This window comes from Massilia sp. Bi118 (assembly GCF_918697865.1).
Classification (GTDB): domain Bacteria; phylum Pseudomonadota; class Gammaproteobacteria; order Burkholderiales; family Burkholderiaceae_D; genus Telluria.
The window spans coordinates 1-55,625 of the sequence record NZ_CAKKMV010000025.1; the positions used below are offsets into that span (position 1 = coordinate 1).

Consider the following 55,625-nt stretch of genomic DNA (forward strand, 5'->3'; position numbering starts at 1 on the left):
GGCGCCACCGGCGCTGGCTGCGCGCCGGTGGCCGGAGCGAGCGGCACGTCGGGAACCGGCACCGCGGCGGCGCGCGCAAGCGCCTTGACGGACGCCGCCGAGGGCGCCGGCGGGGCGGCGGGCACGGGCAAGGCCTCGTCCTCGCGCTCGCGCTGCAGGCGTTCCAGCTCGCGCGCGATCCAGCGCCGCCGGTCGTCGGCTTCGGGCAGGAAGCGCCAGCCGCCATGTCCGCGGTACTGGCGCGCCAGCGATACCGACAGCTCTTCCAGACGATCCAGCTCGATCCCGACCGCATAGTCGCCAAAGCCCGCCAGCACGTTCTGGCGCAGCAGATAGACGGCGCCCGCCGCCACCGCGAGGATCGCGAGCAGGACGGAGACGAACAGACGGTGACCGATCGAGATTTTCAAGATGTCGTAATTGGTTGGCGGCGAGCCATTCTAGGGCAAGTTTCGTCCGCCGTCGTCCCCGCGAAGGCGGGGACCCAAGTTTCGATTGACGGCCCATCGAGCCCTCATTAGCATCAGCCGGGTTCATCCATCGGAGACCAGCCCATGCCTCAAGCTTCGCCACGCGCCATCCTCATCGCCGCCGCTCTTGCCATCGGCGCGCCGGCCTTTGCCGCCACCAGAACCGCACCGGTCGCCACCATCGACACCGGCAAGCTGGCGGGTGCAAGCGAGGATGGGGTGGCAAGCTGGAAGGGCATTCCCTTTGCCGAGCCGCCGGTAGGGCCTTTGCGCTGGCGCGCGCCGCAGCCGGCCGCGTCGTGGAGCGGCATCCGCCAGGCCACCGAATACGGCCACGACTGCATGCAGCTCCCCTTCGCCAGCGATGCCGCGCCACTCGGCACGCCGCCGGCGGAAGACTGCCTGTATGCGAACGTCTGGAAGCCCGCCGGCGCGAAAGCGGGCGGCAAGCTGCCGGTCATCGTCTGGATCTACGGCGGCGGCTTCGTCAACGGCGGCAGCTCGCCACCGACCTATACTGGCGCGTATCTGGCGAAGCAGGGCGTGGTGGTGGTCAGCTTCAATTACCGCCTCGGGCGCTTCGGCTTCTTCGCCCATCCCGGCCTGAGCCGCGAAGGCGGCGACAGCCCCGTCGGCAACTACGGCTTCATGGACCAGGTCGCGGCCCTGCAGTGGGTCAAGCGCAACGTGGCGGCCTTTGGCGGCGATCCGTCCCAGGTCACGATCTTCGGCGAGTCCGCGGGCGGCATGTCGGTCGTCACCCTGCTGAGCTCACCGATGGCGCAGGGCCTGTTCGCGAAAGCGGTAATCCTTTCCGGCGGCGATGGCGGCGCGGCGAAGGCGCCCGTGGCTTATGCCGAGCAGGTCGGCGTCAACTTCGGCGTGAAGAAAGGCATTCCGGCGGACGATCCGCAGGCGCTGGCCAAGCTGCGCGCGCTGTCCGCGGAAGAGATCGTCGACGGCATGAACCTCGCCAACCGCGCGCCCGCCAATCCGGCGACCTACCTCGGCCCCTTCACCGACGGCAAGCTGGCGCTCGATCCGAACGCCGCCTTTGCGGAGGGCCGTTTCGCCAAGGTGCCGGTGATGATCGGCGCCACCAGCGCGGACATCGGCGGCAAGACCGGCTTCATGGTCGCCGGCGCGCGCAGCATGGCGGGCACGCTGGCCGGGCAGGGCGTGCCGGTCTACGCCTACCGCTTCTCCTACGTGGCCGAATCGCTGAAGGAGCAGGGCGCCCAGCACGCCAGCGACATCCCCTTCTTCATGGACACCGCCGCCATCAAGTACGCCGGCAAGACCACCGCGCGCGACCGCGCCATGGGCAAGGCGATGAGCAGCTACCTCGTCAACTTTGCCAGGCGCGGCGACCCGAACGGCGGCGGCCTGCCGGCCTGGCCGCGCTACGCGCGCGCCAGCGACGAAATCATGGATTTCGCCGCTACTGGCAAGCCAGTTGCGGGGAAAGATCCTTGGGGAACGGAGATTGACGCGGCACAGACTGCACGCCATTGAAGCCCGGCCTGCCTGCGCACGCGTGAGAAAGTACGCATTTTCTTGCGCCGCTTTTTGATATTGTTGCAAATGTTAAATTTGACGTTGACGAGGACTTTCATGAAGCGGATCGGTGCCTGGCTATTGATGATGTGTTTGCTTGCTGCGTGCAGCGATCCCGACCAGGGGCCGCCGCTGGGCCCGTTCGCCGCCATCAAGAAGACGGAAACCGATCCACCCTTCACCATCGTCCCGCCCTCGTCGCGGAGTCCGGCGCCCTTTACTTACACCAGCAGCAATCCGGCGGTCGCGACCATTGCCGGCAACGTGGTTACCATCAGGGGGCTCGGCGAGACCACCATCGCCGCCGCCCAGGCCGGCACTGGCGGCTGGGGGCCGACCTCGGCCTCGACCACGCTCACCGTCGGCACCGTGGCGTCGGCTTGCGTGGCGCCCGCAACGGTGGTCAACAACCAGTGCACGCCGCCGGCCAGTGATGCGAACCTGGTCACGTCCAACTTCCTGGCCTGGTCGGGCGTGAGCTTTGCGGACAACTGGAACAAGGCCAGCGCCTACTGCGCCCCGATCGTCATCCAGGGACGCAGCGGCTGGCGCCAGCCCAGCGTCGACGAGCTGAAAGCCCTGCAAGCGAGCGGCGCCCTCGTCAACCAGAACTGGACATTGGGAAATACCTGGTCCTCGACCAAGGGCGCCACGGCGAACAGCGCCAGCCATATGGTCGTGAACCTGTCCACCGGGGCTGTTACCGAAAGCGAGGACACGGCGACTGGCTACATCACCTGCGTGCGCTGAGCGGACCAAGCAAAAAATATATTGCAATGTGACAATTGACGCAATTTCGATGCTTATGCATTTGGTATGGTGACGGCCTGTCCAGCAACCGCGCAAGCAGTCCGTCATGATCCTCAAGCAGCACCGCATCGCAGCCGCCGTCCACCTTGCCCTGTTGACCCTGCCGGCCGGCGCGCTGGCGCAGACCGCCCCGGCCGCCTCGGCCGAAGCCGTGTCCGCGAAGCCGGGCGATAAGCAGGCCGACAAGCAGGCCGACAAGCAGGCGAAAAAAGACGCCGCCATCTCGACCGTCGAAGTGAAGGGCGCGGCCAGCAACTACGATCCGCGCCGCGATGATACCGCCAGCAAGACGGTCCTCAACGCGGAAGAGATCCGCAAGTACGGCGACGACAACATCTACGACGTCCTCAAGCGCGCGCCGGGCGTGACCGTGACCGGCAAGACCTTGCGCATGCGGGGCCTGGGCGCCGGCTACACGCAGATCCTGGTCAACGGCGACCGCCCGCCACCAGGCTTCAACATGGACACGCTGACGCCCGACCAGATCGAGCGCATCGAGATCATCCGCGCCGCCAGCGCCGAGTACTCGATGCAGGCGATCGCCGGCACCATCAATATCGTGCTGAAGAAGGTGACCGCCAAGGCCCAGCGCGACCTGCGCCTGTCCGCCTTCCGCTCGCAACAGAGCCGCAACCTGAATGCCGGCGGCACCTGGGCCGACAAGAAGGGCAAGCTGTCCTACTTCCTGAATGCGTTCCTGTACGGCGGCGACAACGCCTTCACCAGCCGCAATGCAGAAAGTTTTGCGCTGCCTTCGGGCGAGGTGGTGCAGGCGCGCCGGTCGGCGTATGACGGCAGCGGCAGCTATCGCGGCGCGGTGTTCTTCCCGCGCCTGTCCTGGAAGTTCGACGATGGCGACGAGCTGAATGTCTCCGGCGGCATCCAATCCAACCGCAATACCTGGGGCGGGGCCTCGCACACGGAAAACCTGGTTGGCAGCTTCGCCAGACCCGACTACATCGAGAACCTGCAGAGCAGCCCGGGCGGCATGACCACCATGCAGGGCGAAGTCGGCTGGATCGCCAAGCTGGCCGGCGGCAAGCTGGACCTGAAGGTGTCCGCGGACCGCAACCGCAACACCAACGACAGCTATTCTGAAATGTTCACGCTGGGGCGCGCCCAGCGCCTGCTGCGCGACTGGGACAGCATCGACCGCGGCCACCGCTACGGCCTGAAGGCCAAATACACGCGTTCCCTGTTCGACGGCCATTCGCTGGCGGCCGGCCTGGATACGAGCGTGCAGGAAAACGAGCAGACGCGCGACCGCCATGACCAGCTGAACCAGGATACGCCGACCCACATCATCGAGACCTTCACGCCCAGGCTCACGCGCCTGGCCGGCTTCGCACAGGACGAGTGGAGCATCGACAAGCAGCTCTCGGTGTATCTGGGGGCGCGCTGGGAAGGCGTGCAGACCGACAGCGAGGCAGTGGGAACGGCGGCCGCGCCTATCGTGACCAGCTCGCGCAGCCATGTGCTCAGCCCTGTGGCCCAGACCCTGTACAAATTCCCGGGCGGCAGCGGACGCCAGCTGCGCCTGGCCTACACCCGCACCTACAAGGCGCCGACCATCGACCAGTTGACGGCGCGCCGCTACGAGACCGCCGTCAACACCCGCTTCGATCCGGATTCGAGCGGGAACCCGGATCTGCGCCCGGAGCTGGCCAACGGCCTCGACATCACCTACGAGCACTTCCTGAAGGATGGCGCGATGCTGTCGGCGAGCGTATCGCGGCGCGCGATCAGCGACTATATCCGTACCCGCCTCGACATCGATGCCAACGGCCGCTGGGTCTACCGTCCGATCAACGACGGCGACGCCCTGGTGCGCTCGCTGCAGCTCGAAGCAAAGACGCCAGGCAAGCTGCTGTCGGATGCCCTCAGCGCTTTCGACCTGCGCGCAAGCTTCAGCCGCAACTGGTCGCGCGTGTCGGCCGTGCCCGGCCCCGACAACCGCCTTGATGGCCAGACCTCGATGTCGGCCACCGCCGGCATCGACTACCGCAAGGGTGACCTGACGCTTGGCAGCAGTCTGTCCTGGCAGAAGGGCGGCTGGGTGCGCATCTCGGAAGCCCAAAGCCAGTTCCAGCAGACCCGCCGCGACCTGGACGCCTATCTGCTCTACAAATTCAATCCGCGCTACCAGCTGCGGGTATCGGCCAACAACATCCTCGGCATGGACAACCCTTCGGACCGCATCTACCAGGATGCATCGGGGACGACGCGCGAGACCGGGTTCTCGCCGGGATCGGTGCGGGTCGGGGCAAACCTGGAGATGAAGTTCTGAGCGTGCAAAAAAAATCCGCCGGCCCTGAGGCCGGCGGGTGAATGCACAGCTGAAGGGGGCTATGCACAAGAGATTGAAGCCAGTCTAACGATCCATCGTGTCAGCTTGATGACAAGGCCGGGCTACTTAATACACGTCGCGCCGGTAACGCCCCTCGGCCGTCAAGCGCTCCACCACCCCGCCGCCAAGTATCTCCTGCAGCGCCTCGTGCACCCCGCCCGCCATCCCCTGCAGGCTGCCGCACACATAAATCGCGGCCCCGTGGTCCACCCACTGCCGCACCAGCACGGCCTGCGCACGCAGCATATCCTGCACATACAGCCTCCTGTCCTGATCGCGCGAAAACGCCAGGTCCAGCTTTTCCAGCCAGCCGGCCGACTGCCAGCCTTCCAGCTCCCCGCGCAGCAGGAAGTCGTGGGCGGCATTGCGCTCGCCGAACAGCAGCCAGTTCTCGCGCACGCCCAGCTGGACGCGCGCGCGCAGCAGGCCGCGCAGGCCGGCCAGGCCGCTGCCGTTGCCGATCAAAAGCATGGGCCGGCGCGCGTTGTCGCCGAGGCGGAAGCGCTGGTGTTCGCGGATGCGCAGGCGGATCGCATCGTCGCTCGATGCGCCTTCGCACAGCCAGCCGGAGGCCGCGCCGGGGCTGCCGTCCTCGTGCCGCTGCAGGCGCACCAGCAGTTCCAGCCGGCCGTCGGACGGGAGCGAGGCGATCGAATATTCGCGCGGATGCTCCGGGTCCGCAGGCGCGCTGACTTGCGCCAGGTCGCCGGCTTCCCATTCGGGCAGCACGGTATCGACCGGCGCCAGCGCCAGGCGGTATAAAGGGCTGCCGGCGCTGCCGGGATTGAGCAGCTCGCGCTCGGCGATGCGCCAGTTCCCATAGGCCGGCGCTTCCCAGTCCGGCGCGTCGTCGGTGCCGGCCAGGCGGGCAAGATGGTGCTGCCAATGTTCGAGGGCGACGGCATCGCCGCGGTCGACGTCGATGCGCTCGAACAGCGGCGTGGCGCCGGCTTTCGCCAGCCAGGCGTCCAGCGCGCGGCCGAAGCCGCAGAAGTTGGCGTAGCTGCGGTCGCCCAGCGCCAGCACCGCGTAGTGCAGGTGAGCGAGATCGGCGCCGTCCGCCATCAGGCGCTCGGCGAAGCGGGCGGCCGTGTCGGGCGCGTCGCCTTCGCCATAGGTGCTGGCGATGAACAGGATGCGGGTGGCGCCGCGCAGGCTGGCGTCGTCGAGGCTGGAGATGCAGGCCGCGCGCGCCGCCAGGCCGCCGGTGGCGAGCAGGTCGGCGCTGCGTTTGGCCAGGTATTCGGCGCTGCCGGTCTGGCTTGCGTAGACGACCAGCCAGTCGGCCGGCGCGCCTGAAGCCTTCGACTTCAAACGCGCCGCGCGCAGGTAGTTCGCGCACATCGCCAGCCAGGCGCCGGACAGCAGGAGGGCGCTGCCCCAGCGCAGCGGTTCGATCGTCATCATCATTGCAGCAGTTCGCGCCAGGCGGGGGTGTCGACTTCGTGCAGGCCGTCGTCGGAGCGTATTAAATACCGTGCCGCGATGCCGCGCTGGGTGGCGAAGGGCAGGCCGGCTTCCACGCCCATCACGGTCAGCGCGGTGGAAAGGGCGTCGGCCGCCATGCAGGTCGGGGTCAGCACCGTCACCGAGGCGACGTTGTTGGCGATCGGGTAGCCCGTACGCGGGTCCAGCGTGTGCGAGGCGCGCTGGCGCGCATGGTGGAAGTAACGGCGGTAGTCGCCGGAGGTGGCCACCGCCAGGCCGTGCAGGGCGACCGTCGATTGCGGGACTGGCTCAGTTGCAATTCCAGCGACCGCATCGGGCACGCCTTCCAGCTCCACCCACCAGGGCTGGCCATCGAGCTTGACGCCGGCGCCGCGCAGTTCGCCGCCGACTTCGACCAGGTAGTGCTTTATGCCCAGCGCTTCCAGGCGCCGCGCCAGGCAGTCGACCGCATAGCCTTTCGCGACCGAAGAGAGGTCGAGGATGGCGCCGCCGGGCTGGTAGAGACAGCGCTGTTCGCGGTCGAGCCGCGGGCGGCGGCCCTGGCGCTCGGCCAGCACGGCGGCCACCACTTCCCGGGCCGGCGCATAAAAGCCGGCCTGGTCGTAGCGGCCGGTCGGTCCGAAGCCCCACAGGTTCACCAGGCTGCCGGCCGCCGGGTCGTAGGCGCCGCCGCTGTCTTCGCGCACCGCCAGTGCGTAGTCCATCACTTCGAAGAACTGCGGCGGCAGCTTGTGCCAGCTGCCGGCCGGCGCCCGGTTGTAGCGCGACAGCAGGGAAGCGCCGTCCCAGTGGCTCATCTGCGCGACGATCTCGTCCAGCTCCTGCTGCAGCGCGGACTGCAGGTCGCCCTGCCACTCGGGCGGCAGCATCATGCGGGCCGACCAGTCCGTGCCCATCGAGGTCCCGCCCAGCGTGTGCAAACGGCAGCCGGCGGCGGGCGTAGCGGGGTCGATCTCGAGTGGAACCAGTACGGCGCGCATCGTGAAAGCTTTACTCCGGCAGGATCTCGAGCGTGGCCGAGTAGCTGTAGCGCTTGGCATCGGCCGGACCGTCGGCGCCCGGGCCCTTCGGCGCGTTGGCCGGCCAGGCGGCGCTCAGCCAGTACATGTTCGGCGCCGGCAGGGTGAACGTGACTTCGCCCCTGGCGTCGGTGCTGAGGCGCACTTCGTTGATCGTGCCGCGGTACTTGACGCCGCCCGGGACCAGGCTGAACGGGAAGTTGGCCAGCGGCTTGCCGTCCAGCTGGAAGCGGAAGGTGGCCTTTTCGCCGGCGCGCAGTTCGGTCGGGTGGGTGACCGGCACCAGTTCGAGGCCGGTGTTCAGCGGCTTGAGGGCGCCGGTGCTCGGCTTGTTCAGGGTGACGAAGGTGTCCTGGCGCTGGACCACGGTGGTGCGCTTGACGTCGGTGGCGCCGGCCGGGACTTCCTTGTCGGCGTTCCGCGCGGTGGCGCGGAAGCGCTTCATCTCGCCGTTCAGCTTGTAGCTGCCCATGACGTTGGTCGCGGCCAGGGTGACGCGGTAGGTGCCGTCCTTCGGCAGCTTGAGGTCGACGCTGGAGCGGAACTTGCCGACCGTGGCTGCGGGCGCCAGGCTGGTCTGGCCGTCCGGATCGGTGACGGTCAGGCCGTCCATGCGCAGCGGCATGTGATCGACGTTGAACAGGCCTTCGGAGACGGCGCCGTCGATCGTGACCCAGGCTTCGCGCTCGGTCTCGATGAAGGTGCTGGTCGGGAGCATCCACGGACGGTGGGCCTGGGCGGCGCAGGCAATGCCGGCCAGGGCAAGGGCGATGGCGAACTGCTTCATGAATTTGGCTTGCATGCTGTACCCCTTATTGGACCGACACAGAAACCGCGCCCAGCTCTTCCTTGCCGGCGCTTGACGCGGCCAGCTTGCCCTTGGCCGGCCAGGTGAAGGGCACGCGCACCAGTTCGCGGCCGCCGGCTTCGCGGGCGGCTTCGATGACCAGTTTGTAGTCGCCGGCCGGCAGCTTGTCCAGGCCGGCCTTGGCGGAGGCGAAGCTCAGGGTCTGCACGCCCGCCGGGCGGGTCGCGCCGGAGACGCCGTCCATCGGCAGCTCGACGTCGCGGCCGGCCTTGCGCCACCAGGTGCGCAGGTCCTTGACCCACTTGGTGCCGGCGTTGTCCTTCTTCTTGACGTCGTACAGCACCGCAAGAGTAGAAGCGACAGTCTGGTCGCCGCGCTCGATCCAGATCGCGACATAGGGCTTGTGGTACTCGGCCACGTTCAGCTGCGGCAGTTCGAACTTGACGGTCAGGTCGGCGGCCAGGGCGCCGTTGGCGACCAGCGGGAGAGCCAACGCGAGCGAGTGGGACAGTTTCATGAGCAAGCTTTCAAGGTGGATTAATGAACGAACAGCAGGGCCAGCACGATGGGCAGCACGATCCCGAAGCCGATCACCGGCCAGGTCGAGGGCCGGTTGGCGGCGTGGTATTTCAGGATCAGGAAACCGGTGATGCAGAACACCAGGCAGGCGCCGGCGAAAATGTCGATGAACCAGCTCCACACGGCGCCGGCGTTGCGGCCCTTGTGCATGTCGTTGAGCCAGGAGATCCAGCCGCGGTCGGTCTTTTCGTACTCGGCCTGGCCGTCGACGCCGATGCGCAGCCAGGCGTCGCCGCCGGGACGGGGCAGGGGCACGTAAGCGTCTTCCTCGCTCCACTCGGCGCTCACGCCGCGCACGTCGACCGGAAAGGTCTTGTTGGCCCAGCTCGCCAGCTCGTTCGGCAAGGCCACCCTGGCGTCGACGTGGCTTTCGGCGAAGGCGGCCAGCTTGTCGCGCAGCGGCGCGGGCAGCTGGGCCTTCTGGCGCGTCACGGCCGGCTTGGCCTCGATCTGGGCGGCGTGGTTCAGCGTGAAGCCGGTGATGCTAAATAGAAGCATCGCCATCAGGCAGATGGCGGAACTGATCCAGTGCCATTGATGCAATTGGCGCAGCCAGACGGCGCGGCGCGCTCCCGGCAGGGCGGCTTGTGGGGTCGAAGATGTTGAACTGGTCGGCTGCATAAGGTAAATGATAACGATTATCATTTAACTGGTCAATAAGCGGTCAACTCAGCAGTTTAGATGCCACACAGTAACAAATAAAAACAACTCTGCTTCCTGCCGTGCTCGACGCCTTGCGTTACAATATCGTGCGCCAAAAGGCTGCCCAGTGGCCTGCTGTAGAGTCCTTCCCCCACAACTTGAGTAGTAGTGCGATCCGCTAACCGGTCAGGCCGTGTCGCGGAAGGTTAGATTAACCCGCCCTAAAATCGCGAAGCGCGAAGAAAGGTGAGCAAGAATGATGCAACAATACGAAGCCAACTCGTACCTGTTCGGCGGTAATGCGCCGTACGTGGAAGAGTTGTATGAAGCCTACCTGAACAACCCGGGCTCGGTGCCGGACAACTGGCGCGCCTATTTCGACGCAATGCAGCACATGCCTGCCGTCGATGGCACCGCCAAGCCGGACGTGGACCACTCCTCGGTCATCGCCTCCTTTGCCGAGCGCGCCAAGCAGGGTCCGATCCGCACCGTCACCGCCTCGCCGGATGCTGAACTGGGTCGCAAGCGCGTCTCCGTGACCCAGCTGATCGCCGCCTACCGCTACCTCGGCTCGCGCTGGGCCAACCTGGACCCGCTGCAGCGCCAGGAGCGCCCGCCGATCCCGGAACTGGATCCGGCCTTCTACGGTTTCACCGAAGCCGACCTCGACACCAAATTCAACATCAGCAACACCTACTTCGGCCAGGAGACCGCATCGCTGCGCGACCTGCTGAACATGTTGCGCGATACCTACTGCCGTTCCGTCGGCGCTGAGTTCATGTACGTCAGCGACCCGACCGAAAAGCGCTGGCTGCAGGAAAAGCTGGAATCGATCCGTTCGACCCCGGCCTTCACCGCAGAAAAGAAAAAGCACATCCTCGAGCGCCTGACCGCGGCCGAAGGCCTGGAGCGCTACCTCCACACCAAGTACGTCGGCGCCAAGCGCTTCTCGCTGGAAGGCGGCGAGTCCTTCATCGCCTCGATGGACGAAGTGATCCAGCGCGCGGGTGAGCAGGGCGTCCAGGAAATCGTGATCGGCATGGCCCACCGCGGCCGCCTGAACGTCCTGGTCAACACCCTGGGCAAGGCCCCGTCCGAGCTGTTCGAAGAATTCGAAGGCAAGCACGCCGACGACCTGCCGGCAGGCGACGTGAAATACCACCAGGGCTTCTCGAGCGATATCTCGACCCCGGGCGGCCCGGTCCACCTGTCGCTGGCGTTCAACCCGTCGCACCTGGAAATCGTGAACCCGGTGGTCGAGGGTTCCGTCAAGGCGCGCATGGAACGCCGCGGCGACCGCCAGGGCAAGGAAGTCCTGCCGATCCTGGTGCACGGCGACGCCGCATTCGCCGGCCAGGGCGTGGTCATGGAAACCCTGAACCTGGCCCAGACCCGCGGCTACGGCACCGGCGGTACGGTCCACATCGTCATCAACAACCAGATCGGTTTCACCACCTCGGACCCGCGCGACGCCCGTTCGACCATCTATTGCACCGACGTGGTGAAGATGATCGAAGCACCGGTGCTGCACGTGAACGCCGACGATCCGGAAGCCGTCGTGCTGGCCACCCAGATCGCGATGGATTACCGCACCGAGTTCCATAAGGACGTGGTGGTCGACATCGTCTGCTACCGCAAGCTGGGCCACAACGAGCAGGACACCCCGGCCCTGACCCAGCCGCTGATGTACAAGAAGATCGCCAAGCACCCGGGCACCCGCAAGATGTACGCGGACAAGCTGGCTGCGCAGGGCACCATCGCCGCTGACGGCGGCGACCAGATGGTGGCCGAGTACCGCAACGCCATGGACGCCGGCAAGCACACCATCGATCCGGTCCTGACCGACTTCAAGAACAAGTACGCCGTCGACTGGGCGCCGTTCCTGAACAAGAAGTGGACCGACGCTGCCGACACCGCGGTGCCGCTGACCGAGCTGAAACGCCTGGCGCAGCGCATCACCACCGTGCCGGAAAACTTCAAGCTGCACTCGCTGGTCGAGAAGGTGCTGGGCGACCGTTCCAAGATGGGCCAGGGCGAGATGAACCTCGACTGGGGCATGGGCGAACACCTGGCCTACGCCTCGCTGCTGTCGTCCGGCTACGCGGTCCGCCTGTCGGGCCAGGACGCCGGCCGCGGCACCTTCGTGCACCGCCACGCCGTGCTGCACGACCAGAACCGCGAGCGCTGGGACCAGGGCATCTACCTGCCGCTGGCGAACGTGTCGGACAACCAGGCCAACTTCACCGTCATCGACTCCGTGCTGTCGGAAGAAGCGGTGCTGGGCTTCGAATACGGCTATTCGACCGCCGAGCCGAACACGCTGACCATCTGGGAAGGCCAGTTCGGCGACTTCGTCAACGGCGCCCAGGTCGTCATCGACCAGTTCATCGCTTCGGGCGAAGTCAAGTGGGGCCGCGCCTCGGGCCTGGTGCTGATGCTGCCGCACGGTTACGAAGGCCAGGGCCCGGAGCACTCGTCGGCGCGTATCGAGCGCTTCCTGCAGCTGTGCGCAGACCACAACATGCAAGTCGTGCAGCCGACCACCGCCGCCCAGATCTTCCACCTGCTGCGCCGCCAGATGGTGCGCCAGTTCCGCAAGCCGCTGGTGATCTTCACGCCGAAGTCGCTGCTGCGTAACAAGGACGCCGGCTCGCCGCTGACCGACCTGGCCAAGGGCGGCTTCCAGACCGTCATCCCGGAACTGGACGACAAGATCGACGCCAACAAGGTCAAGCGCGTGCTGGTCTGCTCGGGCAAGGTCTACTATGACCTGGTCAACACCCGCAAGACCCGCAATGCGAACGACACCGCGATCGTGCGTATCGAGCAGCTGTACCCGTTCCCGCACAAGGCATTCGTCGCCGAACTGAAGAAGTTCCCGAACGCCACCGAAGTCGTGTGGGTGCAGGACGAGCCGCAGAACCAGGGTCCGTGGTTCCAGATCCAGCACAACCTGTTCGAAAGCATGGAATCGGGCCAGCGCCTGTCGTACGCCGGCCGTCCTGCTTCCGCTTCGCCGGCCGTCGGTTACGCCGACAAGCACGTGGCGCAGCAGAAGGAACTGCTGGAAACCGCATTCTCGAAGTTGAAGGGGTTCATCCTCACCAAGTGAGGCTGAGGGGCGCCGAACGCTCGCGCGTCCGGCTCCTGACCAAATAATTAGCTAATAGCCAAGAGCACCCCGCGCCGTGAACGATGGCGCGGGGTTTTCGAAGAAAAAATATACGGAGTTTTAAATGGCACAAATCGAAGTCAAGGTTCCCCAACTGTCGGAATCGGTTGCTGAAGCGACCCTGCTGTCGTGGCACAAGAAAGTCGGCGAATCCGTTTCGCGCGACGAGAACATGATCGACATCGAGACCGACAAGGTGGTCCTGGAACTGCCGGCCCCGAGCGCCGGCGTGATCGTGCAGCTGATCAAGGGTGACGGCGCGACCGTCGTCGCCGGCGAAGTCATCGCCATCATCGATACCGAAGCATCGGCCCAAACCAGCCCGATCGGCATCACCTCGGCCCCGGTCGCCAACGCACCGGCAGCCGCACCGGCGCCGCAAGCATCGGCCGCATCGACCGGCAGCAAGGGCGACGTCGCCATGCCAGCCGCCGCCAAGATCCTGGCCGACAACAACCTGAGCACCGCCGATGCCACCGGCACCGGCCGTGACGGCCGCGTGACCAAGGGCGACGCCCTGGCCGCCGTCGCCAACAAAGGCGTGGCGCCGGCAGCCCCGGCACCGCTGCAGCAGCAAGCTGCCAAGCCGGCCCTGCAGCAAGTCGCTGCCCCGGCCCCGGCCAACCTGGGCGACCGTCCGGAAGAGCGCGTGCCGATGAGCCGCCTGCGCGCCCGTATCGCCGAGCGCCTGCTGCAGTCGCAGTCGACCAACGCGATCCTGACCACCTTCAACGAAGTCAACATGAAGCCGGTCATGGACCTGCGCGCCAAGTACAAGGACAACTTCGAGAAGCAGCACGGCGTCAAGCTGGGCTTCATGTCCTTCTTCGTCAAGGCCGCCGTGCACGCGCTGAAGAAGTACCCGATCCTGAACGCTTCGGTCGACGGCAACGACATCATCTATCACGGCTACTTCGACATCGGTATCGCTGTCGGCTCGCCGCGTGGCCTGGTGGTGCCGATCCTGCGCAACGCCGACCAGATGTCGATCGCCGACATCGAGAAGAAGATCGGTGAATTCGGCCAGAAAGCCAAGGAAGGCAAGCTGACCCTGGAAGACCTGACCGGCGGCACCTTCTCGATCTCGAACGGCGGTACCTTCGGCTCGATGCTGTCGACCCCGATCATCAACCCGCCGCAGTCGGCCATCCTGGGCGTGCACGCGACCAAGGACCGCGCCGTCGTCGAAAACGGCCAGATCGTGATCCGTCCGATGAACTACCTGGCGATGTCCTACGACCACCGCATCATCGACGGCCGCGAAGCCGTGCTGGGCCTGGTGGCCATGAAGGACGCGCTGGAAGATCCGGCACGCCTGCTGCTGGACCTGTAAATCTCACCTCGGGAAGGGGGCCTGTCATGATTGCGGATGAACTGAAACGTTTGCACGAACTGCACCAGGCCGGCGCCCTGACCGACGCCGAATTCGAACAGGCCAAGGCGAAGATCCTGTCCTCGTCAACCGTGAACCTGAACAAGGGCGCGTCGGCGGCGGGCGATGGGAGCTTCGCCTCCGAGCTGAACATGCTGCGCCGCTCGCGCACCGACCGCTGGGTCGGCGGCGTGTGCGGCGGCCTGGGCAAGGTCTCGGGCGTGGATTCGTGGGTGTGGCGGCTGGTCTTTGCGCTGTTCACCTTCACGTTCGGATTCGGGGCGGTGATTTATTTGCTGCTGTGGATCTTCGTACCGGAAGAATAATTTAACCGTCGTACCCGCAAATAGTTAACGTCGTCCCCGCGCAGGCGGGGACCCAAGTTCTGCGAGCGCAGTCGAAATGCGTGCAAACTTGGATCCCCGCCTTCGCGGGGACGACGGAAAAGGGTACGAAAAAGGAAAGAATAATGAGCGAACAACAATTTGACGTCGTCGTGATCGGCGGCGGTCCCGGCGGCTATGTGGCCGCCATCCGCGCTGCCCAGCTGGGCTTCAAGGTGGCCTGCATCGACGAGGCGACCAATGCCAAGGGCGGTTCGGCCCTCGGCGGTACCTGCACCAACGTCGGCTGCATCCCGTCGAAAGCGCTGCTGCAATCGTCGGAACACTTCGAGCACGCCGGCCACGGCTTCAAGGAACACGGCATCAACGTGCAAGGCCTGGAGCTGGACCTGGGCGCCATGCTGAAGCGTAAGGATGGCGTGGTCAAGGCCAACAACGACGGCATCGTCTACCTGTTCAAGAAGAACAAGGTCACCTTCTTCCACGGCCGCGGCACCCTCGCCGGCAAGGCTGGCGAAGGCTTCACCGTGAACGTCTCGGGCAAGACCGCCGACACCATCACCGCCAAGAACGTGATCGTCGCCACCGGCTCGAACCCGCGCGAACTGCCGGGCACCCCGTTCGACGAGAAAATCGTCCTGTCGAACACCGGTGCACTGGCCATCGACGCCGTCCCGGCCAAGCTGGGCGTGATCGGCGCCGGCGTCATCGGCCTGGAAATGGGCTCGGTGTGGCGCCGCCTGGGCGCGCAAGTCACCGTGCTGGAAGGCCTGCCGGCCTTCCTGGGCGCGGTCGACCAGCAGATCGCCAAGGAAGCGCAGAAGGCCTTCACCAAGCAGGGCCTGGCCATCCACCTGGGCGTGAAGATCGGTAACATCGTCAAGGGCGACAACAGCGTCACCGTGGAATACGCCGACTCGACCGGCGCCGCGCAGACCGCCACCTTCGACCGCCTGATCGTCTCGATCGGCCGCGTGCCGAACACCATCGGCCTGGGCTTCGAGTCCGTCGGCCTGCAGCTCGACGAGCGCGGCTTCATCGCCGTGGACGATGAGTGCCGCACCGCCGTCCCGGGCATCTGGGCAGTGGGCGACGTCGTGCGCGGCCCGATGCTGGCGCACAAGGCGGAAGAAGAGGGTGTCGCGGTTGCCGAGCGCATCGCCGGCCAGCACGGCCACGTCAACTTCAACACGATTCCGTGGGTGATCTACACCTCGCCGGAAATCGCGTGGGTCGGCCGCACCGAAGAGCAGCTGAAGAAGGACGGCGTCGCCTACAAGGCCGGCACCTTCCCGTTCATGGCCAACGGCCGCGCGCGCGCGCTGGGCGACACCACCGGCATGGTCAAGGTGATCGCCGATGCCGCCACCGACGAGATCCTGGGCGTCCACATCGTGGGCCCGGTCGCTTCCGAACTGATCTCGGAAGCCGTGGTGGCGATGGAGTTCAAGGCCTCGGCCGAAGACATCGCCCGCATCTGCCACGCGCACCCGACCCTGTCCGAAGCGACCAAGGAAGCCGCGCTCGCCGTCGACAAGCGTTCGCTGAACTTCTAATCCGGTCCATGTGACCGATATGTGGGGTGGGCGGCCAAATGTCGTCCACCCCATGTTTTTACCGTTGTCCCGATATGAACGTCCAAGAGTATTACCAGCACGCCCTCACCGAGCGCGGCTTCAAGTCCGATGCGGCCCAGCAGCGCGCGGTGGACCGTCTCCAGCAGGCGTACGACGACTGGGTCCATTACAAGGCCCAGCGGTCGTCCGCTTTCAAGCGCCTCATCAACCGTCCCGACGTGCCGCAAGGCGTTTACATGTGGGGCGGAGTGGGGCGCGGCAAGTCCTTTCTAATGGACAGCTTCTATTCGGTGGTGCCGGTGGTGCGCAAGACGCGCCTGCACTTCCACGAATTCATGCGCGCCGTGCACCGCCAGCTCGACGAGCTGAAAGGCGTCGAAGACCCGCTGATCGAAGTCGCCAAACGCATCGCCAAGAAGTACCGCCTGATCTGCTTCGACGAATTCCACGTCAGCGACGTCGCCGACGCGATGATCATGTACAACCTGCTCTCGGCCCTGTTCGATCTCGGCGTCTCCTTCGTGATGACCTCGAACTACGACCCGGACAAGCTCTACCCGGACGGCCTGCACCGCGACCGCATGCTGCCGACCATCGCGCTGCTGAAGGAAAAGCTGGACGTGATGAACGTCGACGCCGGCATCGACTACCGCCACCGCGCGCTGGAGCAGGTGCAGGCCTATTACACGCCGCTGAACGCGGCCAGCGACCACATGCTGCGCGACACCTGGGCCAAGGTCGCCGACACCGCCGACGAGAATCCGATCGTGCACATCGAGCAGCGCGAGATCCGCGCCCTGCGCCACGCCGGCGGCGCGATCTGGTTCGATTTCGCGACCCTGTGCGGCGGCCCGCGCTCGCAGAACGACTACCTGGAACTGGCGAGCCGCTTCCACACCGTGATCCTGTCCGGCGTGCCGCGCATGTCGGCCTCGATGTCTTCGGAGGCGCGCCGCTTCACATGGCTGATCGACGTGTTCTACGACCACAAGGTCAAGCTGATCATGTCGGCCGAGGTCGCGCCGGAGGAGCTGTACACGCAGGGCGCGATGTCGAACGAGTTCCATCGCACGGTGTCGCGTATCATTGAGATGCAATCGCGCGAGTACATGCTGGCCGAGCGCCGCGGCGCCGCCGACGCGCTCGCGTGACCTTCCCATCGAAAAGGAAAACAAGAAGACGATGAAAGCCGATTTGTTCCTGCGCCGTATGCAGTCCACCTTCCTGCCCGCTGCAGTGCTGTCTCTGCTGCTGGCCGCCTGCGGCACCAACCGTCCGGCCCCGCGCGAAGCGCCGCCGCCGCCGGTGAGCTCCGTGGCGCAAGCCGACCAGCAGCTGGCCGCGGTGGCGCGCGAACGCGCCGGTATCGAAGCCCGCTTTGCCGAGCGCGAACGGGTTTGCTACGACAAGTTCTTCGTCAACCGCTGCCTCGACGAAGCCAAGGAACGCCGCCGCAGCGCCCTGGCGGCCCAGCGCGCGATCGAGGTGCAGGCCGAGCGCTTCAAGCGCCAGGCCGTGGTCGACGAGCGCGACCGCAAGCTGGCCGAGGCCGAGAAGAAATACCGCGAGGAAGAGGCGGCCCTGGCAGCCCAGCCGCCGCAGCCGAGCCGGCCGGTAGAAGAAGCGCCGGCGCCGCGCGCACCGACCGTGCCGGGCCGCGTGGCCGAGCGCAATGCGAAACTGAAGGCGGCCCAGGCCAGGGAAGCGGCCGATGCGCCGAAGCGCGCCCAGAACGTGCGCGATTTCGAGCGCCGCAAGGCCGAAGTGGAAGAGCGCCAGCGCGACGTGGCGCGCAAGAAGGCGGAGCGCGCCGCGAAGTTGGCGAAGAAGGCCGAGGAAGAGGCGGCGAGGGCAGCGAAAGCGGCGAATCCGGCCCCGCCGGCACAATAATCGTATGCGTGGGGTGATTGATGCCGGGGGCATCAATCACGTGCCCACGACGCGCATCAAACCGCGCGCTTCAACTTCTGCACGGTGTAATTCCCCGCATCCTGCGGCGGCCGCACCAGCTTCAAGATCGCCATGGTGCAGTTCCCACCCTTGCCCTGCGAACGCTCGCCAGCCTTGTTGATCAGCATCTCCGATGCCTGGCGCGGCGTCGCCCGTGACGTGGCGGCGCCCAGTTCGGCATCGGTAAAGAAGTGCCACAGCCCGTCGGAGGCGAGAAGGAACACGTCGCCGGCGCCCAGGCCCGTGTGGTGGCCGATCGTGACGTAAGGGTCCTTGCGGCCATTGCCCAGCACATTCACCAGCAGCTTGGACTTGCGGTGGTTCTTCGCGGCTTCCGGCGGCAGGCGGTCGGTCGAGACCAGGTGCTCGACGTATTCAAGGTCGCCGGTGCGCGCCAGGCAGGCGCCGTTCTGGAAGTGGTAGAGGCGCGAGTCGCCCACGTGCGCCCACACGGCCTCGCCATGCGGCGAGAGCAGCAGGCCGACGAAGCTGGCGTGGGCATCGAGCTTGGTCGTCACCGCGTTCATCTTGATGACCATGTGCGTCTCCTGCACGATGTCGCGCAGCAGTTGCTCCAGGCGCTCGACGTCCGGATGGTCGCCGGGCTTGAACAGGTCGAACACCTGCTTGGCCGTGTGCAGGACCTGCTCCGAGGCCGCCGCGCCGGCGATGCCGTCGGACAGGACCGCCAGCACATAGCCGGGAGCGCGCGCCCCCGTCATCAATGCGACCCGGTCGTTCTGCTGCGGGCGGTTGCCGATGTGCTGCGCGGTTCCCGCTTCTAACTTGTATGAACTCATAAACGTGGCTTTCCGATACCGGCTTGCCGAACTTTGTTGGCGGCAACGTCGGCGTAGATTAAACTATGCACTGGTTTGTACTACAGTTGCAAGCCGTAACGAAGAATCGCGTCCTCCCACCCCCAGCAACAGCTCTTAAGTTCGGAAATGCCAACATGATCGACGTCCAGGAGATCCACCGCCGTATTGTTGAACTCGACGTGGAACACCGCGACCTCGACGCTGTCATCGACATGCTGACGCGGGACGGCCATTCCGACCAGTTACAGCTGCGCCGTCTGAAGAAGCGCAAGCTGCAGCTGAAGGACCACATCACTTTGCTGAAAATGCAGTTGGTGCCGGACGTGCCAGCGTAAGCTGTCAGTCTTTCACCGCCAGATTCCTATTTTGACCGATCACCTGCCCCTGTCCGGCCTTGCCGGCGAGCCCGTTCCTGCGAACACTGCCGACAAGGCCGATGCCGCCGCGCCCGACGCGGCCGAATCCGCTGCGCCGGGTAAATACGATGCCGAAGTCGACCGCATCTTCGGCGCCGGCGGCCCGCTCGCGCCCGCCGTCGGCAGCTTCAAGCCGCGCCAGTCGCAAACCGAGATGGCCAAGGCGATCGCCGACGCCATAAGCAACCAGGGCACGCTCATCGCCGAGGCCGGCACCGGCACGGGCAAGACCTTCGCGTATCTCGTTCCGGCGCTGCTGTGGGGCGGCAAGACCATCATCTCCACCGGCACCAAGAACCTGCAGGACCAGCTGTTCTCGCGCGACATTCCGAACGTGCGCCAGGCGCTGCGCGCGCCGGTCTCGGTGGCGCTGCTGAAAGGCCGCGCCAACTACGTCTGCCATTACAACCTGGAACGTACGCTGCAGAACGGGCGCCTGACCTCGCGCGACGACGTCGGCCACCTGCGCGAAATCTCCCGCTTCATCAAGATGAGCAACTCGGGCGACAAGGCCGAGCTGGCGAAAGTTCCCGAAACCGCATCCGTGTGGAACCTGGTGACCTCGACCCGCGAAAACTGCGTGGGCCAGGAATGCCAGTACTACCAGGACTGCTTCGTGATGAAGGCGCGCCGCGAGGCCCAGCAGGCCGACGTGGTCGTGGTCAACCACCACCTGTTCTTTGCCGACGTCGCCCTGAAGGAGGGCGGCATGGCCGAGCTGCTGCCGTCTGCCAACACCATCGTCTTCGACGAGGCGCACCAGCTGCCGGAAGTGGCGACCCTGTTCTTCGGCACCACGGTCTCGACCTCGCAGGTGCTGGAGCTGTGCCGCGACGTGCTGGCCGAAGGCCTGGCGCATGCGCGCGGCGGCCCGGACTGGGCCAAGGTGGTGATGGTGGTCGAGAAGGCCGCGCGCGACCTGCGCCTGACCTTCCCGGAAGGCGGCACCCGCCTGTCGCTGCCGCAGATTCCGCCGAGCTCGGACTTCTTCCCGGCGCTGGAAAAGCTGAAGGAAGAACTCGAGGGCATGGTCGACGTGCTGGAAGAGAACGCCGAGCGCGCCGAGACCCTGGAGCAGTGCCGCGTGCGCGCGGTGGAACTGCTGGAAAACTTCAAGGACTGGAAGCAGGCGCCGGTCAAGAAGGACCCGAAGGAGAAGGATTACAGCCAGTTCGCCGGCGCCGATGCGGTGCTGTGGGTCGAGGCCTTTTCGTCCTCGCTGCAGCTGCACAAGACCCCGCTGTCGATCGCGCCGATCTTTGCGGGCCAGCGCGCCGGCACGCCGCGCAGCTGGATCTTCACCTCGGCGACGCTGGCGGTGAAGAGCGACTTCAAGCACTTCACGTCGCAGATGGGCATGACCGGCGAGCCGGCGCGCACCTGGCCCAGCCCCTTCGATTACCAGGAGCAGGGCATCCTTTACGTGCCGACCGGCCTGCCGGAACCGAACACGATGGGCTATACGGACGCCGTGGTCGACGCGGCGCTGCCGGTCATCGAAGCGGCGGGCGGGCGCACCTTCTTCCTGTGCACCACGATCCGCGCGGTGAACCGCGTGGCCGAGCGCCTGCGCGAAGAGTTCGCGGCGCGCGGCCTGGAATTCCCACTGTTCGTGCAGGGCGAGCGCGGCCGCACCGAGCTGCTGGACTCCTTCCGCACCGCCGGCAACGCCGTGCTGGTGGGCAGCCAGAGCTTCTGGGAAGGCGTGGACGTGCGCGGCGAGGCGCTGTCCCTGGTCATCATCGACAAGCTGCCTTTCGCCCCGCCGGACGATCCGGTGCTGGCGGCGCGCATCGAAGTGATGGAAAAGAAGGGCATGAACGGCTTCGTGCACCACACGCTGCCGGAAGCGATCATCAACCTGAAGCAGGGCGCCGGCCGCCTGATCCGCGACGTCGACGACCGCGGCGTGCTGATGCTGTGCGACCCGCGCGTGATCAGCAAGCCTTATGGGCGCCGCATCTGGCAGAGCCTGCCGCCGTTTAGGCGTACGCGGGTGCAGGCGGACGTCATCGATTTTTACAAGCAGAAGCCGGAACCGGACGCATAACCCGTCGTCCCCGCGCAGGCGGGGATCCAAGTTAACGCACGGATCAAAACAGCGATCCCGTTTCCGGCACCACCGCTTTTTTCGCCCGCGGCGGCGCCGGCGCCGCCCAAGCCTTCATCCGCTCGGCCGGATAATGCCGCAGGAAGCTGCGCGCCAGTTCCGGGTCGCGGCAGGCCAGCCAGGCATCGACGTCTTCCGGCGGCAACACCACCAGCGCGCGCTTCTCGTCGCCCGGCTTGTGGAAGCGCTTCATCAGCGGATGCTCGTCGGCGTTGATGGTGATCTGGGTGAAGGAGGTGCCGACCTTCCCGTCCGCCTCTTTCCACTCGCGCCACAGACCCGCCACGAAGAAGGGCGCTTCATCCTCCATGCCGATGCCGAAGCGCTCGGCTTTCCCGCTCTCGTAATTCGGTTCGTAGAAGCAGGTCATCGGCACCGCGCACAGCTGCGTGCGATGCCAGGCCGGCGCAAACGAGCGCTTCTCGCCGATCGACTCGGCGCGCGCATTCATCGTGTCGAAGACCTTCACGCCGGCCGGGATGTGGCGGCGCGGGACCATGCCGTAGCTGGCCAGGCTCAGCATGCGCTGGTTATCGGCGTCCGTGCGCACGATGGGCGCCAGGTAGTCTTTCCAGGTTTCCGTCGGCCAGTCCCAGTCGCGATAAAGGTCGACCAGGGTGCCGAGGACCATGTCCAGCTGCTCGGGAAGGGGAGGGCGGTAATTGACGCACATGGCGTCATCATAGCAGGCGGCGGTTCCCGCGGAAAAAGTGTTAGGCAAGCACAAGCGCATCGGGTATCTTGTCTGGATTGCATGCCAAGGAGTAATCATCGATGAACGAGTTGGTCAACGCCATTAACGGCTACGTCTGGAGTCCGGCCCTGATTGCGCTCTGCCTGGGCGCCGGACTGTATTTTTCGATCCGGTCGCGCTTCCTGCAGGTGCGCCACATGCGCGAGATGACGCGGCTGATGATGGAGGGTAAGAGCTCCGACCAGGGCGTGTCGTCCTTCCAGGCGCTGGCGATGACGCTGGCGGGGCGTGTCGGCACCGGCAACATCGCCGGCGTGGCCACCGCGATCACCTTCGGCGGTCCGGGCGCCGTGTTCTGGATGTGGGCGGTCGCCTTCCTCGGCGCCAGCTCGGCCTTCGTCGAATCGACCCTGGGCCAGGTCTACAAGGAGCAGATCAACCGCGAATACCGCGGCGGACCGGCCTTCTACATCGAAAAGGGCCTGGGCGTGAAATGGTATGCCTGGCTGTTCGCGGCCGTCACCGTGCTCGCTACCGGCGTGCTGCTGCCGGGCGTGCAGGCGAATTCGATCGCCGAGGGCCTGAAGACCGCCCTCGGCATCGACCCGAACGTCACCGCCGCCGCGCTGGCCATCGTGCTGGGCTTCATCATCTTCGGCGGCGTCAAGCGGATCGCCAGCTTTGCCGAAGTCGTCGTGCCCTTCATGGCGCTGGCCTACATCATCGTGGCGGTCGTCATCATCTTCCTGAACATCGGCCAGCTGCCGCACGTCGTCAAACTGATCTTCAGCTCGGCCTTCGGCATGGAACCGGCCTTCGGCGCCATCCTCGGCATGGCGATCCAGTGGGGCGTCAAGCGCGGCGTGTACTCGAACGAAGCGGGGCAGGGCACCGGCCCGCACGCCTCGTCGGCGGCGGAAGTAAGCCATCCGGCCAAGCAGGGCCTGGTGCAGGGCTTCTCGGTCTACATCGACACCCTGTTCGTGTGCTCGGCAACCGCCTTCATGCTGCTCATTACCGGGCAGTACAACGTCGAGCGCGCCGACGGCAGCCACATCTACCAGGGCGTGCAGAACGTGGCGGCCGGCCCGGGCTACGTGCAGACGGCGCTGGAGAACGTGCTGCCGGGCTTTGGTTCGATCTTCGTCGCGCTGGCCCTGCTGTTCTTCGCCTTCACCACCATCGTCGCCTACTACTACATCGCCGAAACCAATATCGCCTACCTCAACCGTCACACACCGCGGCCGTGGATGAACTTCCTGCTGAAGCTGGCGATCATCGCGGCGACCGTGTACGGCACCGTGAAGACGGCCGAGGCGGCGTGGGGGCTGGGCGACCTGGGCGTGGGCCTGATGGCCTGGCTGAACATCGTCGCCATTCTGCTGATGCGCAACACGGCCTTCAAGTGCCTGCGCGACTACGAGGCGCAGAAGGCGCTCGGGAAGGATCCGGAATTCGATCCGGTGGCGCTGGGCATCAGCAATGCCCACTACTGGGAAAAGCGCGCGGCCGAACGGCGCGCCGGCGAAGCCCCGGCCCGCGAGACCACGCCGGCGGCCTGAGGGGCCTAGGCCTTCAGCGTGCGGACGTGGGCCAGCACCTCGTCCGCATGGCCTTCGCCCACCAGCTGGGCCGGCGTCCTGCCGTCCAGCGCGGCCAGCGGCGCCTCCATCCAGTTGCTCGCCGCATCGTCGTTCCCGAGCACGGCGCGCACGGCGTGCATGACGGTGTAATAGGCCTGGGCCTTGCGCGACTGCTGCTCGAAGCGGGCGCGCAGGGCGGCCAGGCCGTCCGGATTCAATTGCTCCTCACTCATGCCGTCTCTCCCGGTACGATGACGACCTTGCCCGTCACCTTGCGCTCGGCCATGTCGTTCAGCGCCTGCGCCGTATCCTGCAAGGCATAGCGCCGCGACACCAGTGGCCGCAGCTTGCCTTCCGCCATCCAGCCCAGCATCTGGCGCATCGCCGCCAGGTTGGCCTTCGGCTCGCGGCGCACGAAGTCGCCCCAGAACACGCCGACCACCGAGGCGCCTTTCAGCAGCATCAGGTTCCACGGCAGCCTGGGGATCTCGCCGTTGGCGAAGCCGACCACCAGGTGCCGTCCGCGCCAGGCGATAGCCCGCAGCGCCGGCTCGCTGTAGACGCCGCCGACCGGGTCGTAGATCACGTCCGGGCCGCGGCCGTCGGTGGCCGCCTTGAGCGCCTCGCGCAGGTCTTCCTTCGTGTAGTCGACCAGGACGTCGGCGCCATGGGCCTTGCACACCGCCAGCTTCTCGGGGCTGGATGCGGCCGCGATCACACGCGCGCCGAGGGCCTTGCCGATCTCGATGGCCGCCAGGCCGACGCCGCCGGCCGCGCCCAGCACCAGCATGGTCTCGCCGGGCTGCAGGGCGCCGCGGTCGACGATGGCGTGGTGCGAGGTGCCGTAGGTGAGGGTGATGGCGGCGGCGACCTCGAAGCCCATCCCGGGCGGGATCGGCATCAGCGCTTCGGCCGGCGCCAGCGCCTGCTCGGCGAAGGCGCCGGTGCGGGTGAAGCCGATCACGCGGTCGCCGGCCTTGAAGCCGGTGACGCCGTCGCCCACCGCGCGCACGATGCCGGCGAACTCGTTGCCCGGCGTGAAGGGCAGCTCGGGCTTCACCTGGTACTTGCCCTGCACGGTCAGCACGTCCGGGAAATTGACCCCGGCCGCCTTCACGTCGACCACCGCCTGGCCGGCAGCCGGGATCAGGTCCGCGACGTTTTCCACGACTAAATTGTCCGGTGGCCCCCAGGCCTTGCATACGACGGCTTTCATTTTTTCTCCTTCTGAAAGACGGGATTATGCCGCAAGGCAGTTCCGCCGAGTCCGGCAGGGTCGCTTGTGCTGCCACAACATGCATCATGCATGCGTTGGTAGAGTCAGCTGGTCCGCTGCCGGTGGCGGCGATATAGGGGGAGCGATGGCGATCCGTTACGGCTGTTTCTTCAGCTATGCCCATGGGCGGCATGAGCTCATGCAGCGCTTCAAGGCCACCCTGGCCGACGCCCTGCGCTGCTACCTCGAGCCCTACTTCGACAACGAGGACGAACTGTTCGTCGACGTTGAACAGCTCGGCGGCGGCGACGACCTCGATCACAAGATCGCGCGCGCGATGTGCGAGAGCGTCTGCATGATCCTGATTTACACGCCCAAGTACGAAGCCCACGCCTACACGCGGCGCGAGTACGCGGCCATGCGCCAGCTGGAGCTGGAGCGCAGCAAGTGGTATGCGCTGCCCAGCCACCTGATCATCCCCGTGATCATGACCCAGCATCCGGACCAGCTGCCGCCGCAGATCACCGAGTCCAGCTTCTACGTCGATTTTTCCCGCTTCACGATGGCGACCGCCGACCTGAAATCGAATCCCGAATTCCTGCCCGACATCGACAAGATGGTTAGGCGCATCGTCACGCATTACCAGTGCTTGAAAAAATACATGCCGCCGGGGCACGACTGCAACCAATTCGAGCTTCCCGCTGTCCCACCCCCATGGCGCGAAATAACGGATACCACCTTTCCCAAAAAATGAGAGGCAATATGGATACGAATCGCATCACCCCCGCGCCGGCGCTTGCCGGCGAGGTGACGACGTTTTACGCGTACGATGGCGCCGGGGCGCGCAGTCGCGCGCTTGTTCATGCCGCATGGCTATTGTCTGGGCGAAAAAACGCAAAAACGCCGGTGCTGATGATCGACTGGGACCTCGAAGGGCCGGGGCTGCACCATTATTTCCCCAGCCAGCAGGGCGAGCGTGGGGGCGTGCTCGAGTTGTTCGAAGCTTGCCGCGAGCGCCTGCACGCGCTCGGACGCGCGCCTGCCGACGAAGTGCGCGAGCTGGCCGAGCAGGTGCTCGAGAGCATAGCCTGGGACGACTACCTCGAACGGGTCGACGATACCCGTCCTCTCTACCTGATGCGCGCCGGCCGCTTCGACGACAGCTACGGCGAGCGGGTCGACCGGCTCGACTGGGATGCACTGTTCTGCGCCTGCCCGGCCCTGTTCCGCAGCTTTGCCGCCCACCTGACGCGGCGCTTCGCCCATGTGCTGGTCGATTGCCGCAGCGGCCGCTCGGCCGCTACCAGCGTCTGCACGGCTTTGCTGCCGGACAAGATGGTCGGATTGTTCACGCCGGAACCGCGCAGCCTGGACGGCCTTGGCGGCGTGGTGCGGCGCGCGCTCGACTACCGCTGCAGCCACGAGGACGAGCAGCGGCCGCTGCTGGTCTATCCGCTGCCCACGCCGCCGGACGGCGCCGTCGAGGGGCGGATCGGCTGGCGCCACGGCCACGAAGGCCGCGGCCAGCCTGGCTACCAGCCGGTGCTCGAAGCGCTGCTGGGCGAATGCTACGGCCTGGATGGCGTCGGCCTGGACAGTTATCTCGACGAAGTCCAGCTGCTGCAGGCCGGCATCGCCGAGGCCATCCTGCCTGCGCCGCGCGGCGCCGAGCGCGACCGGCTGGGCCCGGCGCGCAGCATCGAGACCCTGCTCGAGTGGATGGAACCCGGCCATTTTCCGTGGCGGCCGCTGGCCGAGGTGCGCCTGGTGCAGGCGGTGGCGGCGCTGCGCGAGCGCGCCGGCGACACCCAGGCGCCGCCGCTGGCGCGCGAGCTGGCGCGGCTGGGGCAGCTCTATCTGGGCCAGCAGGGCGACGAACTGGAGGCAGCACGCCGCCTCGAACAGCATGTGATTGCGCTGGAAGAGGGGCTGCACGCGATGGAAGAGGGCAGACGCGTGATCCGTAACTGAGCCGCAATCGAGACGCAAAGTGCCGGACTGAGCCGGGCGCCGGTGTGGCGCATGCGCGACGGCAGGTCGCGCTTATGTGGCGACGGGTGCAGGCGGAACGGCCGGCGCAGTACGCGCTTCGTCCCCATGAGCAATAAATGTGCAGCCCCAGGCGTCGATACAGCCGTTGCTTCAGGTAAAATCGCACGCATGCGAATCCTTATCAGTAACGACGACGGCTATCTCGCGCCTGGCATCCAGGCGCTGGCCGACGCGCTTGCCGCGGTCGCCGACATCGTGGTGGTCGCTCCCGACAGCAATCGTTCGGGCGCTTCCAACTCGCTGTCGCTGGACCGGCCGCTGTCGGTGTCGAAAGCTGCAAACGGTTTCTATTTTGTCAACGGTACGCCTACCGACTGCGTGCACATCGCCCTGACCGGGATGCTGGATTACCGGCCCGACCTGGTCGTTTCCGGCGTCAACAACGGCCAGAACATGGGCGACGACACCTTGTACTCTGGCACGGTGGCAGCGGCAACCGAGGCTTACCTGTTCGGCATTCCGGCGATCGCCTTCTCGCAGGTCCACAGCGGCTGGAGCGAGGTCGAATCGGCCGCGCGCGTCGCCCGCGACATCGTGCTGCGCCACTTCGAGATCCTGGAATCGCCCTTCCTGCTGAACGTAAACATCCCGAACCTGCCCTATGACCAGATGGGGCCGCTGACCGCGACCCGGCTGGGGCGCCGCCACCAGGCCGAGCCCGTGATCCGCGGCCAGGACCCGCGCGGCCGCGAGATCTTCTGGATCGGCGCGCCGGGCGCCTGCCGCGACGCCGGCGAGGGCACCGACTTCCATGCCACCAGCCAGGGACGGGTGTCGATCACACCGCTGCAGGTGGACCTGACCCACCGTGAACAGCTGGAATCGCTGCGAGGCTGGTTGAAATGACTGAAAAGCGCAGCACCTTTCCCTTGCCGCTGTCGTCCGTGACGGGCGCGAGCACCCGAAAACCTGCTGCGCCGACGCCGGTGGCGACGCCGCAGACGGCCACCCAGAACGCGCGCACCAGCCAGGCCCAGACCCGGCAGGCGCCGCCTCCGAGCCCGGGTCCGCGTCCCGCCGCATCCGGCGCGCCGCAGCCAGTCCAGCCGCAGCAGACCATGCAGCGCTCCGACCTGGCCGCCACCGAGGCGCCGCGCCGCGCTATGGCGGCCCATGTCGCGCGCCAGGGCGTCAAGGACGGGCAGGTGCTGGCCGCGCTGGAAACCATGCCGCGCCACATGTTCATCGAACCGGCCCTGTCGAGCCAGGCTTATGCCGACGTATCGCTGCCGATCGGCCATAACCAGACGATTTCGCAGCCCTATATCGTGGCGCGGATGATCGAGTTGCTCAGGGGCAGCGGCCAACCCTTGCGCCGCGTGCTCGAGATCGGCACAGGCTGCGGCTACCAGGCCGCGGTGCTCTCGTGCGTGGCGCAGGAGGTATACTCGATCGAGCGGATCAAGCCGCTGCATGAGCTGGCCAAGGCCAACCTGAGACCCTTGCGCATTGCAAATCTACGCTTGCAATACGGAGATGGTATGCTTGGGCTGCCGCAAGTGGCGCCCTTCGACGGCATCATCCTTGCGGCGGCCGGTCTCGAGGTGCCGCGGGCACTGCTCGAGCAGCTGGCCATCGGCGCCCGGCTGGTGGCGCCCGTCGGCGCGCAGGTCCAGCACCTGCAGCGCATCACCCGCACCGGCAAATCGGAATGGACCAGCGAAACGCTGGAAGCCTGCCATTTTGTCCCGCTGCGGCCAGGCACCGTCTGAGAGTGCCAGAAAGTCGTAACAGAATTAGATGAGAATGAAACCAACACCCCGCCTAGCCCTGCTGACCATCAGTATCGTGCTGAGCGCCTGCAGCACCGAAACCCGCCAGGCGCCCGTGATCGATCGTCCGGCCCCGCCGGCCGCCAACAAGGGCCCGCGTGTGTCGCACCCGGCGCCGGCGCCGGCCCCGGTCAACGACGAACCGAAAGCCGATGCGCGCGGCAGCTATACCGTCCGCAAGGGCGATACCCTGCTGAAGATTGCGCTCGATTTCGGCCAGAATTATCGCGACATCGTCGCCTGGAACAATCTCGCCGACCCGGACGACATCAAGGTCGGCCAGGTGCTGCGCGTGACGCCTGAACGCGGCAACAACAATGGCCTGGCCGGCACCAATCCGGTCACCATGCCCGGCGCCGAGAAGCCGGCCGTCCCGCCGAAGAAAACCGCGCCGCGCGGCGACAAGAAGGCCTATTCGGAAGGCAACCTGGCGGATTCCCAGAAGGACGACAACCCGGCCGTCAACCCGAAAGCCGCCGAGCGTCCGTCCGGCGGGCTGTCCGCCGGCAGCACCGTGACCGCCAACGACGACGAGAAGCTGAGCTGGATGTGGCCGTCCAATGGCCGGATCCTCGCCACCTTCGACGAAGGCAAGAACAAGGGCATCGATATCGCAGGCAGGCTCGGCCAGCAGGTGATGGCCGCCGGTCCCGGAAAGGTGATGTACGCCGGGAGCGGTATCCGCGGATATGGTAATCTCGTGATTGTTAAGCACAGCAACAGCCTGCTGTCGGCATATGCGCATAACCGCGCAATCCTCGTCAAGGAAGGCGATAGCGTGGCCAAGGGCCAGGCGATCGCGGAGATGGGCGATTCCGATGCCGACACAGTCAAACTGCATTTCGAGATACGCCAGCAGGGCAAGCCGGTCGACCCGTCTAAGTTCCTGCCCAGTCGTTAGCGAGGACCAATGACGCTGCCGCCCGACCCGTTGGACCAGGACATGCCGGACAACGCGCCGGAGGATGGACCGGATGAAGCGCTGGGCGACGGCGAGTTCGGCGCCGACGGCAGCGAGCGCGCGGAAATGCTGCCGGAAGGGCAGGCGGCGCCGGCCGAGGGCGTCGACGAGCTCAAGAGCGTGCTGCAGGCCGAGCTCTCCACCGACACCACCCAGCACTACCTGAACCGGATCGGCGCCAAGCCCCTGCTCACGGCCGAGCAGGAAGTGCATTACGCGACCCTGGCCAAGGCCGGTGATTTTGCCGCCCGGCAAAAAATGATCGAGCATAACCTGCGCCTGGTCGTCTCGATCGCCAAGCACTACATCAACCGCGGCGTGGTCCTGCTCGACCTGATCGAGGAGGGCAATATCGGCCTGATGCGCGCGATCGACAAGTTCGAGCCCGAGCGCGGATTCCGTTTTTCGACTTACGCCACCTGGTGGATCCGTCAGAGCATCGAGCGCGCCATCATGAACCAGGCCCGCACCGTGCGCCTGCCGGTGCACATGGTGCGCGAGCTGAACCAGGTGCTGCGCGCCAAATACCACCTGGAGGCCCAGCACCACGACGGCAAGGAAGCCAGCGCCGAGGACATCGCCAGCCTGGTCGGGCGCCCGGTGGAAGAGGTGCAGGACATCCTTGCCCTGTCCGAGCACGCGGCCTCGCTCGACGCCCCGCTCGACAACGACCCGCAGACCAGCCTGATGGACATGTTGCCGGACGAAGGCGACGTCAGCCCCGACGCGCGCGCCGAGCACCACGAGATGACCCTGCTGGTGCGCGACTGGCTGCAAAAGCTGCCGGACAAGCAACGCGTGGTGGTGATGCGCCGCTTCGGCCTCGACAACGACGACCCCGCCACCCTCGAAACCCTGGCCGAAGAGATGGGCGTGACCCGCGAACGGGTGCGCCAGATCCAGCAGGAAGCGCTGGTCAAGCTGAAGCGGGCGATGGCGGCACGTGGCGTCGTGCGCGATTCCTTGCTATGATGTTTGGCTGGCCGGAAAGGCCAGCGCCGTCGTTCCCGCGAAGGCGGGAACCCAAGTTTGTTCGAGCAGTGCTAACGCTTGCTTTGGCTACGCGCCGAACTTGGATCCCCGCCTGCGCGGGGATGACGTTGATTGATTGCGCGGCACATCGACCTGCGTGTTCCCGTTTCGCTTTTCTTCTATCCCATGCAAGAAACCTTCATCAACATCAAATCCCTCGACATGGACGCGCGCGGCGTCGGCCACCTGGAGAACGAGGACGGCTCGCCGGGCAAGGTGATTTTCGTCGAAGGCGCGCTGCCGGGCGAGACGGTCAGCTTCGAAACCCTGCGCAAGAAGAAGAACTGGGAATCGGGCCGCATGGTCACGCTGAAGAAGGCCTCGGCTATGCGCGTCGAACCGAAGTGCGAGCACTTCTGGCATTGCGGCGGCTGCTCGATGCAGCACCTGGAGCCTTCGGCCCAGGTCGCGATGAAGCAGCGCGTGCTGGAAGATAACCTCTGGCACATCGGCAAGACCAGGGCCGAGAACATCATGCGCCCAATGTACGGCCCAACCTGGGCTTACCGCTACCGCGCGCGCCTGTCGGTGCGCCACGTGGCCAAGAAGGGCGGCATGCTGGTCGGCTTCCACGAACGGCATTCCAGCTACGTCGCCGACATGACGAACTGCTACATCGTGCCGCCGCACGTCGCGAAGATGCTGGTGCCGCTGCGCGAGCTGATCGGCTCGCTGTCGATCTACCAGCAGATGCCGCAGATCGAACTGGCCGTCGGCGAGGAAAGCACGGTGCTGGTGCTGCGCATCATGGCGCCGTTGAGCGCCGCCGACGAAGTGCTGGTGAAGGCCTTTGCCGACCAGTGGAACATCGAGTGGTGGCTGCAGCCGAAGGGCCCGGATACCGCCTATCCGTACTACCCGAACAAGAAAGAGCTGTACTACACGCTGCCGGAATTCGGCATCCGCATGCCCTTCAAGCCGACCGATTTCACCCAGGTGAACCACCAGATCAACCGCCTGCTGGTGCACAAGGCGCTGGGGCTGCTGCAAGTGGAGAAGGACGACCGCGTGGCCGACCTGTTCTGCGGCCTCGGCAACTTCACGCTGCCGCTGGCGACCCAGGCGAAAGAGGTGGTGGGCATCGAGGGCAGCACCGCGCTGACCACGCGCGCGCTGGAGAATGCGCGCGCCAACGGCCTGTCCGACAAGACCAGCTTCTCGACGCGCAACTTGTTCGAGATCACCAGGGACGACCTGATCGCACTGGGCAAGTTCGACCGCATGCTGGTCGACCCGCCGCGCGACGGCGCGGTGGCGCTGGCCGTGGCCCTGGCCGAACTGCGCCTGACGAATCCGGAGCTGCTGCCGAAGCGCATCGTCTACGTGTCCTGCAGCCCGTCGACCCTGGCGCGCGACGCCGGCATCCTGACGCACCGCGCAGGCTACAAGATGAGCAAGGCGGGCATTGCGAACATGTTCCCGCATACCTCGCACGTGGAGTCGATCGGGGTGTTCGATCTGCTGGAGGATTTTGTGCCGCGGCAGTTTGAGGTGAAGGAAGTAGCGGCGGCGCCGGAAGCCTAAAGAACGTCGTCCCCGCGAAGGCGGGGACCCAAGTTAGTCGCGGGCCACTTGCGTATGCTTGCGGCCACTCATCCAAACCTGGATTCCCGCCTCCGCGGGAATGACGGTTTTAAGGGCGCGGGAAGTCAGGTCGGGCAATTCCCAGCATGACGGGTTAGCGCTTGGCAGTCACTGCCCCCAATGCCTGCATCAGCTCCTCCGCATCCACCGGCTTGACGAAATAACGGTCAAACCCCGCCTCTTCGGCATCGTGGCGGTCGGAGCGCTGCCCATATCCCGAAATCGCCATCAGCACCGCGCCGTCCTGGCCCGGCAGCTTGCGCAGGCGGCGCGCCAGTTCCACACCGCTCATGCCCGGTAGTCCGATATCCAGCAGGAACACGTCGAAGCGTTCGTCGCCGGCGCGCACCAGGGCTTCGAGCGGATCGTGCACCACCGTCACCGTGTGGCCGCAGGACTCCAGCAGCAGGCCCAGGGTCATGGCGGCGTCTTCGTTGTCGTCCACCAGCATCAGCTTCAGGCCCTGCGCGCCTTCGGAGGCGGCGGCCGGCGGGGGCAGGGCGGCGCCCGCCGCGGCGATCGATGCCTGCAGACGCGGCAGGCGCACCGTGAATTCGGTGCCCATGTTGCGGCCCTCGCTGGACGCCGTCACCATCCCGCCGTGCAGCTCGACCAGGCTTTTTACCAGCGCCAGGCCCAGGCCCAGGCCGCCCTGCGAGCGGTCGGGGGTGCGCTCGGCCTGCGAGAACAAATCGAACACGGTCGGCAGCAGGTCGGCGGCGATGCCGATGCCGTCGTCCTTCACGCTCACCAGCACGTGGTCGGGCGTGGCGCCCATCCACACGGCCAGCTTGCCGCCTTCGTGCGTGTACTTGGCGGCGTTGTTCAGCAGGTTGGCGATCACCTGGATCAGGCGCTTGGGGTCGCCCTGGACGAAGACCGGGCCGATTTCCGGCGCCAGTTGCAGCGTCAGCTGGTGGCGACGCGCTTCGATCAGCGGGCGTACCTGCTCGACCGCGTCGTCGATGACATGGCGCAGGTCGACCTGGTCGCGCGCCAGCACCACCAGGCCGCGGGTGACGCGCGAGACGTCCAGCAGGTCGTCGATCAGCCCGGTCATATGCGCCACCTGGCGCGCGATGATGGCGCTGGTGCGCTCGACGCGCGCGCCGTCCGGCGGGCCCATGTTCAGCAGCTGGGCGGCGGCGGAAATGGGCGCCAGCGGGTTGCGCAGCTCGTGCGCCAGCATCGCCAGGAACTCGTCCTTGCGGCGGTCGGCCAGGCGCAGCGCTTCCTCGGCGCGCACGCGCTCCAGCGCGCTCCAGGAACGCTCGGCCACGTCTTCCATCAGGCGCACGATGTCGGCGCTCCACACGCGCGGCAGGTTGTCGTGGATGAACATGCAGGTGGTCAGGGCGCCGTTGCGGTGCACCGGCACCACCACGCAGGAGCGAATCTGCAGCGAGGCATAGGTCGGCCAGGTGTCCGGCCCGCCGGTGCGCGGGTCGCGCTGGACGTCGCTCGCGACCCAGGTCGTGCCCTGGGTCAGCGCGCTGAAGTTGGCGGCGCCGAACAGGTGGGCCGGGAAGGTGCCGTTCAGGTCGGTGACGATGCCGTCCGTGTAGTTCGAATGGAAGGTCAGCAGCTGGCGATCGGCGTCGTAGTCGCCGTAGAGCACACGGCTGGCCTGCAGGAAGCGGCCCAGCATGGCGCTGGTCTGGACGAAGATCTGGGCCGGGTCGTCGAGGCGGCGCAGCAGGTCGGCCAGCTCGAGGCGGAATTCGTTCATGTCCAGCAGCGTGGTCTGGCGCGCCACGGCGTTGCGCAGCGCCTGCTCGGCCGACATCCGGTCCAGCGCATCCCAGCTGCGCTCGGCGATGTCGGCGGCCAGCTTGCATTCTTCCTCGTCCCAGCCGCGCGCGCTGGTGGCGTAGCCGACCAGGGCGGCCTGCAGCTGGCCGCGGCGCAGGCGCGGCAGCGCCAGGATCGCGCGCGCGCCGGCGGCGGCATAGCGCTCGCCGTGCTGGGGCAGGCGCGGGTCGGTGGTGGTGTCGCGGATCGCCAGCGGCGCGCCGGTGCGCAGCAGGGCCAGCGCGGCCGGGCCGAAATCCTTGATGCGGGCGCGGCGTCCGGCCAGCGCGGCGGCGCCGTCGCGGGCCCAGTCGTGCACCACTTCGAAGCCGGCCCCGGTGCCGTCGCCTTCGACGTAGCAGGCGTGGTCGAGTTCGAGGTGCCTGCCGAGCATCGCGCAGGCGCACTCGACGATGTCCGAGGGGTGGTGCAGGCGGCGCAGGCTGTCGACCACCTGCAGCTGCACGGCGTGGCGGCGTTCCAGCTGCACGCGCGGGGTGGTTTCGCTGATCACGCACAGCACGCCGCGCACTGTGCCGGCGCCGTCGCGCACCGGCGAGTAGGCCAGCGTGAACCAGCCGTGGTAGGGCTTGCCGGCGCGCCGTATCGTGTGCGGCACGTCTTCGCCGTAGGTGGAGTGGCCGCCGAGGGCGCGGTCGACCAGCGGCTTCATGCCCGGCCATTGCTCGGGCCAGACCTCGGTGATGGGCGCGCCCAGCGTGGAAGGATGCCGCCCGTCGAGCAGGGAGATGTAGGCGGCGTTGTACAGCATGATCAGCCTGGGGCCCCAGGCGATGACCATCGGGAACTCGGATTCGAGGATCACGCTGACCGCGTTACGCAGTGCAGGATCCCATTGGTCGGGCGACCCGAGGGGCGAACCCGACCAGTTATGGAGGTGGTATCCGGCGCGCACGGCGCCGGACGTGTCGAGGAGATGAAAGTCGCGCGTAGCCGCTTCCATACTGATCGCCTTCGAGTCCGAAAGTGGTCATTCTATGCGCAAATGCATAAGCTGGATCGCGGCTGAGAAAAAATAGATTTTCTCGCTGAAAAGAGAAATTTCTTTCTAAAAAAGATCGATTTCCTCTTAGAAGTGCGCGCGCACGCCGAAGGCCAGGTTTCGTCCCGGCAGCGGCGAAATGTCCTTCAGCAGCGAAGTCGACAGGCGAATGTCCTTGTTCAGCAGGTTCTTCGCCAGCAGGAACCAGGTCAGGTCCATCTTCTCCAGTTTTTGCGTGTACGAGAGGTTGGCGTCGACCATGTTGTAGCCCGGCGTCGGCGTGCTTTCGAAGGCGGCAAGGCGGTCCTGGCCGCGCGCATGGGTCCAGGACAGGCCGGCGCGCCAGTCGGCCTGGCGGTAACCGAGGCTGGCGCCGACGCGGTCGGCCGGCTGCAGCGGCAGGTTCTCGCCGATGTCGAGCTTGCCGCGTGAACCGTCGGCAAACAGGCGGCCGTTCCAGCCCATGCCGGTCTGGTTCCAGGTCAGCTCGGCTTCCACGCCCTGGATGTGCGCCGGCGCCTGCTGGAACACGCGCTGGCGGAACTCGCCGCCCGCGTTGCCGTCTTCGTCCAGCGACAGGTCGGTGATGTGGCCGTAGATGAAGTCGGACACATTGTTGCGGAACAGGTTCGCCTTCCAGCGCAGCAGGCCACTGGTCTTCTGCACCGACAGCTCGATGTTGCGCGAGATTTCTTTCTTCAGGTTCGCATCGCCGGTGTCGAAGGTGAGGGTGGCGTCGTGCGGGCCGCCCGAGTACAGCTCGTCCGTGGACGGCGCGCGCTGGGCATAGGACAGGGTCGCGCCGGCGCTGTAGCCGCGCATGAAGGGCCACAGGGCGCCGATGGAGCCGGAGCCCAGGTTGAAGCTGCGCTCGATGTTGCCGACCGGCTCGCGGCGCACGTTCTCGTAGCGCAGGCCGGCGTTCACGGCCACCGGCCCGACATGCGTTTCCTCGACCAGGAAGGCGGCGCTCGAGGTGGAGTGCGTGACCGGCACGGTGTCCGGCCCGCCCGCCGCCGACAGCGCGGAGAAGTGGGTGTTCTCGGTCTGCACGCCGAAGGTGCCGTGGAGACCGCTGATCGGCTTGTGCGTCAGCTCCAGGCGCGATTCGAAGGAGCGGTTGCTGAAGATGACTTCCGGCTGCAGGTCCTCGCCCAGCTCGGCGTGGCGGTAGTCCGTAAAGCCGGCCTTGAAGCGCGCGGTCTCGAAGCCATTCAGGGGATCGTGCACCAGGCTGTCGAGGTCGTAGCGGTTCTGGCGCTGGTCGATGCGCGAGCCTTCCTCGCTGGGGATGCCGTAATTGTTCGACAAGTGATTCGCCGACACGCCGACATAGCCCCAGTCGTGTATGTAGGAAGCGCCGGCGCCGATGCTGCGCTCGCTGGTATCGCTGTCCGGCAGGCGGCCGCTGCCCGATGAAGGATCGTTCAGCACGCGGCTGCCGGGGATCTTGTAGTCGTTGGTGTCGCGCCAGTTGCCGTCGATATGCATGCCGATATGGCCGGCCGCGCCGTCCAGCGAGCCGGAGACATTGCGGCCGTTGTCGACGGTGCTGTAGCGGGTCTCGACCTGGCCGGTGGGCTTGTCTTCGAGCGCGGTCGGGATGCGCTCGTTGACCACGTTGACCAGGCCGCCGATCGCGCCGGAGCCGTAGAGCAGGGCGGCGGGGCCGCGCAGGATCTCGATCTGGCGCGCGACTGCGCCTTCGGAGGCCACCGCGTGGTCGTTCGAGAGACCGGACACGTCCGAGGTCGCCATGCCGTTTTCCAGCATCTTGACGCGCGAGCCTTCCATGCCGCGGATGATGGGGCGCGAGGCGCCGGCGCCGAAGGCCGAGGCCGACACGCCGAGTTCGTTCTGCAGGGTCTCGCCGAGCGAGCTGCCGACCTTGTCGCGCAGTTCGTCGCCGGCCAGCACCTTGGCCGGGGCCAGGATCTGGTCGCCCTCGCTGCTCCGCAGCGGATTGGCGGTGACGACCACTTGCTGGATCTTGCCGTTGTTGATGGTTTGATCGGCGTCAGGCGGGGTGTCCGCGAAAGCAGGGGTGTAGGCGAGCAGGATGGCGCTGGCGAGCAGCGTCGGTTGAATCTTTTTCATTGTTTAAAACCTCGAGCGAATGGATAACGGTCCGCGCGGCCGGATCCAGGCGGATACCGGCGCGACGGGGTAAAGCGAAACGGCGTTATCAGGCCAGAGGTGGGCCGCGCTGCTGGAAGGGGCAAGCTGCCAGCAGGCAGATGCCGGGCGTCGCTGCCAGGGTGGGGACGGCGTACGCGAGCTCGGCGGGGATGAATTGCCGGACCGTGGCCGGCAGGGCGAACGCGACCTGGGCGCTGGCGGCGCACTGGCCGCACTGCTCGTGCAGGACCGGCTTGGACGGCTTGCCGCCGTTCTCGCCCGCCTGCTGGGTCAGCGATTCGCGGACGTCGGTCCAGTGCGAGTAGGCGTGGCCCAGCGACAGCTGCTGCGAAACGAGCAGCAGCAGCGACAGTAAAACATGGACCAGGCTACGTGACATCCAGCTATTGTACATAAAAAAGCCGGCTCTCAGGCCGGCTTTCCATTCTAAGGAGCGACTACAAAGCCCTCAGGGCAAGGCGCATCGTCGAAGACAGTACTTCAGTACGGCGAGACGATGCAACGCAGCCATGAGGGCTTTTTAGGCGCTCAATCGCGGGAGCCGAAGCCGATGCCGAGCAGACGCAGCAGCGCCGTAAACACGTTGTACAGATCGAGGTAGATCGACAGCGTGGCCGAAATATAGTTGGTTTCGCCGCCGTTGACCACGCGCTGCACGTCGTAGATCATCCAGGCCGAGAAGATACCCATGGCCATCACCAGGGTCACCAGTTGCAGCGCGCTCAGCTGCAGGAAGATGTTGGCGATGGAAGCCAGGATCAGCACGATGGTGCCGGCGAACAGCCAGCTGCCCATGCCGGAGAAGTCGCGCTTGGAGACGGTGGCGATGGTCGCCATGGCCGCGAAGATGACGGCGGTGCCGCCGACCGCGCCCATGATCAGCGCGCCGCCGTTGGCGAAGCCCAGGGTGTAGCGCAGCAGCGGGGTCAGCATCAGGCCCATGAAGAAGGTGAAGCCCAGCAGCACCGGCACGCCGGCCGCCGAGTTCTTGGTCTTCTCGATCGCGAAGATGAAACCGAAGGCGACCGCGAGGAAGAGCAGGGCGCCGAGGCCGCCGCCCATGAAGGGCATATGGGTCGTCAGGCCGACCCAGGCGCCGAACACGGTCGGGATCATCGACAGCGCGAGCAGCCAGTAGGTGTTGCGCAGCACTTGATGGCGGACGGCGCGGTTGGCCGAGACGTCGTAGGTTTTCTGCAGATTGGGGATCATGTTTCCTCCGGGTGGTGAACTTCTATCGTAGTCCAATATGGGGACGGCGCCCGTCCATCAAAGGCCCGTTAAGGCTGCGTTAAGCCGGCGGGAACGGACGAGTAGGTATTACCGCCACTGTAACACTTGCGGCATCGCGGCCGCAATATCGGCCACCCTGCGGATATATGGTAAAATCGAAGGTTAATTGAGTTCCGAAGTTCTCGATTTAAACCTTTCTTTTTATTGGAGTTTTTAAATGGCAATCGAACGCACCCTGTCGATCATCAAGCCCGACGCAGTTGCAAAAAACGTCATCGGCCAAATCTATAGCCGCTTCGAAGGCGCTGGCCTGAAGATCGTCGCTGCGCGCATGACCCAGCTGTCGCAAGCCGAAGCCGAAGGCTTCTACGCCGTGCACGCTGCACGTCCGTTCTTCAAGGATCTGGTCAACTTCATGATCTCGGGTCCGGTCATGATCCAGGTGCTGGAAGGCGAAAACGCGATTGCCGCACACCGCGACCTGATGGGCGCAACCGATCCGAAGAAGGCCGAGAAGGGCACCATCCGCGCCGACTTCGCCGATTCGATCGACGCCAACGCCGTGCACGGTTCGGACGCTGCCGAAACCGCCGCCGTCGAGATCGCCTACTACTTCCCGGCGCTGAACGTCTACTCGCGTTAATCGACGACGTCGTCCCCGCGAAGGCGGGGATCCAAGTTTGTAAGCTTACGAAATTTTTTCGCGCCTGGCCGGCCTGCTGCGTTAAGCTGCATACCGGCGTAATACCCCGCTCGCCCATGCTTCAAGAGCCCGGCGGGCGGGATTCATTTAGAAGATACAGGATTTTAAAGATGGCAACTCTCACCAACCTGCTGGACTTCGATCCCGCACAGCTTGTCGCTTACTGCGCCGAGTTGGGGGAGAAGCCATTCCGCGCCAAACAGCTGCAGCGCTGGATCCACCAGTTCGGCGTGTCGAATTTCGACGACATGACCGACCTTGCCAAGTCGCTGCGCGAAAAGCTGAAAGGCCGCGCCGAAGTCCGTGCGCCGGCCATCATCAGCGACCACACGTCCAGCGACGGCACCCGCAAGTGGCTGGTCGACGTCGGCAACGGCAACGCCGTCGAAACCGTGTTCATCCCGGAAGAGAACCGCGGCACGCTGTGCATCAGCACCCAGGCCGGCTGCGCCGTCAACTGCCGCTTCTGCTCGACCGGCAAGCAGGGCTTCAACCGCAACCTCACCGTGGCCGAGATCATCGGCCAGCTGTGGATGGCCGAGTTCGAGCTGCGCAAGACCAAGGGCATCGAAGGCGGCCCGAAAGGCGAGCGCCAGATCACCAACGTGGTCATGATGGGCATGGGCGAGCCGCTGCTGAACTTCGAGCCGACCGTTACCGCGCTCAAGCTGATGCTGGACGATAACGCCTACGGCCTGTCGCGCCGCCGCGTGACCTTGTCGACCTCGGGCGTGGTGCCGATGATGGACAAGCTGAGCCAGGAAGTGCCGGTAGCGCTGGCCGTGTCGGTGCACGCGTCGAACGATCCGCTGCGCGACGGCCTGGTTCCGCTGAACAAGAAGTACCCGCTGCGCGAGCTGATGGCCGCATGCAAGCGTTACCTGGAGTTTGCGCCGCGCGACTTCATCACCTTCGAATACTGCATGCTGGACGGCGTCAACGACAGCGACGAGCATGCGCGCGAACTGATTGCGCTGGTCAACGACCCGGAAGTCGGCGTGAACTGCAAGTTCAACCTGATTCCGTTCAACCCGTTCCCGGAATCGGGCCTGTTGCGTTCGAAGAACCCGCGCATCAAGGCCTTCGCGCAGGTCCTGATGGATGCCGGCATCGTCACCACCGTGCGCAAGACCCGCGGCGACGACATCGACGCCGCCTGCGGCCAGCTGGCCGGCGAGGTCCAGGACCGCACCCGCGTGAATGAGCGGATGAGCAAGATGGCCGAGTACCAGCAGAAGTTCGGCCCGAACTTCGGCAAGATCGTGGAGATCCCTTCTTGAAGCCGGTCCTGGCCGCCAGCGCCGCCTGCGTGTTTGCATTGAGCCTGCTGTCCGGCTGCGCCGGCACGGGCGGCGGCGATTCGCCGCGCGAACTCAAGACCGCTTCCGACCAGACCGCTTCCGAGAAGCGCGCCCAGATCCGCCTGCAGCTGGCGGTGGGCTACTACCAGGACCGCAAGTACGAGATCGCGCTCGACGAGGTCAAGCAGGCGATCGCCATCTCGCCCGAGTATGCCGAGGCCTACGGCTTCCGCGCCCTGATCTACACAGCGATGGGCGAGAACGAACTCGCCGACGAGAACTACCGCCACGCGCTGCGCCTGGCGCCGCGCAACCCGGACATCGCCAACAACTACGGCATGTTCCTGTGCGACGCCGGCGGCAAGCCGCTGGAGGCGATGAAGTACTTCGAGTCCGCGCTGAAGAGCCGGAGCTATGCGTCGCCGGCCAAGGCCCTGACCAATGCCGGCAACTGCAGCCTGAAGCAGAAGAACAACGACGCAGCCGAGCGCTATCTGCTCGACGCCCTGCGTTACGAACCCGAGCTGCCGGCCATCCAGGCCAGCCTGGCGCGGGTCTATTTCGAGCGGCGCGATTACACCCGCGCCGGGTTTTTCATCAACCGCCTGACGGAGACAACGAAACTCGAGTCGTTGTCGGCCGACGTGCTGTGGCTGGCCCTGCGGGTCCGTCACATGCTGGGCGACCGGGCGCGTGAGGCCACCCTCGCGGCCCAGTTGCGCAAGCGCTTCCCCGGCTCGCCCGAATACGCGGCGTTCGAGCGCGGTGCATTTAACGAGTGAGACGACGACGATGAGTTCCGAGCGTGCAGAAGAGCCGACGACGCCCGACAACCAGGGTGGACATCCGGGTCAGGTGCTGGCCGCCCAGCGTGAAGCGATGGGCTGGACGGTGGAGCAGGTGGCCGACCAGCTGAAGCTGGCCGTGCGCCAGGTGGTGGCGCTGGAAGCGGGCGATTATGCGGCCCTGCCGAGCCCCGCCGTGACGCGCGGTTTCGTGCGCGCTTACGCCAAGCTGGTGCGGGTCGACCCGGCGCCGCTGGTGGCGCAGATCGCGATCGAGTCGCAGCCTGCGGCCGAGGCCAATCCGGCGGCGATCCGCCGTCCGAGTCCGGCTTCCTTCTCGCAGGCGAAATTCCCCTCGCACGGCAAGCGGTCCTCGCTGCCGCTGGGCTGGATCGCCGCCGCCGTGGCCGTCGCGGCCGTTGCCGCAGGCGCCTGGCACTTCGGCCTGATCCCGCTCGGCCAGCGCGCCGAACCGGCCACCGTCGCCGCGCCGGCAGCGACGGCGCCCGCCGCGGCCGATGCCCATGGCAGCGCGACCGAGACCCTGCAGAATCCGTCGGTCCCGCTGATTTCCGTGCCTGGTCCGGCCAGCGCGCAGGCCGAGGCGTCGGGCGCCGCGAGTGCGCCGGCTGCGGCTGCACCGGCCGCAGGCCCTGTCGTGAACGTGCCGGGCACCACCGCCACCGGCGCGCCGCCGACCACCGTGCCGGCAGCGCCGGCCAACCCGGTGACGGCGCAGTCGCCGGCGCAGGCCGCCGCCACCCCGGCCGCTGCAGCCCCGGCCGGCGCCGGCACCCTGGTGTTCACCGTGCGCGAGGATGCCTGGATCGAAGTCAAGCCGACCAAGGGCGGTAAGGACATGATCAAGCGCCTGGTCCGCGCCGGCAGCACCGAAACCCTGAACATCGACCAGCCGGTGCGCATCATCGTCGGCAACCCGGGCGCCGTCTCGGCCAGCCTGCGCGGCGCCCCGGTGGCGCTGCCGCTGGTGCCGGGCAAGACCTACTCGCTGGTTAACGTGCAATAAGCGTGCAATAAGCGTGCAATAAATACTGAATCGAACACCGCAACATGACAGACATGAATACGATGAACTCGCCGATCCCGACCGGCCCCCTGGCGCGCCGCGCCAGCCGTCGCGTGCTGATCCAGAACGGCGAGCGCAAGGTCTGGGTGGGCGGCGACGCCCCCGTCCTCGTGCAGTCGATGACCAACACCGACACCGCCGACGTGATCGGCACCGCGATCCAGGTCAAGGAGCTGGCGCGCGCCGGTTCCGAGGTCGTGCGCATCACGGTCAACACGCCGGAAGCGGCGGCCGCCGTGCCGGCCATCCGTGAACAGCTGGACCGGATGGAAGTGGACGTGCCGCTGGTCGGCGACTTCCATTACAACGGCCACCTGCTGCTGCGCGACTATCCGGACTGCGCGCAGGCGCTGTCGAAGTACCGCATCAATCCCGGCAACGTGGGGCAGGGCGCCAAGCGCGACTCCCAGTTCGCCCAGATGATCGAGATCGCCATCAAGTACGACAAGCCGGTGCGCATCGGCGTCAACTGGGGCAGCCTGGACCAGTCGCTGCTGGCCCGCATCATGGACGAGAATGCAGGCCGCGCGCAGCCGTGGTCGGCCCAGGCCGTGATGTACGAAGCCCTGATCACCTCGGCAATCGAGAACGCCGTGCGCGCCGAGGAAATCGGCCTGGCGCGCGACAAGATCATCCTGTCGTGCAAGGTGTCCGGCGTGCAGGACCTGATCGCGGTCTACCGCGAACTCGGCAAACGCTGCGACTACCCGCTGCACCTGGGCCTGACGGAAGCCGGCATGGGCAGCAAGGGCATCGTTGCCTCGACCGCGGCCCTGTCCGTGCTGCTGCAGGAAGGCATCGGCGACACCATCCGCATTTCGCTGACCCCGGAACCGGGCGGCGACCGCACGAAGGAAGTCGTGGTCGGCCAGGAAATCCTGCAGACCATGGGCCTGCGCAAGTTCACCCCGATGGTGATCGCCTGCCCGGGCTGCGGCCGCACGACCTCGACCGTGTTCCAGGAACTGGCCGACAACATCCAGACCTTCCTGCGCGAGCAGATGCCGGAATGGAAGAAGACCTATCCGGGCGTGGAAGCGATGAACGTGGCCGTGATGGGCTGCATCGTCAACGGTCCGGGCGAATCGAAGCACGCCAACATCGGCATCTCGCTGCCGGGCACCGGCGAATCGCCGGCGGCCCCGGTCTTTGTGGATGGCCAAAAGGTCGCTACACTGCGGGGCGAGAAGATCGTGGATGAGTTCAAGACGATTGTGCTGAATTACGTGCAGAAGAATTATTCGAAGCAGGCTGAAACCATTTAACGTCGTTCCCGCGAAGGTGGGAACCCAAGTTTGTATGCGTTTCGACTGCACATGCAAACTTGGATTCCCGCCTGCGCGGGAATGACGGTAACGCGAGAAATAGAATGTCCGACAAAAAAGAGAAATTCAGTGCCATCAAAGGCATGAACGACATCCTCCCGGCCGATGCGCCGCTGTGGGAGCTGTTCGAAAACACCGCCGAGTCCGTGCTGAAGAGCTACGGCTACCAGAAGATCGTCACCCCGATCATCGAGGAAACCGGCCTGTTCGCGCGCGCCATCGGCGCCGTTACCGACATCGTCGAGAAGGAAATGTACTCCTTCGAAGACTCGATGAACGGCGACCAGCTGACCCTGCGCCCGGAAGGCACGGCCGGCGTGGTGCGCGCCGTGGTCGAGCACAACATGGCCTACGATGGCCCCAAGCGCCTGTGGTACAAGGGCCCGATGTTCCGCCACGAGCGTCCGCAGCGCGGCCGCTACCGCCAGTTCTTCCAGTTCGGCGCCGAAGCGATCGGCTTTGCCGGCCCGGACATCGACGCCGAGCTGATCATGCTGTGCCGCCGCCTGTGGGACGACCTGGGCCTGGACAACATCCGCCTCGAACTGAACTCCATCGGTAATGCCGAGGAGCGCCAGCGCCACCGCGCCGATCTGATCGCCTACTTTGAAGCCAACGAAGCCGTGCTCGATGCGGAAGCCAAGCGCCGCCTGCACGCCAACCCGCTGCGCATCCTCGACACCAAGAATCCGGCGATGCAGGACATGGTCAACAAGGCGCCGCAACTGCTGAGCTACCTGGGCGGCGAATCGCTGGCCCACTTCGAGGGCCTGAAGAAGATCCTCGACGCCAACAATGTCCAGTACACCGTCAACCCGCGCCTGGTGCGCGGCCTGGATTACTACAACCGCACCGTGTTCGAGTGGGTCACCGACGAGCTGGGCGCGCAGGGCACCGTGTGCGCCGGCGGCCGCTACGACCCGCTGATCGAAACCTTCGGCGGCAAGCCGACCCCGGGCATCGGCTTCGCGATGGGCATCGAGCGCCTGATCGAACTGATGAAAGGCCAGGGCGAACCGGCCGCGCCGAGCCAGTGCGACGTCTACATGGTCCACCAGGGTGAAGAAGCGCAGATGAAGGCCTTCATCCTGGCCGAGCGCATCCGCGACGCCGGCCTCGACGTGGTGCTGCACTGCGCGACCCCGCAAGGCGCGGGCAGCTTCAAGAGCCAGATGAAGAAGGCCGACGGTTCGGGCGCCGCCTTTGCCGTGATCATCGGTGAAGACGAAGTCAAGAACGACGTGGTCGCGGTCAAGTCGCTGCGCGGCGCAGAGGGTGCGGCCCAGCAGGCCAGCGTCGCCTTCGACGAGGCGGTCGACTACATCGTCGACCAGGTCATCGGCGGCGGCGATTGCGGTCCGGACTGCGACGAGCACCACCATCATCACTAATTCCCAACCAGCTAACTAGAACAGAAGAACCCCATGGCATACGATCTCGAAGAACAGGAACAGATAGCCAATTTCAAAGCTTTCTGGGCACGCTTTGGCAACCTGATCAGCTGGGTGCTGATCATCGCGCTGGGCAGCTACGCCGGCTATAACTTCTGGAACTCGCACAAGCGCACCCAGTCCGCCGAAGCTGCTGCGCTGTACGACCAGTTGACCGAAGCAGCCGCCGCCAACGACAACGCCAAGGTCCAGCGCATGGCCAGCGACGTCGAAAGCAAGTTCGACGGCACCGCCTACGGCGCGATGGCTGCCCTGGTCGCCGCCAAAACCGCTTTCGACGCCAACGACCTGAAAACCGCCAAGGCCCAGCTGCAGTGGGCGGCCGACCACGGCAACGACGAGTACAAGTCGATCGCGCGCCTGCGCCTGTCCGGCGTGCTGCTCGACGAGAAAGCCTACGACCAGGCGCTGGCGCTGCTGAACGGCGACTTCCTGCCGCAATTCGCCGCCGAAGTCCAGGACCGCAAGGGCGACGTGCTGGTGGCGCAGAACAAACTGGCCGAAGCCCGCACCGCCTACCTCGCCGCGCTGGACAAGATGGACAAGCGCAACCCGGGCCGCCAGATCGTGCAGATCAAGCTGGAGGCGATTGGCGGTACGGTGCCGGCTGAGAAGGCCCCCGCGTAACCGTCGTTCCCGCGCAGGCGGGAACCCAAGTTTGCCTGCGTTACGATAGCTCACGCAGAACTTGGGTTCCCGCCTTCGCGGGAACGACGTTTGTATTGAACGACGTCTGTATTCTCAAAGAACAAGGCAAAAGAATATGCGTATTACCCGGAAGCTCGTTGGTGTCGGTGTCCTCGCCCTGATGACGGGCTGCTCGACGATTAGTTCGCTGAACCCGTTCGCATCCAAGCCGAAGGGCAACCTGCCGGCGCCGCTGGTCGACCTGAAAGCTTCGATGGCGGTGCGCACCGCATGGAAGCTGGAAGTCGGCAAGTCCCGCAACTACCAGTTCACCCCCGCGATCGCCGGGAATACCGTGATCGTCGCCGGCGGCGACGGCACCCTGGTGCGCGCGGAAGCCGCCAGCGGCCGTCAGCTGTGGCGCGTCAAGGCCGGCATGGAGCTGACCGCGGGCGTCGGCACCGACGGCAACCTGATCGTGGTCGGCGGCGACAAGGGCATGCTCCTCGCCTTCGACATGGACGGCAAGCAGCTCTGGAAGACCCAGCTGTCGAGCGAAATCCTGTCCTCGCCGGTGGTGGGGCAGGGCATCGTGGTGGCGCGCAGCGTGAACAACCGCATCGTCGGCATCGACGCCGCCACCGGCCAGCAGAAATGGACCGTGCAGCGCGCCGCGCCGCCGTTGACCCTGCGCGTGGCGCCGGGCATGGTCGTGCATGACAAGGACGTGATCATCGCCCAGCCCGGCGGCAAGCTGCTGTCGCTGGTCCTGGCGACCGGCGCGCCGCGCTGGGAAGTGGAAGTGGGCGTGGCGCGCGGCGCCACCGAACTGGAACGCGTGACCGACATCGGCGGCTACCCGGTGGTCTTCGAAGGCGACGTTTGCGCGGTGTCCTACCAGGGCCGCGCCGGCTGCTGGGACGTGATGACCGGCAGCCCGCGCTGGGCCCGCGACCTCTCGTCGGAAGCCGGCGTGGCGGTCGACCAGCGCTTCCTGTTCGCCACCGACGAAAAGGGTGCTGTCTACGCCTACAACCGCGAAAGCGGCACCAGCGCGTGGAAGAACGATAAATTGGCCTTCCGCCGCCTCTCGACCCCGGTCTCCTACGGCCGCACGGTCGCAGTCGGCGACTACCAGGGCTATGTGCACTTCCTGTCGCGTGAGGACGGCGCCTTCCTGGCCCGCGCCGCCACCGACGGCAGTGCGATCAGCTCGACCCCGCTGGTTGCGGGCTCGAACCTGATTTTTCAAACACAAAACGGAACCGTGACAGCGATCGCGGTGGAATAAGATACAAACATGAAGCCGGTAATTGCACTCGTAGGACGTCCCAACGTCGGGAAGTCCACCCTATTCAACCGCATGACGCGCTCGCGCGATGCGCTCGTGGCAGACTTGCCAGGCCTGACGCGCGACCGTCACTACGGCGAGGGCCGCATGGGCGAACGCCCCTTCCTGGTGATCGATACCGGCGGTTTCGAGCCGGTCGCCAAGGAAGGCATCATGCACGAGATGGCGCTGCAGACGAAGCAGGCCGTGGCCGAAGCCGACGTCGTGATGTTCATCGTCGACGGCCGCCAGGGCCTGACGCCGCACGACAAGACCATCACCGACTTCCTGCGCAAGTCGGGCCGCAAGGTCATGCTGGTCGTGAACAAGAGCGAGGGCATGAAGTACACCAGCGTCACCGCCGAGTTCTATGAGCTGGGCATGGGCGACCCGTACGTCATCTCGGCCGCGCATGGCGACGGCGTGCTCGACCTCGTCAACGAGGCGATCGACGAAGCATCGACCCTGCGTCCGCAGGAAGAGGCGGAATTCGACCCGGCCGACTACGGCGTGAAGATCGCCCTGATCGGCCGTCCGAACGTCGGCAAGTCCACGCTGATCAATACCCTGGTCGGCGAGCAGCGCGTGATCGCCTTCGACATGCCGGGCACCACCCGCGATTCGATCGAGGTGCCCTTCGAGAAGGGCGGCAAGCACTACACGCTGATCGATACCGCCGGCATCCGCCGCCGCGGCAAGGTGTTCGAGGCCGTCGAGAAGTTCTCGGTGGTGAAGACCCTGCAGTCGATCTCGGAAGCCAACGTGGTCGTGCTGATGCTGGATGCCCAGGCCGACATCGCCGAGTCGGATGCCCACATCGCCGGCTTCATCCTGGAATCCGGGCGCGCACTGGTGGTGGCCGTCAACAAGTGGGACGGACTTACCTCCGACCAGCGCGACCAGGTCAAGAACGACATCGACCGCAAGCTCGATTTCCTGTCCTTCGCCGAAACCAAGTTCATCTCGGCGCTGAAGGGCACCGGCATCAATCACCTGATGAAGGCGATCGATACCGCCTATGCCGCCGCCACCGCCAAGCTGTCGACCCCGCGCCTGACCCGCGCGCTGCAGGAAGCGGTCGAGAAGCAGGAACCGAAGCGCAAGGGCAGCACCCGTCCGAAGATGCGCTATGCGCACCAGGGCGGCCAGAACCCGCCCATCATCGTCATCCACGGCAACGCGCTGGATGGCATCACGGAACCGTACAAGCGTTACCTGGAAAAGCATTTCCGCGACACCTTCGACCTGATCGGCACCCCGCTCCGGATCGAACTGCGCAGCGGTAAAAACCCATTCGCCAAAGAGTAGGTTTTTAAGCCAGATTTAACCGTACCAGTACGACAGAAAACGGTAAAACAGGTTACAGTAGGCTTGGAAAAACATTCACAAAATGAGAATGTTGACCCAGGCACTTGAAAAGCGGCATTGCGCCTCTATTTTTATACGACAACAACATTACGGAGCTGTTATGAGCAACAAAGGGCAACTGTTACAAGACCCATTCCTCAACGCCTTGCGCAAGGAGCACGTCCCCGTCTCGATCTATCTGGTCAACGGTATCAAGCTCCAGGGACACATCGAGTCCTTCGACCAGTATGTGGTTTTGCTCCGTAACACCGTCACCCAGATGGTCTACAAGCACGCCATTTCCACCGTCGTACCCGCTCGCGCCGTCAACCTCAACCTCGAACAGGACGCCGAGTAAGGCCGATGGCTGACGTTTCCGGCAACACCATGCGAGCAGCATTGGTCGGCGTCGACTTTGGCCGTGGCGATTTCACGGCCAGCCTCGAAGAACTGGCATTGCTGGCGCGTTCCGCCGGAGCCGAGCCGATCACCACGATCACCGCAAAACGCAGTAGTCCCGATCCCGCGCATTTCGTCGGCAGCGGCAAGGCCGACGAGATCGGCCAGGCCTGCCTGGCCGAGCGGATCGAGATCGTCATCTTCAACCACGCGCTGTCGCCCGCCCAGCAGCGCAACCTGGAAAAGCGCCTGAACGTCCGGGTGCTCGACCGCACCAGCCTGATCCTCGACATCTTCGCCCAGCGCGCCCAGAGCCACGAGGGCAAGCTGCAGGTCGAACTGGCCCAGCTGCAGCACCTGGCCACGCGCCTGATCCGCGGCTGGACCCACCTTGAGCGCCAGAAGGGCGGTATCGGCCTGCGCGGCCCAGGTGAAACCCAGCTCGAGACCGACCGCCGCCTGATCGGCGAGCGCGTCAAGATGCTGCGCACCCGCCTGGCCAAGCTGCGCAAGCAGCATGAAACCCAGCGCCGCTCGCGCGGCCGCAACCAGACATTCTCGGTGTCGCTGGTCGGCTATACCAACGCCGGCAAGTCGACCCTGTTCAACACCCTGACCAAGGCCGGGGTCTACGTCGCGAACCAGCTGTTCGCGACCCTGGACACCACCAGCCGCCGGCTTTACCTCGGTGAGGAAACCGGCAACGTGGTGATCTCCGACACGGTCGGTTTCGTGCGCGAACTCCCGCACCAGCTGGTGGCCGCTTTCCGCGCCACCCTGGAAGAAACCATCCATGCCGACCTGCTGCTGCATGTGGTCGACGGTTCCTCGCCCGTGCGCATGGAACAGATCGAGCAGGTCAACGAAGTGCTGCGCGAAATCGGCGCAGACCATATCCCGCAGATCCTGGTCTGGAACAAGATCGATGCGGCCGGGCTGGAGCCCGGGGTGGAACGTGATGAATATGATAAAATCGGCCGCGTTTTCATCAGCGCCCACAGCGGCGCAGGCCTGGATCTGCTGCGCGACGCCATCGTCGAAGCGGCCCGGACCGAGCCTGTCGAAGCTGCCGACCCTGGTATCGCGCTCGCCGACGCCGAGCATATTCCGAACTCCACCCAAGTGGGTCCACACTAGCCTATGTCACTGCACGACCCCCGCTGGGGCCACAAACCAAACGATCCCAAGGCCCAGCAGGGCAAGGGCCCGGGCAACGACGGCCCACCCGACCTCGACCAGCTCTGGCGCGACTTCAACCAGCGCCTGAACCGCCTGTTCGGCAAGCGCGGCGGCGGTGACGGCGGCGGCTACCGCCCGGACGCTCGCGGCGTCGGCCTCACTGCTTCGGTGGTCGGCGCGATCCTCCTCCTGATCTGGCTCGCCAGCGGCGCCTTCATCGTGCCGGAAGGGCAGGTCGGCCTGGTCACCACCTTCGGCGAACTCTCGCACAAGACCGGCGCCGGCTTCAACTGGCGCTGGCCGGCCCCGTTCCAGGCCCACGAGACCGTCAACGTCGCCCAGGTCCAGACGGTCGAACTCGGCTACCGCGCCAACGTGCGCAACAAGCAGCCGAACGAGGCGCTGATGCTGACCTCGGACGAGAACATCGTCGACGTCCAGTTCTCGGTGCAGTACAAGGTCACCGATCCCGTCGCCTGGGTGTTCAACAACCGCGACCAGGTCGAGACCGTGCGCGACGCCGCCGAAACCGCCATGCGCGAACTGGTCGGACGCGGCAAGATGGATGCGCTGCTGTTCGAAGGCCGCGACAAGCTGGCCCTCGATGCCCGGACGATGGTCCAGCAGATGCTCGCCAGTTACAAGATGGGCGCCGAGGTCACCGGCGTGACCGTGCAGTCGCTGACCGCGCCGGAACAGGTGGCCGCGGCCTTCGAGGAAACCGTCAAGGCCCAGGAAGACCGTGCGCGCGCGCGCAGCGAAGCGCAGGCTTATGCCGACGACATCATCCCGCAAGCCAAGGGCAAGGCCGCGCGCATGAAGCTGGATGCCGAAGCCTACCGCGCCACCACCGTCGAGACGGCGGAGGGCAACGCCGCCCGCTTCAACCAGGTCGTGGCCGAGTACGCGAAAGCGCCCGGCGTCACCCGCGACCGTATGTATATCGACACCATGCAGCAGATTTTCTCCAGCACCAGCAAGGTCATGATCGACGCGAAAGCCGCGGCGACCATCAACCTCCCGCTCGACCAGATGCTGACCCGCTCGGTCGCCAACGAGGCGGCGATGGGCAGCCGCTCCGGCCCGGTAATGCCGCCGATGGCGCCCGCCCAGCAGGGCGCGGCCAACCAGCCGGCGCCGCCCGCCAGCGGCACCGTGACCGTGAACGGCAGCTCGGCGCAGCCGCAGCCGCAAGCGCAGCCCACGGCGCCGGCCGATGCAGTGCGCAAGGCCGATCCGCGCAGCCGCGAACCGGACCCGCGCAGCCGCGAAGCATCGCGTGACAGGGAGACCCGCTGATGAGCCGCCTGATTTCCATCGCCATCGGCGCCGCCATCGTCCTGACCCTGCTGGCTTCCAGCGTGTTCGTGGTCGACCAGCACCGCTACGCCGTGGTCTACGCCCTTGGCGAGCTGCGTGAAGTGATCAAGGAGCCGGGCCTGCACGTCAAGCTGCCGGCGCCTTTCCAGAACGTGGTCTACCTCGACAAGCGCCTGCAGACCCTCGATACCGCCGACGGCGAACGCTTCCTGACGGCCGAGAAGAAGGACCTGCTGGTCGACGCCTTCGTCAAATGGCGCATCGTCGACCCGCGCCAGTACCTGACCGCCCTTGGCGGCGGCAATGCCGAGCGCGGCGCCGAGCGCGTGGCCCAGGTGGTGCAGGTGGCATTGAACGCCGAACTCGCGACCCGCAAGGTCGGCGACGTCGTCTCCGGCCAGCGCGAGCAGCTGGGCGCCGCGCTGCGCGAACGCGTGGCCGCGAACAGCCGCCAGCTGGGCGTCGAGATCGTCGACGTGCGCCTGAAGCGCGTCGACTTCACGGCCCAGGTGAACAATGCCGTGTACGAACGCATGAAGGCCGAGCGCATCCGCGCCGCCGCCGAGACCCGCTCGACGGGCCAGGCCGAAGCCGAGGAAATCCGCGCCGACGCCGAGCGCCAGCGCAGCGTGATCCTGGCCGAAGCCGTGCGCGACGCCGAGACCATCAAGGGCGAGGGCGATGCCAAGGCTTCGCAGATCTACGCCCAGTCCTTTGGCAAGAACCCGGAGTTCTACCGTTTCTACCGCTCGCTGGAAGCCTACCGGGCGACCTTCAAGAGCCGCAGCGATGTGCTGGTGCTGGATGCGAATTCGGAGTTTTTCAAATACTTCCGAGGCCCCGGCAGCGGTAAATAGTTTGGTGGGCACCCGGTGCCCATCAAGGCAATCACGTGCCCACGAAGCAACGTTAACATTCGCCCCAGTCATCTTCCGCGCCAATCCCAACCGGTTTTCGGTTAAAATCGTCGATTCGGCGCAGAATACGCGTGCAAAGCCGCGCATTCTGTTGCCCAATCTTTAACAACTCCCAATCGCTTTGCCCATGCCTACCTGGCTATTGCCCGAGAATATAGCTGACGTCTTGCCGTCCGAAGCGCGCAAGATCGAGGAGCTGCGCCGCCTGATGCTCGACACCTTCCGCACCTACGGATACGAGCTGGTGATGCCGCCGATGCTCGAGTACGTCGAATCGCTGCTGGCCGGGGCAGGGCAGGACACCGACTCCAAGACCTTCAAGCTGGTCGACTCGATGAGCGGCCGCCTGCTCGGCCTGCGCGCCGATATGACCACCCAGGTCGCGCGCATCGACGCCCACCTGCTGAACCGCGATACCGTCACCCGCCTGTGCTACGCCGGCACCGTGCTGCACACCCGCCCGTCCGGCCTGCACGCCACCCGCGAGCAGCTGCAGATCGGCGCCGAGATCTACGGCCACGCCGGTCTCGAAGCCGACGCCGAGATCCAGGAACTGGCGCTGGCCTCGCTGGCGCTGGCCGGTTTCGAGCAGCCGCGCCTGGACCTGTCGCATGCCGGCGTGCTGCGCGCGATCCTGGCCGAAGACCCGCGTGCCAAACGCGACGAGCAGCTGCTGCACGGCCTGCTGAAGGCCAAGGACATGCCGGGCCTGGACGAAGCCACCCAGGACTATGCAAGCACGACCCGCGCCGCCCTGATGGCGCTGCCGAATCTGTATGGCGACGTCGACGTGCTGGCCTGCGCCAAGGAACTGCTGCCGGCGCTGCCGGGCATCACGCGCGCGCTGGCCGAACTAGCCGCGCTGGCCGGCTGCACCATCGGCCGTGCCCAAGTGGCGATCGACCTGGCCGACCTGCGCGGCTACCAGTACGAAAGCGGCGCCATGTTCGCGCTCTACGTGCCCGGCCTGCCGAACGCCGTCGCGCGCGGCGGCCGCTACGACCATGTGGGCGAAGCCTTCGGACGCGCGCGTCCGGCCACCGGCTTCTCGCTCGACCTGCGCGAGCTCGCGCGGCTGCTGCCGCTGGCCGCGCCCAAGCACTCCATCCGTGCGCCGTGGGGCAATGCGCCCGAGCTGCGCGAAAAAATCGCTGAACTGCGCAAGGCAGGCGAAGTCGTGATCCAGTCCATGCCGGGTCACGAGAATGTACAGGACGAGTTCGAGTGCGACCGTGTGCTCGTGCTCGAACAAGGAAATTGGATTCTCAAAAACTTAGGTTAAGTGATGTCAAATACTGCTAAGAACGTCGTTGTCATCGGCACCCAATGGGGCGATGAAGGCAAAGGTAAGATCGTCGACTGGCTGACCGACCATGCCGCTGGCGTGGTGCGTTTCCAGGGCGGCCACAACGCCGGCCACACGCTGGTGATCAAGGGCCAGAAGACGGCACTCCAACTGATCCCGTCGGGCATCATGCGCGAAGGCGTGGCCTGCTACATCGGCAACGGCGTGGTGGTCTCGGTGCCGGACGTGATGCGCGAGATCGACAAGCTGGAAGCTGCCGGCGTCGAAGTCGCGTCGCGCCTGAAGATCTCGGAAGCCTGCCCGGTCATCCTGCCTTACCACGTCGCCATCGACGTCGCCCGCGAAGCTGCACGCGGCGCGAACAAGATCGGCACCACCGGCAAGGGCATCGGCCCGGCCTACGAAGACAAGGTTGCACGCCGCGCGATCCGCATCGCCGACATGCTCAACGAGACCCGCTTCGCCGAGAAGCTGCGCGAAAACCTGGACTACCATAACTTCGTGCTGACCGGTTACCTGAAAGCCCAGGCGATCGACTTCCAGAAGACCTTCGACGACGCGATGGCCCTGGTGCCGCGCCTGCGCCCGATGGTCGGCGATGTGAGCTCGGCGCTGTACGCCGCGCACAAGGCCGGCGGCCACCTGCTGTTCGAAGGCGCGCAAGGCTCGCTGCTGGACGTCGACCATGGCACCTATCCGTTCGTGACCTCGTCGAACTGCGTGGCCGGCAACGCCGCCGCCGGTTCGGGCGTGGGCCCGGGCATGCTGCACTACATCATGGGCATCACCAAGGCCTACACGACCCGCGTGGGTTCGGGTCCGTTCCCGTCCGAGCTGCCGACCGACGCCGGCGTCGGCGAGCACCTGTCGCGCGTGGGCCACGAGTTCGGCACCGTGACCGGCCGTGCGCGCCGCTGCGGCTGGTTCGACGCCGCGCTGCTGCGCCGCTCGGTCCAGATCAACGGCGTGACGGGCATGTGCCTGACCAAGCTGGACGTCCTGGACGGCATCGAGTCCCTGAAGCTGTGCACCGGCTACAAGATCGACGGCCGTGAAGTCGACATCTTCCCGGTCGGCGCGGAAGAGGCGGCTGCCTGCGTGCCGGTCTACGAAGAGATGCCGGGCTGGAAGGAAAGCACCGTCGGCGCCAAGTCCATGGACGATCTGCCGGCCGCTGCCCGCGCTTACATCAAGCGCATCGAAGAGCTGGTCGGTGTGCCTGTCGACATGGTGTCGACCGGTCCGGACCGCGAAGAAACCATCGTGCTGCGTCACCCGTTTGCCGCATAAGAAAAATAGGAAAAGCCAAGACTATGAATACTCCTGCATCGACCGAGAAGGATCTGTGGGTCTCCTGGGACGAGTACAACCGCCTGGTCGAGCGCCTGGCGCTGCAAGTCTACGAATCGAACTGGAAGTTCGACATGGTGCTGTGCCTGGCGCGCGGCGGCGTGCGCCCGGGTGACGTCATCTCCCGCATCTTCGACGTGCCGCTGGCGATCCTGTCGACCAGCTCCTACCGCGAAGAAGCCGGCACCAAGCAGGGCAACCTGGACATCGCCAAGTACATGACGATGACCAAGGGCCCGCTGGCCGGCAAGATCCTGCTGGTCGATGACCTGGCCGATTCGGGCGTCACGCTGATGAAGGTCAGCGACCACCTCAAGGCGCACTACCCTGAAGTCACCGAAGTGCGCTCGGCGGTCCTGTGGGTCAAGGGTACCTCGGCCTACAAGCCGGACTACCACCTGGAAGACCTGCCGCACAATCCGTGGATCCACCAGCCGTTCGAGGACTACGATGGCCTGCGTCCGCACCAGCTGTCGGCGTGGATGAAGAAGTTCGAGAAGAACTGATAGCGACCGCGCCACCGCGCGTCATCGTCGTCCCCGCGCAGGCGGGGACCCAAGTTAAAAACCGGGACCACGCGTCCCGGTTTTTTTATGCGTGTTTCATGTACACTTCGGCAACTTGAACTGGAGGCATGCTATGAAGCCATTCCTAAACCTGCGCACGCTCACCCTGGCCCTGGCAATCACCTGCGC

General features: G+C 65.9%; 48 protein-coding genes and 1 pseudogene. 35 read left to right on the forward strand and 14 right to left on the reverse strand.

The window, feature by feature from the left end:
• Window positions 1–410, reverse strand: a pseudogene (locus tag LQV39_RS24850) (hypothetical protein); the annotation flags it as partial.
• 144 nt (window positions 411–554) lie between these two features.
• On the opposite strand from LQV39_RS24850, the gene LQV39_RS24855 reads away from it, so the two are divergent.
• The 3 genes from LQV39_RS24855 (at window position 555) to LQV39_RS24865 (ending at window position 5,124) form a co-directional block, all read left to right on the forward strand.
• Window positions 555–1,985, forward strand: a complete 1,431-nt coding sequence (locus LQV39_RS24855) for a carboxylesterase/lipase family protein (RefSeq protein WP_230029871.1) — start codon at window positions 555–557, stop codon at window positions 1,983–1,985.
• 99 nt (window positions 1,986–2,084) lie between these two features.
• The gene (locus LQV39_RS24860) at window positions 2,085–2,777 is read left to right on the forward strand and encodes a DUF1566 domain-containing protein (protein ID WP_230029872.1); all 693 of its coding nucleotides are present in this window, start codon (window positions 2,085–2,087) and stop codon (window positions 2,775–2,777) included.
• 106 nt (window positions 2,778–2,883) lie between these two features.
• Window positions 2,884–5,124 (forward strand): TonB-dependent siderophore receptor, encoded by a 2,241-nt coding sequence (locus LQV39_RS24865; protein WP_230029873.1) that lies wholly within the window; start codon window positions 2,884–2,886, stop codon window positions 5,122–5,124.
• Window positions 5,125–5,250: 126 nt separating this feature from the next.
• Here LQV39_RS24865 and LQV39_RS24870 read toward each other — a convergent pair whose 3' ends face one another.
• From LQV39_RS24870 to LQV39_RS24890, 5 genes are read right to left on the reverse strand one after another with little or no spacing between them, the layout of a single operon-like run.
• On the reverse strand, window positions 5,251–6,594 hold the full coding sequence (locus LQV39_RS24870; protein WP_230029874.1) for a sulfite reductase subunit alpha: 1,344 nt from the start codon (window positions 6,592–6,594) through the stop codon (window positions 5,251–5,253).
• On the reverse strand, window positions 6,591–7,613 hold the full coding sequence (locus tag LQV39_RS24875; RefSeq protein WP_230029875.1) for an FAD:protein FMN transferase: 1,023 nt from the start codon (window positions 7,611–7,613) through the stop codon (window positions 6,591–6,593). The genes LQV39_RS24870 and LQV39_RS24875 overlap by 4 nt, the downstream gene beginning before the upstream one ends.
• A 10-nt stretch (window positions 7,614–7,623) precedes the next feature.
• Window positions 7,624–8,454: a DUF4198 domain-containing protein gene (locus LQV39_RS24880; protein WP_230029876.1), complete on the reverse strand. Its 831-nt coding sequence runs from the start codon at window positions 8,452–8,454 to the stop codon at window positions 7,624–7,626.
• A gap of 10 nt (window positions 8,455–8,464) precedes the next feature.
• Window positions 8,465–8,977: a DUF2271 domain-containing protein gene (locus LQV39_RS24885; RefSeq protein ID WP_230029877.1), complete on the reverse strand. Its 513-nt coding sequence runs from the start codon at window positions 8,975–8,977 to the stop codon at window positions 8,465–8,467.
• A 20-nt stretch (window positions 8,978–8,997) separates the two neighbouring features.
• Window positions 8,998–9,660, reverse strand: coding sequence for a PepSY-associated TM helix domain-containing protein (locus tag LQV39_RS24890; RefSeq protein WP_230029878.1), 663 nt, complete (start codon window positions 9,658–9,660; stop codon window positions 8,998–9,000).
• Window positions 9,661–9,937: 277 nt separating this feature from the next.
• Between LQV39_RS24890 and LQV39_RS24895 the strand changes: the two genes are divergently transcribed.
• The 6 genes from LQV39_RS24895 to LQV39_RS24920 all read left to right on the forward strand — a co-directional run bounded on the left by LQV39_RS24895 (window position 9,938) and on the right by LQV39_RS24920 (window position 18,036).
• Window positions 9,938–12,793, forward strand: a complete 2,856-nt coding sequence (locus LQV39_RS24895) for a 2-oxoglutarate dehydrogenase E1 component (protein WP_230029879.1) — start codon at window positions 9,938–9,940, stop codon at window positions 12,791–12,793.
• Between the two features lie 124 nt (window positions 12,794–12,917).
• The gene (gene odhB / locus LQV39_RS24900; protein WP_230029880.1) at window positions 12,918–14,186 is read left to right on the forward strand and encodes a 2-oxoglutarate dehydrogenase complex dihydrolipoyllysine-residue succinyltransferase; all 1,269 of its coding nucleotides are present in this window, start codon (window positions 12,918–12,920) and stop codon (window positions 14,184–14,186) included.
• A gap of 26 nt (window positions 14,187–14,212) precedes the next feature.
• A complete protein-coding gene (locus LQV39_RS24905) occupies window positions 14,213–14,551 on the forward strand; it encodes a PspC domain-containing protein (protein WP_230029881.1) in 339 nt (112 codons plus the stop codon).
• A gap of 143 nt (window positions 14,552–14,694) precedes the next feature.
• Window positions 14,695–16,125, forward strand: coding sequence for a dihydrolipoyl dehydrogenase (gene lpdA / locus LQV39_RS24910; protein WP_230029882.1), 1,431 nt, complete (start codon window positions 14,695–14,697; stop codon window positions 16,123–16,125).
• 74 nt (window positions 16,126–16,199) lie between these two features.
• Window positions 16,200–17,297, forward strand: a complete 1,098-nt coding sequence (gene zapE / locus LQV39_RS24915) for a cell division protein ZapE (RefSeq protein WP_230029883.1) — start codon at window positions 16,200–16,202, stop codon at window positions 17,295–17,297.
• A gap of 31 nt (window positions 17,298–17,328) precedes the next feature.
• The gene (locus LQV39_RS24920) at window positions 17,329–18,036 is read left to right on the forward strand and encodes a hypothetical protein (RefSeq protein WP_230029884.1); all 708 of its coding nucleotides are present in this window, start codon (window positions 17,329–17,331) and stop codon (window positions 18,034–18,036) included.
• Between the two features lie 56 nt (window positions 18,037–18,092).
• On the opposite strand, the gene LQV39_RS24925 is transcribed toward LQV39_RS24920, so the two are convergent.
• A complete protein-coding gene (locus tag LQV39_RS24925; protein ID WP_230029885.1) occupies window positions 18,093–18,896 on the reverse strand; it encodes a PP2C family serine/threonine-protein phosphatase in 804 nt (267 codons plus the stop codon).
• A gap of 155 nt (window positions 18,897–19,051) precedes the next feature.
• Here LQV39_RS24925 and LQV39_RS24930 point away from each other — a divergent pair, with 155 nt between their 5' ends.
• Together LQV39_RS24930 and LQV39_RS24935 are read left to right on the forward strand one after the other, a co-directional pair.
• Window positions 19,052–19,252, forward strand: coding sequence for a YdcH family protein (locus tag LQV39_RS24930; protein ID WP_230029886.1), 201 nt, complete (start codon window positions 19,052–19,054; stop codon window positions 19,250–19,252).
• 31 nt (window positions 19,253–19,283) lie between these two features.
• Window positions 19,284–21,383: an ATP-dependent DNA helicase gene (locus tag LQV39_RS24935; protein ID WP_230029887.1), complete on the forward strand. Its 2,100-nt coding sequence runs from the start codon at window positions 19,284–19,286 to the stop codon at window positions 21,381–21,383.
• Window positions 21,384–21,426: 43 nt separating this feature from the next.
• Here the strand turns inward: LQV39_RS24935 and LQV39_RS24940 are convergent, their stop codons facing one another.
• Window positions 21,427–22,116, reverse strand: coding sequence for an SOS response-associated peptidase (locus tag LQV39_RS24940; protein ID WP_230029888.1), 690 nt, complete (start codon window positions 22,114–22,116; stop codon window positions 21,427–21,429).
• A 101-nt stretch (window positions 22,117–22,217) separates the two neighbouring features.
• Here LQV39_RS24940 and LQV39_RS24945 point away from each other — a divergent pair, with 101 nt between their 5' ends.
• The gene (locus LQV39_RS24945) at window positions 22,218–23,699 is read left to right on the forward strand and encodes a sodium:alanine symporter family protein (RefSeq protein ID WP_230029889.1); all 1,482 of its coding nucleotides are present in this window, start codon (window positions 22,218–22,220) and stop codon (window positions 23,697–23,699) included.
• Between the two features lie 5 nt (window positions 23,700–23,704).
• On the opposite strand, the gene LQV39_RS24950 is transcribed toward LQV39_RS24945, so the two are convergent.
• Both LQV39_RS24950 and LQV39_RS24955 read right to left on the reverse strand, forming a co-directional pair.
• Entirely contained in the window at window positions 23,705–23,953 is a 249-nt protein-coding gene (locus LQV39_RS24950) for an MbcA/ParS/Xre antitoxin family protein (RefSeq protein ID WP_230029890.1), read from the reverse strand.
• Window positions 23,950–24,936 (reverse strand): NADPH:quinone oxidoreductase family protein, encoded by a 987-nt coding sequence (locus tag LQV39_RS24955; RefSeq protein ID WP_230029891.1) that lies wholly within the window; start codon window positions 24,934–24,936, stop codon window positions 23,950–23,952. Before LQV39_RS24955 ends, LQV39_RS24950 begins: the two co-directional genes overlap by 4 nt.
• Before the next feature lie 145 nt (window positions 24,937–25,081).
• Between LQV39_RS24955 and LQV39_RS24960 the strand changes: the two genes are divergently transcribed.
• The 7 genes from LQV39_RS24960 to rlmD all read left to right on the forward strand — a co-directional run bounded on the left by LQV39_RS24960 (window position 25,082) and on the right by rlmD (window position 32,277).
• The gene (locus LQV39_RS24960) at window positions 25,082–25,690 is read left to right on the forward strand and encodes a toll/interleukin-1 receptor domain-containing protein (protein ID WP_230029892.1); all 609 of its coding nucleotides are present in this window, start codon (window positions 25,082–25,084) and stop codon (window positions 25,688–25,690) included.
• Window positions 25,691–25,848: 158 nt separating this feature from the next.
• Complete coding sequence (locus LQV39_RS24965; RefSeq protein WP_230029893.1) at window positions 25,849–26,907, forward strand: hypothetical protein; 1,059 nt, start codon at window positions 25,849–25,851, stop codon at window positions 26,905–26,907.
• 189 nt (window positions 26,908–27,096) lie between these two features.
• On the forward strand, window positions 27,097–27,834 hold the full coding sequence (gene surE, locus LQV39_RS24970; RefSeq protein ID WP_230029894.1) for a 5'/3'-nucleotidase SurE: 738 nt from the start codon (window positions 27,097–27,099) through the stop codon (window positions 27,832–27,834).
• The gene (locus LQV39_RS24975) at window positions 27,831–28,700 is read left to right on the forward strand and encodes a protein-L-isoaspartate(D-aspartate) O-methyltransferase (protein WP_230029895.1); all 870 of its coding nucleotides are present in this window, start codon (window positions 27,831–27,833) and stop codon (window positions 28,698–28,700) included. The genes surE and LQV39_RS24975 overlap by 4 nt, the downstream gene beginning before the upstream one ends.
• 34 nt (window positions 28,701–28,734) lie before the next feature.
• A complete protein-coding gene (locus tag LQV39_RS24980; protein WP_230029896.1) occupies window positions 28,735–29,661 on the forward strand; it encodes a peptidoglycan DD-metalloendopeptidase family protein in 927 nt (308 codons plus the stop codon).
• Window positions 29,662–29,670: 9 nt separating this feature from the next.
• Window positions 29,671–30,693 (forward strand): RNA polymerase sigma factor RpoS, encoded by a 1,023-nt coding sequence (gene rpoS, locus LQV39_RS24985; RefSeq protein ID WP_230029897.1) that lies wholly within the window; start codon window positions 29,671–29,673, stop codon window positions 30,691–30,693.
• A 186-nt stretch (window positions 30,694–30,879) separates the two neighbouring features.
• Window positions 30,880–32,277, forward strand: coding sequence for a 23S rRNA (uracil(1939)-C(5))-methyltransferase RlmD (rlmD, locus tag LQV39_RS24990; RefSeq protein WP_230029898.1), 1,398 nt, complete (start codon window positions 30,880–30,882; stop codon window positions 32,275–32,277).
• 154 nt (window positions 32,278–32,431) lie between these two features.
• On the opposite strand, the gene LQV39_RS24995 is transcribed toward rlmD, so the two are convergent.
• The 4 genes from LQV39_RS24995 to LQV39_RS25010 form a co-directional block, all read right to left on the reverse strand.
• Window positions 32,432–35,092, reverse strand: a complete 2,661-nt coding sequence (locus LQV39_RS24995; protein WP_230029899.1) for an ATP-binding protein — start codon at window positions 35,090–35,092, stop codon at window positions 32,432–32,434.
• Between the two features lie 126 nt (window positions 35,093–35,218).
• Window positions 35,219–37,228, reverse strand: a complete 2,010-nt coding sequence (locus tag LQV39_RS25000; RefSeq protein ID WP_230029900.1) for a TonB-dependent receptor — start codon at window positions 37,226–37,228, stop codon at window positions 35,219–35,221.
• A gap of 88 nt (window positions 37,229–37,316) precedes the next feature.
• On the reverse strand, window positions 37,317–37,649 hold the full coding sequence (locus LQV39_RS25005) for a DUF2946 family protein (RefSeq protein ID WP_230029901.1): 333 nt from the start codon (window positions 37,647–37,649) through the stop codon (window positions 37,317–37,319).
• A gap of 149 nt (window positions 37,650–37,798) precedes the next feature.
• Window positions 37,799–38,482, reverse strand: coding sequence for a Bax inhibitor-1/YccA family protein (locus LQV39_RS25010; RefSeq protein WP_230029902.1), 684 nt, complete (start codon window positions 38,480–38,482; stop codon window positions 37,799–37,801).
• A 238-nt stretch (window positions 38,483–38,720) separates the two neighbouring features.
• On the opposite strand from LQV39_RS25010, the gene ndk reads away from it, so the two are divergent.
• From ndk to LQV39_RS25090, 16 genes are all read left to right on the forward strand, one after another.
• Window positions 38,721–39,146, forward strand: a complete 426-nt coding sequence (ndk, locus tag LQV39_RS25015) for a nucleoside-diphosphate kinase (RefSeq protein ID WP_230029903.1) — start codon at window positions 38,721–38,723, stop codon at window positions 39,144–39,146.
• Between the two features lie 170 nt (window positions 39,147–39,316).
• Window positions 39,317–40,486, forward strand: coding sequence for a 23S rRNA (adenine(2503)-C(2))-methyltransferase RlmN (gene rlmN, locus LQV39_RS25020; protein WP_230029904.1), 1,170 nt, complete (start codon window positions 39,317–39,319; stop codon window positions 40,484–40,486).
• On the forward strand, window positions 40,483–41,289 hold the full coding sequence (pilW, locus tag LQV39_RS25025; protein WP_230029905.1) for a type IV pilus biogenesis/stability protein PilW: 807 nt from the start codon (window positions 40,483–40,485) through the stop codon (window positions 41,287–41,289). Before rlmN ends, pilW begins: the two co-directional genes overlap by 4 nt.
• Window positions 41,290–41,299: 10 nt before the next feature.
• Window positions 41,300–42,319, forward strand: coding sequence for a RodZ domain-containing protein (locus LQV39_RS25030; protein ID WP_230029906.1), 1,020 nt, complete (start codon window positions 41,300–41,302; stop codon window positions 42,317–42,319).
• Window positions 42,320–42,372: 53 nt separating this feature from the next.
• On the forward strand, window positions 42,373–43,644 hold the full coding sequence (gene ispG / locus LQV39_RS25035; RefSeq protein WP_374199484.1) for a flavodoxin-dependent (E)-4-hydroxy-3-methylbut-2-enyl-diphosphate synthase: 1,272 nt from the start codon (window positions 42,373–42,375) through the stop codon (window positions 43,642–43,644).
• Window positions 43,645–43,748: 104 nt separating this feature from the next.
• Window positions 43,749–45,095 (forward strand): histidine--tRNA ligase, encoded by a 1,347-nt coding sequence (hisS, locus tag LQV39_RS25040; protein ID WP_230029907.1) that lies wholly within the window; start codon window positions 43,749–43,751, stop codon window positions 45,093–45,095.
• Window positions 45,096–45,128: 33 nt separating this feature from the next.
• Complete coding sequence (locus LQV39_RS25045) at window positions 45,129–45,782, forward strand: tetratricopeptide repeat protein (RefSeq protein ID WP_230029908.1); 654 nt, start codon at window positions 45,129–45,131, stop codon at window positions 45,780–45,782.
• A gap of 136 nt (window positions 45,783–45,918) precedes the next feature.
• A complete protein-coding gene (gene bamB / locus LQV39_RS25050; protein WP_230029909.1) occupies window positions 45,919–47,073 on the forward strand; it encodes an outer membrane protein assembly factor BamB in 1,155 nt (384 codons plus the stop codon).
• A 9-nt stretch (window positions 47,074–47,082) separates the two neighbouring features.
• Window positions 47,083–48,420: a ribosome biogenesis GTPase Der gene (gene der, locus LQV39_RS25055; protein ID WP_230029910.1), complete on the forward strand. Its 1,338-nt coding sequence runs from the start codon at window positions 47,083–47,085 to the stop codon at window positions 48,418–48,420.
• 160 nt (window positions 48,421–48,580) lie between these two features.
• Window positions 48,581–48,817: an RNA chaperone Hfq gene (hfq, locus tag LQV39_RS25060; protein WP_036168820.1), complete on the forward strand. Its 237-nt coding sequence runs from the start codon at window positions 48,581–48,583 to the stop codon at window positions 48,815–48,817.
• Window positions 48,818–48,846: 29 nt separating this feature from the next.
• Window positions 48,847–49,995: a GTPase HflX gene (gene hflX, locus LQV39_RS25065; RefSeq protein ID WP_230029917.1), complete on the forward strand. Its 1,149-nt coding sequence runs from the start codon at window positions 48,847–48,849 to the stop codon at window positions 49,993–49,995.
• A 3-nt stretch (window positions 49,996–49,998) separates the two neighbouring features.
• Complete coding sequence (gene hflK / locus LQV39_RS25070) at window positions 49,999–51,336, forward strand: FtsH protease activity modulator HflK (RefSeq protein ID WP_230029911.1); 1,338 nt, start codon at window positions 49,999–50,001, stop codon at window positions 51,334–51,336.
• The gene (hflC, locus tag LQV39_RS25075; protein WP_230029912.1) at window positions 51,336–52,214 is read left to right on the forward strand and encodes a protease modulator HflC; all 879 of its coding nucleotides are present in this window, start codon (window positions 51,336–51,338) and stop codon (window positions 52,212–52,214) included. The genes hflK and hflC overlap by 1 nt, the downstream gene beginning before the upstream one ends.
• A 187-nt stretch (window positions 52,215–52,401) precedes the next feature.
• Window positions 52,402–53,556, forward strand: a complete 1,155-nt coding sequence (locus LQV39_RS25080) for an ATP phosphoribosyltransferase regulatory subunit (protein ID WP_230029913.1) — start codon at window positions 52,402–52,404, stop codon at window positions 53,554–53,556.
• A gap of 3 nt (window positions 53,557–53,559) precedes the next feature.
• The gene (locus tag LQV39_RS25085; protein WP_230029914.1) at window positions 53,560–54,870 is read left to right on the forward strand and encodes an adenylosuccinate synthase; all 1,311 of its coding nucleotides are present in this window, start codon (window positions 53,560–53,562) and stop codon (window positions 54,868–54,870) included.
• A gap of 23 nt (window positions 54,871–54,893) precedes the next feature.
• Complete coding sequence (locus LQV39_RS25090; RefSeq protein ID WP_230029915.1) at window positions 54,894–55,436, forward strand: phosphoribosyltransferase; 543 nt, start codon at window positions 54,894–54,896, stop codon at window positions 55,434–55,436.
• Window positions 55,437–55,625: the final 189 nt, after the last annotated feature.

Excerpts from the sequence above, each read along its gene's own strand:
- LQV39_RS24855 (WP_230029871.1), top strand. The coding sequence starts at position 555 with ATGCCTCAAGCTTCGCCACGCGCCATCCTCATCGCCGCCGCTCTTGCC.
- LQV39_RS24860 (WP_230029872.1), top strand. The coding sequence starts at position 2,085 with ATGAAGCGGATCGGTGCCTGGCTATTGATGATGTGTTTGCTTGCTGCG.
- LQV39_RS24865 (WP_230029873.1), top strand. The coding sequence starts at position 2,884 with ATGATCCTCAAGCAGCACCGCATCGCAGCCGCCGTCCACCTTGCCCTG.
- LQV39_RS24870 (WP_230029874.1), bottom strand. The coding sequence starts at position 6,594 with ATGATGATGACGATCGAACCGCTGCGCTGGGGCAGCGCCCTCCTGCTG.
- LQV39_RS24875 (WP_230029875.1), bottom strand. The coding sequence starts at position 7,613 with ATGCGCGCCGTACTGGTTCCACTCGAGATCGACCCCGCTACGCCCGCC.
- LQV39_RS24880 (WP_230029876.1), bottom strand. The coding sequence starts at position 8,454 with ATGCAAGCCAAATTCATGAAGCAGTTCGCCATCGCCCTTGCCCTGGCC.
- LQV39_RS24885 (WP_230029877.1), bottom strand. The coding sequence starts at position 8,977 with ATGAAACTGTCCCACTCGCTCGCGTTGGCTCTCCCGCTGGTCGCCAAC.
- LQV39_RS24890 (WP_230029878.1), bottom strand. The coding sequence starts at position 9,660 with ATGCAGCCGACCAGTTCAACATCTTCGACCCCACAAGCCGCCCTGCCG.
- LQV39_RS24895 (WP_230029879.1), top strand. The coding sequence starts at position 9,938 with ATGATGCAACAATACGAAGCCAACTCGTACCTGTTCGGCGGTAATGCG.
- odhB (WP_230029880.1), top strand. The coding sequence starts at position 12,918 with ATGGCACAAATCGAAGTCAAGGTTCCCCAACTGTCGGAATCGGTTGCT.
- LQV39_RS24905 (WP_230029881.1), top strand. The coding sequence starts at position 14,213 with ATGATTGCGGATGAACTGAAACGTTTGCACGAACTGCACCAGGCCGGC.
- lpdA (WP_230029882.1), top strand. The coding sequence starts at position 14,695 with ATGAGCGAACAACAATTTGACGTCGTCGTGATCGGCGGCGGTCCCGGC.
- zapE (WP_230029883.1), top strand. The coding sequence starts at position 16,200 with ATGAACGTCCAAGAGTATTACCAGCACGCCCTCACCGAGCGCGGCTTC.
- LQV39_RS24920 (WP_230029884.1), top strand. The coding sequence starts at position 17,329 with ATGAAAGCCGATTTGTTCCTGCGCCGTATGCAGTCCACCTTCCTGCCC.
- LQV39_RS24925 (WP_230029885.1), bottom strand. The coding sequence starts at position 18,896 with ATGAGTTCATACAAGTTAGAAGCGGGAACCGCGCAGCACATCGGCAAC.
- LQV39_RS24930 (WP_230029886.1), top strand. The coding sequence starts at position 19,052 with ATGATCGACGTCCAGGAGATCCACCGCCGTATTGTTGAACTCGACGTG.
- LQV39_RS24940 (WP_230029888.1), bottom strand. The coding sequence starts at position 22,116 with ATGTGCGTCAATTACCGCCCTCCCCTTCCCGAGCAGCTGGACATGGTC.
- LQV39_RS24945 (WP_230029889.1), top strand. The coding sequence starts at position 22,218 with ATGAACGAGTTGGTCAACGCCATTAACGGCTACGTCTGGAGTCCGGCC.
- LQV39_RS24950 (WP_230029890.1), bottom strand. The coding sequence starts at position 23,953 with ATGAGTGAGGAGCAATTGAATCCGGACGGCCTGGCCGCCCTGCGCGCC.
- LQV39_RS24955 (WP_230029891.1), bottom strand. The coding sequence starts at position 24,936 with ATGAAAGCCGTCGTATGCAAGGCCTGGGGGCCACCGGACAATTTAGTC.
- LQV39_RS24960 (WP_230029892.1), top strand. The coding sequence starts at position 25,082 with ATGGCGATCCGTTACGGCTGTTTCTTCAGCTATGCCCATGGGCGGCAT.
- LQV39_RS24965 (WP_230029893.1), top strand. The coding sequence starts at position 25,849 with ATGATCGACTGGGACCTCGAAGGGCCGGGGCTGCACCATTATTTCCCC.
- surE (WP_230029894.1), top strand. The coding sequence starts at position 27,097 with ATGCGAATCCTTATCAGTAACGACGACGGCTATCTCGCGCCTGGCATC.
- LQV39_RS24975 (WP_230029895.1), top strand. The coding sequence starts at position 27,831 with ATGACTGAAAAGCGCAGCACCTTTCCCTTGCCGCTGTCGTCCGTGACG.
- LQV39_RS24980 (WP_230029896.1), top strand. The coding sequence starts at position 28,735 with ATGAAACCAACACCCCGCCTAGCCCTGCTGACCATCAGTATCGTGCTG.
- rpoS (WP_230029897.1), top strand. The coding sequence starts at position 29,671 with ATGACGCTGCCGCCCGACCCGTTGGACCAGGACATGCCGGACAACGCG.
- rlmD (WP_230029898.1), top strand. The coding sequence starts at position 30,880 with ATGCAAGAAACCTTCATCAACATCAAATCCCTCGACATGGACGCGCGC.
- LQV39_RS24995 (WP_230029899.1), bottom strand. The coding sequence starts at position 35,092 with ATGGAAGCGGCTACGCGCGACTTTCATCTCCTCGACACGTCCGGCGCC.
- LQV39_RS25000 (WP_230029900.1), bottom strand. The coding sequence starts at position 37,228 with ATGAAAAAGATTCAACCGACGCTGCTCGCCAGCGCCATCCTGCTCGCC.
- LQV39_RS25005 (WP_230029901.1), bottom strand. The coding sequence starts at position 37,649 with ATGTCACGTAGCCTGGTCCATGTTTTACTGTCGCTGCTGCTGCTCGTT.
- LQV39_RS25010 (WP_230029902.1), bottom strand. The coding sequence starts at position 38,482 with ATGATCCCCAATCTGCAGAAAACCTACGACGTCTCGGCCAACCGCGCC.
- ndk (WP_230029903.1), top strand. The coding sequence starts at position 38,721 with ATGGCAATCGAACGCACCCTGTCGATCATCAAGCCCGACGCAGTTGCA.
- rlmN (WP_230029904.1), top strand. The coding sequence starts at position 39,317 with ATGGCAACTCTCACCAACCTGCTGGACTTCGATCCCGCACAGCTTGTC.
- LQV39_RS25030 (WP_230029906.1), top strand. The coding sequence starts at position 41,300 with ATGAGTTCCGAGCGTGCAGAAGAGCCGACGACGCCCGACAACCAGGGT.
- ispG (WP_374199484.1), top strand. The coding sequence starts at position 42,373 with ATGAATACGATGAACTCGCCGATCCCGACCGGCCCCCTGGCGCGCCGC.
- hisS (WP_230029907.1), top strand. The coding sequence starts at position 43,749 with ATGTCCGACAAAAAAGAGAAATTCAGTGCCATCAAAGGCATGAACGAC.
- LQV39_RS25045 (WP_230029908.1), top strand. The coding sequence starts at position 45,129 with ATGGCATACGATCTCGAAGAACAGGAACAGATAGCCAATTTCAAAGCT.
- bamB (WP_230029909.1), top strand. The coding sequence starts at position 45,919 with ATGCGTATTACCCGGAAGCTCGTTGGTGTCGGTGTCCTCGCCCTGATG.
- der (WP_230029910.1), top strand. The coding sequence starts at position 47,083 with ATGAAGCCGGTAATTGCACTCGTAGGACGTCCCAACGTCGGGAAGTCC.
- hfq (WP_036168820.1), top strand. The coding sequence starts at position 48,581 with ATGAGCAACAAAGGGCAACTGTTACAAGACCCATTCCTCAACGCCTTG.
- hflX (WP_230029917.1), top strand. The coding sequence starts at position 48,847 with ATGCGAGCAGCATTGGTCGGCGTCGACTTTGGCCGTGGCGATTTCACG.
- hflK (WP_230029911.1), top strand. The coding sequence starts at position 49,999 with ATGTCACTGCACGACCCCCGCTGGGGCCACAAACCAAACGATCCCAAG.
- hflC (WP_230029912.1), top strand. The coding sequence starts at position 51,336 with ATGAGCCGCCTGATTTCCATCGCCATCGGCGCCGCCATCGTCCTGACC.
- LQV39_RS25080 (WP_230029913.1), top strand. The coding sequence starts at position 52,402 with ATGCCTACCTGGCTATTGCCCGAGAATATAGCTGACGTCTTGCCGTCC.
- LQV39_RS25085 (WP_230029914.1), top strand. The coding sequence starts at position 53,560 with ATGTCAAATACTGCTAAGAACGTCGTTGTCATCGGCACCCAATGGGGC.
- LQV39_RS25090 (WP_230029915.1), top strand. The coding sequence starts at position 54,894 with ATGAATACTCCTGCATCGACCGAGAAGGATCTGTGGGTCTCCTGGGAC.